The 57,671-nt window shown below is 36.2% G+C and carries 52 protein-coding genes and 1 CRISPR repeat array (1 of these 53 running past the window's edge); of the genes, 46 read left to right on the top strand and 6 right to left on the bottom strand.

Features of this window, described 5'->3' with window-relative positions:
- The 6 genes from ffh to H3T47_RS06730 all read left to right on the top strand — a co-directional run.
- Nucleotides 1–935, top strand: partial view of a signal recognition particle protein gene (gene ffh, locus H3T47_RS06755; RefSeq protein ID WP_199282963.1) — the 3' portion only. 493 nt of this gene lie to the left of the window's left edge; the window shows 935 of its 1,428 coding nt (coding positions 494–1,428); its start codon lies beyond the left edge, outside the window; its stop codon occupies nt 933–935.
- A gap of 85 nt (nt 936–1,020) precedes the next feature.
- Nucleotides 1,021–1,293, top strand: a complete 273-nt coding sequence (gene rpsP, locus H3T47_RS06750) for a 30S ribosomal protein S16 (protein WP_038523039.1) — start codon at nt 1,021–1,023, stop codon at nt 1,291–1,293.
- A 64-nt stretch (nt 1,294–1,357) separates the two neighbouring features.
- Complete coding sequence (gene rimM, locus H3T47_RS06745) at nt 1,358–1,873, top strand: ribosome maturation factor RimM (protein ID WP_199282962.1); 516 nt, start codon at nt 1,358–1,360, stop codon at nt 1,871–1,873.
- The gene (gene trmD / locus H3T47_RS06740; RefSeq protein ID WP_199282961.1) at nt 1,863–2,588 is read left to right on the top strand and encodes a tRNA (guanosine(37)-N1)-methyltransferase TrmD; all 726 of its coding nucleotides are present in this window, start codon (nt 1,863–1,865) and stop codon (nt 2,586–2,588) included. The genes rimM and trmD overlap by 11 nt, the downstream gene beginning before the upstream one ends.
- Before the next feature lie 117 nt (nt 2,589–2,705).
- Nucleotides 2,706–3,053, top strand: a complete 348-nt coding sequence (gene rplS, locus H3T47_RS06735) for a 50S ribosomal protein L19 (protein WP_038523030.1) — start codon at nt 2,706–2,708, stop codon at nt 3,051–3,053.
- Nucleotides 3,054–3,153: 100 nt separating this feature from the next.
- Complete coding sequence (locus H3T47_RS06730; protein WP_199282960.1) at nt 3,154–3,918, top strand: nucleoside phosphorylase; 765 nt, start codon at nt 3,154–3,156, stop codon at nt 3,916–3,918.
- Between the two features lie 215 nt (nt 3,919–4,133).
- Here H3T47_RS06730 and H3T47_RS06725 read toward each other — a convergent pair whose 3' ends face one another.
- Nucleotides 4,134–4,433 carry a hypothetical protein gene (locus tag H3T47_RS06725; RefSeq protein WP_199282959.1) on the bottom strand — a complete coding sequence of 100 codons (300 nt, stop codon included), beginning with the start codon at nt 4,431–4,433 and terminating at the stop codon, nt 4,134–4,136.
- A gap of 60 nt (nt 4,434–4,493) precedes the next feature.
- On the opposite strand from H3T47_RS06725, the gene H3T47_RS06720 reads away from it, so the two are divergent.
- Nucleotides 4,494–4,868, top strand: a complete 375-nt coding sequence (locus H3T47_RS06720; RefSeq protein WP_199282958.1) for a MerR family transcriptional regulator — start codon at nt 4,494–4,496, stop codon at nt 4,866–4,868.
- A gap of 14 nt (nt 4,869–4,882) precedes the next feature.
- On the opposite strand, the gene lexA is transcribed toward H3T47_RS06720, so the two are convergent.
- Nucleotides 4,883–5,506 (bottom strand): transcriptional repressor LexA, encoded by a 624-nt coding sequence (lexA, locus tag H3T47_RS06715; protein WP_038523018.1) that lies wholly within the window; start codon nt 5,504–5,506, stop codon nt 4,883–4,885.
- Nucleotides 5,507–5,651: 145 nt separating this feature from the next.
- Between lexA and H3T47_RS06710 the strand changes: the two genes are divergently transcribed.
- The 5 genes from H3T47_RS06710 (at nt 5,652) to H3T47_RS06690 (ending at nt 11,325) form a co-directional block, all read left to right on the top strand.
- Complete coding sequence (locus H3T47_RS06710) at nt 5,652–5,900, top strand: DUF896 domain-containing protein (protein ID WP_199282957.1); 249 nt, start codon at nt 5,652–5,654, stop codon at nt 5,898–5,900.
- A 68-nt stretch (nt 5,901–5,968) separates the two neighbouring features.
- The gene (locus H3T47_RS06705) at nt 5,969–6,184 is read left to right on the top strand and encodes a YneF family protein (protein WP_038523011.1); all 216 of its coding nucleotides are present in this window, start codon (nt 5,969–5,971) and stop codon (nt 6,182–6,184) included.
- A gap of 70 nt (nt 6,185–6,254) precedes the next feature.
- The gene (locus tag H3T47_RS06700) at nt 6,255–8,009 is read left to right on the top strand and encodes an ABC transporter ATP-binding protein (RefSeq protein ID WP_199282956.1); all 1,755 of its coding nucleotides are present in this window, start codon (nt 6,255–6,257) and stop codon (nt 8,007–8,009) included.
- A gap of 2 nt (nt 8,010–8,011) precedes the next feature.
- A complete protein-coding gene (locus H3T47_RS06695; RefSeq protein WP_199282955.1) occupies nt 8,012–9,802 on the top strand; it encodes an ABC transporter ATP-binding protein in 1,791 nt (596 codons plus the stop codon).
- A gap of 122 nt (nt 9,803–9,924) precedes the next feature.
- The gene (locus H3T47_RS06690; RefSeq protein ID WP_038523003.1) at nt 9,925–11,325 is read left to right on the top strand and encodes an FAD-binding oxidoreductase; all 1,401 of its coding nucleotides are present in this window, start codon (nt 9,925–9,927) and stop codon (nt 11,323–11,325) included.
- A 68-nt stretch (nt 11,326–11,393) separates the two neighbouring features.
- Here H3T47_RS06690 and H3T47_RS06685 read toward each other — a convergent pair whose 3' ends face one another.
- Both H3T47_RS06685 and H3T47_RS06680 read right to left on the bottom strand, forming a co-directional pair.
- Nucleotides 11,394–12,569 (bottom strand): cyclopropane-fatty-acyl-phospholipid synthase family protein, encoded by a 1,176-nt coding sequence (locus H3T47_RS06685; protein ID WP_199282954.1) that lies wholly within the window; start codon nt 12,567–12,569, stop codon nt 11,394–11,396.
- A gap of 86 nt (nt 12,570–12,655) precedes the next feature.
- The gene (locus H3T47_RS06680; protein ID WP_199282953.1) at nt 12,656–13,270 is read right to left on the bottom strand and encodes a 1-acyl-sn-glycerol-3-phosphate acyltransferase; all 615 of its coding nucleotides are present in this window, start codon (nt 13,268–13,270) and stop codon (nt 12,656–12,658) included.
- Nucleotides 13,271–13,328: 58 nt separating this feature from the next.
- Between H3T47_RS06680 and H3T47_RS06675 the strand changes: the two genes are divergently transcribed.
- The 5 genes from H3T47_RS06675 to H3T47_RS06655 all read left to right on the top strand — a co-directional run bounded on the left by H3T47_RS06675 (nt 13,329) and on the right by H3T47_RS06655 (nt 17,955).
- The gene (locus H3T47_RS06675) at nt 13,329–14,360 is read left to right on the top strand and encodes a GIY-YIG nuclease family protein (RefSeq protein ID WP_199282952.1); all 1,032 of its coding nucleotides are present in this window, start codon (nt 13,329–13,331) and stop codon (nt 14,358–14,360) included.
- 155 nt (nt 14,361–14,515) lie between these two features.
- Entirely contained in the window at nt 14,516–15,319 is an 804-nt protein-coding gene (gene rpsB, locus H3T47_RS06670; RefSeq protein ID WP_038522991.1) for a 30S ribosomal protein S2, read from the top strand.
- 39 nt (nt 15,320–15,358) lie between these two features.
- The gene (tsf, locus tag H3T47_RS06665; protein WP_046327234.1) at nt 15,359–16,234 is read left to right on the top strand and encodes a translation elongation factor Ts; all 876 of its coding nucleotides are present in this window, start codon (nt 15,359–15,361) and stop codon (nt 16,232–16,234) included.
- Nucleotides 16,235–16,389: 155 nt separating this feature from the next.
- Nucleotides 16,390–17,637, top strand: coding sequence for a DUF3883 domain-containing protein (locus tag H3T47_RS06660; RefSeq protein WP_199282951.1), 1,248 nt, complete (start codon nt 16,390–16,392; stop codon nt 17,635–17,637).
- Between the two features lie 135 nt (nt 17,638–17,772).
- Nucleotides 17,773–17,955, top strand: coding sequence for a hypothetical protein (locus H3T47_RS06655; protein WP_109918483.1), 183 nt, complete (start codon nt 17,773–17,775; stop codon nt 17,953–17,955).
- Nucleotides 17,956–17,993: 38 nt separating this feature from the next.
- Here the strand turns inward: H3T47_RS06655 and H3T47_RS06650 are convergent, their stop codons facing one another.
- Nucleotides 17,994–19,118: an acyltransferase gene (locus H3T47_RS06650; protein ID WP_199282950.1), complete on the bottom strand. Its 1,125-nt coding sequence runs from the start codon at nt 19,116–19,118 to the stop codon at nt 17,994–17,996.
- A gap of 203 nt (nt 19,119–19,321) precedes the next feature.
- Here H3T47_RS06650 and H3T47_RS06645 point away from each other — a divergent pair, with 203 nt between their 5' ends.
- The 28 genes from H3T47_RS06645 to H3T47_RS06515 all read left to right on the top strand — a co-directional run bounded on the left by H3T47_RS06645 (nt 19,322) and on the right by H3T47_RS06515 (nt 53,151).
- A complete protein-coding gene (locus tag H3T47_RS06645; RefSeq protein ID WP_199282949.1) occupies nt 19,322–20,233 on the top strand; it encodes an ROK family protein in 912 nt (303 codons plus the stop codon).
- A gap of 171 nt (nt 20,234–20,404) precedes the next feature.
- Nucleotides 20,405–21,139 (top strand): UMP kinase, encoded by a 735-nt coding sequence (gene pyrH / locus H3T47_RS06640; protein WP_038522975.1) that lies wholly within the window; start codon nt 20,405–20,407, stop codon nt 21,137–21,139.
- Complete coding sequence (gene frr, locus H3T47_RS06635) at nt 21,132–21,689, top strand: ribosome recycling factor (RefSeq protein ID WP_038522972.1); 558 nt, start codon at nt 21,132–21,134, stop codon at nt 21,687–21,689. Before pyrH ends, frr begins: the two co-directional genes overlap by 8 nt.
- 4 nt (nt 21,690–21,693) lie before the next feature.
- On the top strand, nt 21,694–22,428 hold the full coding sequence (locus H3T47_RS06630) for an isoprenyl transferase (protein WP_038522970.1): 735 nt from the start codon (nt 21,694–21,696) through the stop codon (nt 22,426–22,428).
- An 8-nt stretch (nt 22,429–22,436) separates the two neighbouring features.
- Nucleotides 22,437–23,234: a phosphatidate cytidylyltransferase gene (locus H3T47_RS06625; RefSeq protein ID WP_038522967.1), complete on the top strand. Its 798-nt coding sequence runs from the start codon at nt 22,437–22,439 to the stop codon at nt 23,232–23,234.
- Between the two features lie 10 nt (nt 23,235–23,244).
- On the top strand, nt 23,245–24,501 hold the full coding sequence (rseP, locus tag H3T47_RS06620) for an RIP metalloprotease RseP (protein WP_199282948.1): 1,257 nt from the start codon (nt 23,245–23,247) through the stop codon (nt 24,499–24,501).
- A gap of 26 nt (nt 24,502–24,527) precedes the next feature.
- A complete protein-coding gene (locus tag H3T47_RS06615; RefSeq protein ID WP_199282947.1) occupies nt 24,528–26,228 on the top strand; it encodes a proline--tRNA ligase in 1,701 nt (566 codons plus the stop codon).
- Between the two features lie 5 nt (nt 26,229–26,233).
- Nucleotides 26,234–30,541 carry a PolC-type DNA polymerase III gene (locus H3T47_RS06610; RefSeq protein ID WP_199282946.1) on the top strand — a complete coding sequence of 1,436 codons (4,308 nt, stop codon included), beginning with the start codon at nt 26,234–26,236 and terminating at the stop codon, nt 30,539–30,541.
- Between the two features lie 105 nt (nt 30,542–30,646).
- On the top strand, nt 30,647–31,120 hold the full coding sequence (gene rimP, locus H3T47_RS06605) for a ribosome maturation factor RimP (protein ID WP_199282945.1): 474 nt from the start codon (nt 30,647–30,649) through the stop codon (nt 31,118–31,120).
- An 18-nt stretch (nt 31,121–31,138) separates the two neighbouring features.
- Nucleotides 31,139–32,383, top strand: a complete 1,245-nt coding sequence (gene nusA, locus H3T47_RS06600) for a transcription termination factor NusA (protein ID WP_199282944.1) — start codon at nt 31,139–31,141, stop codon at nt 32,381–32,383.
- 17 nt (nt 32,384–32,400) lie between these two features.
- Entirely contained in the window at nt 32,401–32,697 is a 297-nt protein-coding gene (gene rnpM / locus H3T47_RS06595) for an RNase P modulator RnpM (RefSeq protein WP_109918474.1), read from the top strand.
- A gap of 2 nt (nt 32,698–32,699) precedes the next feature.
- A complete protein-coding gene (locus tag H3T47_RS06590; RefSeq protein ID WP_046327224.1) occupies nt 32,700–33,011 on the top strand; it encodes a ribosomal L7Ae/L30e/S12e/Gadd45 family protein in 312 nt (103 codons plus the stop codon).
- A gap of 4 nt (nt 33,012–33,015) precedes the next feature.
- Nucleotides 33,016–35,652: a translation initiation factor IF-2 gene (infB, locus tag H3T47_RS06585; RefSeq protein WP_199282943.1), complete on the top strand. Its 2,637-nt coding sequence runs from the start codon at nt 33,016–33,018 to the stop codon at nt 35,650–35,652.
- A gap of 20 nt (nt 35,653–35,672) precedes the next feature.
- Nucleotides 35,673–36,035 carry a ribosome-binding factor A gene (locus H3T47_RS06580; RefSeq protein ID WP_038522947.1) on the top strand — a complete coding sequence of 121 codons (363 nt, stop codon included), beginning with the start codon at nt 35,673–35,675 and terminating at the stop codon, nt 36,033–36,035.
- Between the two features lie 44 nt (nt 36,036–36,079).
- A complete protein-coding gene (truB, locus tag H3T47_RS06575; RefSeq protein ID WP_199282942.1) occupies nt 36,080–36,973 on the top strand; it encodes a tRNA pseudouridine(55) synthase TruB in 894 nt (297 codons plus the stop codon).
- 18 nt (nt 36,974–36,991) lie between these two features.
- Nucleotides 36,992–37,924, top strand: coding sequence for a riboflavin biosynthesis protein RibF (gene ribF, locus H3T47_RS06570; RefSeq protein WP_199282941.1), 933 nt, complete (start codon nt 36,992–36,994; stop codon nt 37,922–37,924).
- A 135-nt stretch (nt 37,925–38,059) separates the two neighbouring features.
- Nucleotides 38,060–39,109: a heat-inducible transcriptional repressor HrcA gene (gene hrcA / locus H3T47_RS06565; RefSeq protein ID WP_199282940.1), complete on the top strand. Its 1,050-nt coding sequence runs from the start codon at nt 38,060–38,062 to the stop codon at nt 39,107–39,109.
- A 12-nt stretch (nt 39,110–39,121) separates the two neighbouring features.
- Nucleotides 39,122–39,709 carry a nucleotide exchange factor GrpE gene (gene grpE, locus H3T47_RS06560; RefSeq protein ID WP_046327221.1) on the top strand — a complete coding sequence of 196 codons (588 nt, stop codon included), beginning with the start codon at nt 39,122–39,124 and terminating at the stop codon, nt 39,707–39,709.
- Nucleotides 39,710–39,727: 18 nt separating this feature from the next.
- Nucleotides 39,728–41,578: a molecular chaperone DnaK gene (dnaK, locus tag H3T47_RS06555; RefSeq protein ID WP_199282939.1), complete on the top strand. Its 1,851-nt coding sequence runs from the start codon at nt 39,728–39,730 to the stop codon at nt 41,576–41,578.
- A gap of 80 nt (nt 41,579–41,658) precedes the next feature.
- The gene (gene dnaJ, locus H3T47_RS06550; RefSeq protein ID WP_199282938.1) at nt 41,659–42,801 is read left to right on the top strand and encodes a molecular chaperone DnaJ; all 1,143 of its coding nucleotides are present in this window, start codon (nt 41,659–41,661) and stop codon (nt 42,799–42,801) included.
- A gap of 119 nt (nt 42,802–42,920) precedes the next feature.
- A complete protein-coding gene (locus tag H3T47_RS09420) occupies nt 42,921–44,528 on the top strand; it encodes an ATP-binding cassette domain-containing protein (RefSeq protein WP_370567583.1) in 1,608 nt (535 codons plus the stop codon).
- Entirely contained in the window at nt 44,518–45,426 is a 909-nt protein-coding gene (locus tag H3T47_RS09270; RefSeq protein WP_370567581.1) for an ABC transporter transmembrane domain-containing protein, read from the top strand. The genes H3T47_RS09420 and H3T47_RS09270 overlap by 11 nt, the downstream gene beginning before the upstream one ends.
- 9 nt (nt 45,427–45,435) lie before the next feature.
- The gene (locus H3T47_RS09265) at nt 45,436–46,107 is read left to right on the top strand and encodes an ATP-binding cassette domain-containing protein (RefSeq protein ID WP_370567580.1); all 672 of its coding nucleotides are present in this window, start codon (nt 45,436–45,438) and stop codon (nt 46,105–46,107) included.
- Nucleotides 46,108–46,208: 101 nt separating this feature from the next.
- Nucleotides 46,209–48,041, top strand: a complete 1,833-nt coding sequence (gene lepA, locus H3T47_RS06535) for a translation elongation factor 4 (RefSeq protein ID WP_199282936.1) — start codon at nt 46,209–46,211, stop codon at nt 48,039–48,041.
- A 41-nt stretch (nt 48,042–48,082) separates the two neighbouring features.
- Nucleotides 48,083–50,359: a single-stranded-DNA-specific exonuclease RecJ gene (gene recJ, locus H3T47_RS06530; RefSeq protein ID WP_199282995.1), complete on the top strand. Its 2,277-nt coding sequence runs from the start codon at nt 48,083–48,085 to the stop codon at nt 50,357–50,359.
- Between the two features lie 100 nt (nt 50,360–50,459).
- Nucleotides 50,460–50,987 carry an adenine phosphoribosyltransferase gene (locus H3T47_RS06525; RefSeq protein WP_038522915.1) on the top strand — a complete coding sequence of 176 codons (528 nt, stop codon included), beginning with the start codon at nt 50,460–50,462 and terminating at the stop codon, nt 50,985–50,987.
- 471 nt (nt 50,988–51,458) lie between these two features.
- Nucleotides 51,459–52,400, top strand: a complete 942-nt coding sequence (locus H3T47_RS06520) for an aldo/keto reductase (RefSeq protein ID WP_199282935.1) — start codon at nt 51,459–51,461, stop codon at nt 52,398–52,400.
- Between the two features lie 232 nt (nt 52,401–52,632).
- Nucleotides 52,633–53,151, top strand: a complete 519-nt coding sequence (locus tag H3T47_RS06515; protein WP_199282934.1) for a GNAT family N-acetyltransferase — start codon at nt 52,633–52,635, stop codon at nt 53,149–53,151.
- Between the two features lie 435 nt (nt 53,152–53,586).
- Here the strand turns inward: H3T47_RS06515 and H3T47_RS06510 are convergent, their stop codons facing one another.
- A complete protein-coding gene (locus H3T47_RS06510; RefSeq protein WP_199282933.1) occupies nt 53,587–55,860 on the bottom strand; it encodes an HAD-IC family P-type ATPase in 2,274 nt (757 codons plus the stop codon).
- 217 nt (nt 55,861–56,077) lie between these two features.
- Between H3T47_RS06510 and H3T47_RS06505 the strand changes: the two genes are divergently transcribed.
- Nucleotides 56,078–56,410, top strand: a complete 333-nt coding sequence (locus H3T47_RS06505) for a YxeA family protein (RefSeq protein WP_199282932.1) — start codon at nt 56,078–56,080, stop codon at nt 56,408–56,410.
- Between the two features lie 189 nt (nt 56,411–56,599).
- Nucleotides 56,600–57,635: a CRISPR direct-repeat array (repeat unit 36 nt; unit sequence GTTCTAATCATCATCGATTTAACAACCATCTAAAAC).
- Nucleotides 57,636–57,671 lie beyond the last annotated feature (36 nt).

The following is a 57,671-nucleotide window of genomic DNA, read 5'->3' as shown; positions in this document are numbered from 1 at the left end:
ACCAAAAAGATGTGGCTCAAATTGTCCAAAACGGTTTGCGTCAAGCTGAAACAAACAAAAACGATTATGTCATTATCGATACGGCCGGTCGTCTGGAAATCGATGAACCGCTAATGGCAGAACTTGAGCAAGTTAAAAAGGTGGCGCAGCCAGATAACATTTTATTGGTAGTAGATGCCATGACGGGTCAAGCTGCAACTGATGTTGCCAGAGGATTTGATAGCCGCTTAGATATTACCGGTGTCATTTTAACTAAACTTGATGGTGATACCCGTGGTGGTGCTGCTCTATCAATTAGGGCAGTGACAGGCAAACCAATCATTTATACTGGGCAGGGTGAAAAACTAACTGATTTAGAACAATTCTACCCTGACCGGATGGCATCAAGAATTTTGGGCATGGGTGACATGCTGACTTTGATCGAAAAAGCTCAACAAGATTATGATGCTAAAAAGGCTGAAGAAGTTGCTGAAAAGATGAAGGAAAATACTTTCGATTTCAACGACTTTGTCGATCAACTGGAACAAGTTGAAAAAATGGGGCCTCTTGATCAATTAATGAAGATGATTCCGGGGATGGCGAACAATCCGCAACTTAAAAATGTCAATTTTGATAAAAAACAGATTGTTTATGTTAAAGCCATTATTTCTTCTATGACAAAAGAAGAACGTGAGAACCCTGAATTACTTAACCCTAGCCGTAGAAGAAGAATTGCAGCAGGTTCTGGACGACCGGTAGTTGAAGTCAACAGAATGATTAAGCAATTTAAACAGGCACGCGATATGATGAGCAAAATTACCAAGGGTAATTTTAAAGGAATGGACAATCTACCGGGGATGAACTCTCCTATGGGACGAATGGCTATGCGTCACATGGGGAAGAAATTTAAGAAAAATAAGAAAAAACGGATGAAGGTCAAGAGATATCATTCATAAAAAAGCACCTGTTAAGTAAAAACACTTTACACCTAAAAAAATAAGTGCTATATTATTTAACGTAACTTTTAGGAGGAATAAATTTATGTCAGTAAAAATTCGTATGCGCCGCATGGGTGCTAAGAGAAAGCCATTTTATAGAATCGTTGTCGCTGATTCAAGAATGCCACGTGATGGTCGTTTTATTGAAGAAGTTGGTTACTATAACCCAGTTTCTGTTCCTAAGGAATTGAAATTAGACGAAGACAAGATTTTTGAATGGTTGAAGAAAGGTGCACAACCTTCAGATACTGTACGTTCACTTCTTTCAGGTGCAGGCTTAATGAAGAAACTGCATGATTCCAAATTCAATAAATAGTGAATCGTTTGTTAAAAGTTTGAAGTTGACTACTTCAAACTTTTTTCTTTGACTAGGAGAAATTATGCAATTTTATGATGTTGCACGGATATTGTCTACTCACGGACTTAAAGGGGAAGTAAAAGTTGCGTTAATAACCGATTTTCCTGAAGAACGGTTTGCCTTGAATAAAAAGTTAGCTATCAAAAATGATCCCGAAACGGTTTTAACAGTCAAAAAAAGCAGACCCTTTAAGCAATTTTGGCTGATACAATTTAATGAAATTACCGATATTAATAGTGCTGAAAAGTTAATTGGTAAAACTTTGGTTGTCAGCGAACAAAATCAACATGAACTGCCTGCAGGATCTTATTATTATCGCGATATATTGGGCTGTGATGTGATAGATAATCAATCGGGGGCTAATTTGGGTCAAATAACTGGTATTGAAACTCCTGGTGCGAACGATGTCTGGGAAATTACCGAAGAAAACGGTAATGAATATTTAATTCCCTATATAGATCAAGTTGTTAAAAAAATAGATGTTGAACATAAAAAAGTTTTTGTAGAACTCTTGGAAGGATTACGCAATGAAGATTAACGTATTGACGCTTTTTCCGGATATGTTTACTCCGCTGACGACTTCAATGCTCGGGCGTGGTCTTGAGGATCGTAAATGGCAGCTCAACTTAGTCAATTTTCGTGATTTTACCACTGATGTTCACCATCACGTTGATGATAGTCCTTATGGTGGTGGCGCTGGCATGGTCTTGCAAATTATGCCGATCAAAAAGGCACTCGACTCAATTAAGAATAAAGGCAAAGTAATCATTACCGCACCTCAGGGTAAAACTTTTAATCAAAAAATGGCTCAAGAGTGGTCTCAAGCAGAAAATCTCACATTTATTTGTGGTCACTATGAAGGCTTCGACCAGCGCGTTTATGATCTAGCTGATGAAATTGTTTCAATCGGTGATTATGTCCTAACGGGTGGGGAATTGCCGACAATGAGTATGATTGATGCCACAGTTAGATTGATACCGGGAATTTTAGGCAATGATGCCTCACCAGTGGAAGAAAGCTTTGCTCACGGCTTGCTGGAATATCCCCAATATACTAGACCTGATGATTTTGAGGGTATGAAAGTTCCTGCGGTTTTAACGTCTGGCAATCACCAAAAAATAGCTCAATGGCGGCACAAGGAAGCTTTACGGGCAACTTATTTGTATCGCCCAGATTTGCTTAAAAATTATACTTTGAGTAAAGAAGAAGAAAAAATGCTGGCGCAAATAGAGCAGGAAGAAGATCAAACTTGATTTTAGCTGTTAATTTTGCTAGTATAACTGAGGTGTGAATTTATTTTGCACTAATAGTTAGGGGTATTCCGCTGACGTAGAAAACGCTAATGAATGCCGCAGAAGGAGAAAATAAAAATGGATCCATTAATTCAAGAATTAACCAAAGAACAATTACGTGACGATATTCCTGACTTTCGTGCAGGGGACACAGTTCGTGTTCATGTTCGTGTTGTTGAAGGCTCACATGAACGTATTCAGATGTTTGAAGGCGTAGTTATCAAGCGTAAGGGAACTGGCATTGGTGCCAGTTACACTGTACGTAAGATCGCATCTGGTGTTGGTGTTGAGCGTACTTTTCCAGTAAACGATCCACGTGTTGCCAAGGTTGAAGTATTGCGTCACGGTCGTGTACGTCGTGCTAAACTTTACTACTTACGTGATCGTCACGGCAAGTCTGCTAGAATTGCAGAAAAGCGTCGTTAATTAACGCTTAAGTAAAAGAGAATCATTCCGTAAAGGGATGATTCTCTTTTTTGTTTATGTTAAAATCTTCAGCAAAATATTTTTTATGGAGGGTAGAATTATGAATGAACCATTTTTATTAAATTTTGATACTAGTCCAAAAGCAGTTTTAGAACCAGAGCACGAAAAAGAAATTAATCACTTTCATTTTCAACCTAAATTACTGTTTGCCTTTTTAACTACTGCTGCAATCAATAAATTTTTAGTTGGTCGTCCTCATAAACAAGTGGGATTTTTTGAATGTTTTGAAGGAAAAACTCCCATTTATGAAGTTGATTTAGATGGAGCAAAGTTTACCCTTTGTCAGGCTAAAATGGGGGCCGCGGCCGCTGTGCAACTGTTAGATTGGTTAATAGGCTACGGTGTTAAACAGATTTTAGCAATTGGCTCAGCAGGTTGTTTGGTTGATTTACCGGAAAATTATTTTCTGGTGCCTACAAAAGCCATAAGAGACGAAGGTACGTCATTTCATTATTTAAAACCAGGGACATTTGTCGAGTTAGAATCCGCATTTTTAGACAAAACAAAGAAACTAATGAGCGAAAATGGATTTACGGTTAAGGAAGTAACTACGTGGACTACTGATGGTTTTTTTAGAGAAACTGCCAAGAAAGTAAAACAGGCTAAAGCACTGGGCGCCTCATGTGTTGAAATGGAATGTGCAGCGCTCGCTGCTTGTGCACAATTTAGAGGGGTCGACTTTGCACAAATATTATTTACAGCGGATTCTCTTAAAGACGTAGAAAAGCATGATGAAAGAGGCTGGGGCAGGGATGCTCATGAAGCAGCAATTAATTTAGCAGCTAATATCATTAGTGAAATTTAACCAAGTTTGTGAAAAAATACTGCTGTGGAACCAAAGTGAAACAGCCACATAATTCACAAGTTATCTAAATACCTGCCTAATAATCAACGTTTTTGCTTATAAAAATTTGTGAAAACAAATATAGCATTGCTTGTGGAAAGTTACCTTTTTCCTTTCGTAAGAGTATTTTAAGCCGTTTTAAGATAGTCATAAAAATGACTAAAATACTTGTTAGCTTAGCGAAACCTTAAATTTAGCCAGATTAAGGCTACGGTTAAAATGAGTCTTATGAACCAGTGAATCCAAGTAATTTGGTGATGGAGAGAAAAACCATTTGCTAGAGCGGTAAATAAAAGTGCTACTAAAAATATAGTAGTTAAAAGTGGTATCTTTAGAATACTTCCAGCAATAATGCCTAATGCAAACAAAACGTTGATCATGATCAGCCAAATTGGCAGACTAATGATTAGCAGAAAGCTGGCGCTAATCATAAGAGCACCATAGATAATAGTTAAAGAGATTGTTAGATATGACATTTTAATACCTCCTGCTAAAATTTAATCATCTGGGGTCGACCCTACGTCAAGGAGATAATTATGTATTTGAAAGAATTTATCCAAAAGGAAAATACTACACGTGATACAGTTAGACATTATATCTACTTAAACTTATTAAATCCTGCTCGTAAGGGAAGAAACTATTGGTTTACTGAAAACGAATGTGATATTTTTGAAACAGTAAAAGAGTTTCAAGACTTAGGTTTTTCACTGCAAGAAATTAAGGAAATAAAAAAACTACACGATGAATCGTGTAGTACTGAAAAGCAGCGTAAGCAAAACTTAAAATTGATTGCAGAAAAAATCACTACTATATCTGCCAAAATTAACAAATTAAAAATGCAGAAAAAGGTACTGGAAGAAGTAGGAGAAATTTTACAGAAAAAAAGCACTATTGAATCAAGAGAAAAATAGTGCAAATTTTTAACTTAAACTATGGAACTCCGATAAAGACCAACAACTTTACCCAGGATATGTACACTGGACAAGATAATCGGATCCATCGTATCATTTTCAGGTTGTAGGCGATAATGACCTTTTTCCTTATAAAAGCGTTTGACGGTGGCTTCATTTTCATCAGTCATGGCTACTACTATCTCACCGTTAATTGCCGTACTTTGCTTGCGGACAATGACATTATCACCATTTAAAATACCAGCATTAATCATACTTTCACCGTGAACTCTCAACATGAAGAGGTCACCAGCATCATTAGCTAAATCAGGCGGCAGAGGAAAATAATCTTCGATATCTTCGACTGCTAAGATTGGTTGACCAGCAGCCACATCACCAATAACAGGAATTTCATTAGGCTTGATGCCAATAGCTTTTTTGCCTTCTTCAGTTATTTCAAGAGCTCGGGGTTTCGTTGCATCTTTAATTAAATATCCTTTACGCTCTAAACGAGATAAATGTCCGTGAACTGTAGAAGTTGACGATAGGTCAACTGCATGGCAAATTTCACGAACAGTTGGTGGAAAGCCGCGATCTGCCACGGTTTCATAAATATAACGTAAAATTTGTAACTGCTTGGTATTTTGTTTCGTCGTCATTGTAATCTCCAGTATTTTAAACGTTTTCTTGATACTATTTATTTTAGCAGATTTATTTTGATACTACAAACAAATGTTCTGAAAAATCTTAAACTTTTTTTATTACCAAAAATAAGGTAGACTTTCATAATTGAGAGGTGCGAAAATGACAGAAGATAATGAACAAAAATTAATTAATCGTATTAATGAACTCTATCATAAGAAAAAAAGCAGTGATTTGACTGCTGCAGAAGAAGACGAAAGAAAAAAATTACATCAGGAATTTATTAAAAATTTCAGAGCTGGTTTTAAACAAGATGTTGAGAATTTGGTCATTATTGATAAAAATGGCAAGGAAATAACATCTGAAAAAGCCAAAAAAGCACAACGTCAGAAAGGTTTAAGAAAAGATTAACTTTGACCTTTAATTTTACTTAATTTTTAGGTAAGATATACCTATTGGACAAATTGAGGTGATTTTTTATGAAATTGGGTTTAGCTATTTTTTTAATTGTTATAGCACTTTTATTAGGCCTAGTCGGTGGTTTTTATGGTGCAAGAGCATATATGAAAAAATACTTTAAGGATAATCCGCCAATTAGTGAAGATATGATTGTTGCTATGATGTCACAAATGGGACAAAAACCTTCAGCCAAGAAGGTTAACCAAGTGATGAACATGATGAAGCACCAAAAATAAAAATTTGCTAAATTGAAATAAAGGCGGAGCGTATGTCTCCGTTTTTTTATTGTTAATGTTCAGGTGAAACATGGGAATATTTTTTAAACTAGGTTGGTTTTTTAAAAAGGAAAAAAAGCGTTACCTTATCGGTGTCACATTTTTGGCACTTACTTCTATTGTAAATTTAGTGCCACCTCGGATTTTGGGTTTGATGGCGGATCAATTAGACCGTGGTCATATTAGTTGGGAGCAATACGGACTGCTTATTTTAGCAATTATCTTTGCCGCACTTTTACTTTATGGCTTCCGCTATTTTTGGCGTAAGCAAATTTGGGGCGGTGCTGCAGAGTTGGAGCTGCAAATGCGGTCTAAATTGTTTAGTCATTTTATGGCAATGGATCGCACGTTTTATCAGCGTCACCGGACTGGCGACTTAATGGCTCATGCCACTAACGATGTTTCCGCAATTCAGGAAGTTGCAGGAGAAGGCGTTTTAACGCTAGTTGACTCGCTTATTATGAGTGTTTCCACCATGGTTGCCATGATTGCTTTTGTTGACTGGCGCTTAACCATTGTGGCTTTACTGCCTTTACCATTCTTAGCTTGGGGTGCTTGGAAATTAGGTGATCGTCTGCACGATGCTTTTGATAAATCTCAAGCTGCTTTCTCCAAGCTGAATAACAAAACGCAAGAATCTGTTTCTGGCATCAAGGTACTTAAAACTTTTGGGCAAGGCAAGGAAGACACGGAAGCCTTTGACCAGATGATTGATGAAACCATTAATATTAATAAAAAAGTATTTAAATGGGATTCACTGTTTGACCCTCTGGGAACTTTACTTATTGGGCTAACATACACAATAACTATTATTTATGGTGGCTTGCTAGTTTTAAATAAAGTATTGACAATCGGGCAACTGGTTTCATTTATCGCATATATCGGCAACATGGTTTGGCCAATGTTTGCAATTGGCTACCTTTTTAATATCTTGGAACGCGGGAGCGCCAGTTATGACAGAGTTGAAAAACTGCTAAATGAAAAATCAGAAATTACGGATAAATACGCAGACCAGAGCCTCTCAGCCAAAGATATTGCCGGCAATTTGGAATATCACGTTAAATCTTTTGCCTATCCTGATGAACCAACAGTACCAGTATTAAAAAACGTTAATTTTACTTTGCATACAGGACAAACTTTAGGACTGGTAGGAAAAGTTGGTGCTGGAAAAACTACCATTATTCAATTACTACTGCGAGAATTTGACAAATATGACGGTGAAATTACTTTAAATGGTCATGACATCAGAGAAATTCCTCTTAATATATTATTGCGTCAAATTTCTTATGTACCGCAGGATAATTACCTCTTTTCGACTAGTATCCAAAAAAATATCGCCTTTTCTAAAGCTGACAGCGATGAGAGTGCCATTGTATCTGCAGCTAAGAAAAGTGATTTGCACAATGATATTTTACAAATGCCAGGTGGCTACAATACTTTAGTTGGTGAAAACGGTGTTTCATTATCTGGAGGACAAAAGCAACGGATGTCAATTGCCCGCGCGCTTCTTAAGCAAAGTCAAATTCTGGTTTTGGATGACGCTTTATCAGCGGTTGATGCCAGAACTGAAATGGCAATATTAAAATCTTTAAGAAAAGAGCGCCAAGGTAAGACGACATTGATTGCAACGCATAGGTTGACTTCTGTAATGAATGCGGATTTAATCTTGGTTCTCAAAGATGGTCAAATTGTTGAACGTGGCACACACGATGATTTATTGGAACTGAACGGATGGTACGCTGATATGTGGCAAAGACAGGAATTAGAAGACAAGGTGGGTGAATAAATATGGATGATGAAAAATCTTTCCAGTCTGTTTGGTCTCAGGAAATTCCGGTAAAAGAACAACTTAGCATATTTAGACGACTTCTGCGTTTTGTCTTGCATTTTAAAAATGAAATGATAATCGCGGGCATTGGTGCTCTCCTTGTAAGTATTATTAATGTGCTATTGCCTTACGGTTTACAGTATTTTCTTGATAACTTCTTGGTTAAAACTGATGTAACAACACAGGTCATTTTATTTGCAGGTTTTCTTTACGCCTTCGGTTCAGTAATTAAAGGTATCTTGCAATTTACTTATGAATATTTTTTTGCTTTAGGTTCTGAAAAATCACTTGAAGGCTTGCGTGCTGAATTATACAAAAAGTTGCACACACTAGGGATGCGCTATTTTGACCAAACTCCAGCAGGTTCAATTGTTTCAAGAGTGACAAATGATACCATGACTTTGAGTAATTTCCTGACCGTTTTGTCAAGTGTGGTCATGTCATTCTTCTCTATCATTTCCGCCATGGTGGCAATGTTTTCAACAAATGTGACAGCCGGCTTTATAGTATTGGCATTTTTACCACTGCTCTTAGTGATTATCTGGCAATATTCGAAAAGAAGTTCAAAACTTTATCGTAGTTATCGTGAAAGACTGAGTCGTATCAATACTAACTTAAACGAGTCGATTGAGGGCGTCTCCTTAATTCAGCAGTTTAAGCAGGAAGATCGCATGACTAATAATTTTGAAAATGAAAACCATGCTTTAATGAAAACCAGGTTTGATATGATCAACCTTAATTCGCTCTTGCTTTCACCGTTAACTAGTTTGCTTTATTCCCTTGCTTTAGCACTGACCCTAATGTACTTTGGTTTTCCTTTGAGAGAAACGTTTGTACCAGCAGGTGTGGTTTATGCCTTTTCACAATATATTTCGCAATTCTTTAATCCAATTGCAAATATGATGGATCAAATGACCTTCTTCCAAGACGGAATTGTTGCCGGTAAAAGAATTTTTCGTATTTTGGACAATACTGATTATGAACCCCAACAGAATGCTGAAGCGGGTTTGACAATTAACCAGGGTAAGATTGAGTTCAAACATGTAAGTTTTTCTTATGATGGCAAGAACGAAATACTACATGATATCTCATTCACTGTTAATCCAGGCGAAACGTTAGGAATTGTGGGACACACCGGTTCCGGAAAAAGTTCTATTATCAACGTGATGATGCGCTTTTATGAATTTTATAAAGGCGAGGTCTTGATAGACGGAGTTGACATTAAGAAATATCCTAAAGAGGAATTACGTAAAAAATTAGGCTTAGTTTTACAGGAACCTTTTATGTTTTACGGTGATATTAATTCGAATATTCGCTTGTACAACAAAAATATTACTGATGAGCAGATAAAAGCAGCGGCCGAAACAGTTCAAGCTGATATTTTTATCGAAAACCTCCCGGGTAAATATCATGCTAAAGTTGGTGAAGGTGGTAGTGAATTCAGTCAGGGTCAAAGACAGTTAATTTCTTTTGCCAGAACTTTAGTAACCGATCCTAAAATTTTAGTTTTGGATGAAGCTACTGCAAATGTTGATACCGAAACGGAGACATTAATTCAACAAGGACTGAAACGCCTGCGTAAGGGTCGTACCACTTTAGCTATTGCACACAGGCTTTCAACGATTGTTGACGCAGACCAGATTATTGTTTTAAATGACGGTAAAATTGTTGAAAGAGGTAATCACGAAAAACTTCTTTCACAAAAAGGTTATTATTATAATTTATACACCTTGCAAAATAGCCAAAAGTGAAAAAAAGCACAAAGATAAAACTTTGTGCTTTTTTATGATAGCTATTGACAGCGTTTACATTATAGAGTAAATTTATCATGTTAGCAGTAGCTAAATTATGATTTTTTAAGAAGGGAATTACAATGGAATATCATAAAATTAATCAAACTGATCTTGATAACTTAAGAAAATTCATTTCTGACCCAGAGAGATTTATTACCAAACCAACCACACACTGGGATCATGATCAATTTGGGACTGTAAAAGCCATGCCTGATTTGGTTATTCAACCAGTAACTAACGAAGAAGTTATGCATGTAGTTAAATATGCCAATGACAATAAAATACCTTTAGTTCCAAGAGGTAATTCAACTGGCTTAATGGGTGCCAACTTAGCAGTCGATGGCGGAATTTCACTTGACATGATTAAAATGAACAAGGTTTTGGAATATGATCCAGAAAGCTTGACCATGACTGTGCAAGCAGGTTTACGCTTAAAGGACCTTGATGAATACCTTGCAGATAAACCGTTTATGTACATGCCGGCACCTGCTATGCACTGGGCTACTATTGGCGGCAATGTTTCAACCAATGCTGGTGGACTTAAAGCTATCAAGTATGGAGTTACTAGAGAACATATCCGTGAAATCAAAGTAGTTTTGACTAATGGTAAATTGTATAAATTTGGCTCTAAAGCAGTTAAATCTTCATCTGGCTATTCGTTACGTGACCTGATTATTGGTTCAGAAGGTACTTTAGGCGTTGTCACAGAGGTAACAATTCGTCTTTACCCAAGACCGCACAAGTCAATTAATGCTATTATTCCATTTCCAACTTTAAATGATGCAATTAGATCTGTACCAGCAATTTTGAAGTCAGGTGTGGTACCAACTACAGTTGAATTTATGGGACGTAAAGTTGTTAAATTATGGGAAACTTACGCAAAAGATGAATTTCCAATTAAGCATGGTGATGGTTTTATCATTATCGGCTTAGACTCCTTCACAGAAAATGAATGGCGTGAAGAATTGAATGAAACTTTGGAAGCTGTCAAACCATTTAAAGCAGAAAAAGCAATTGTTTTAAGTGCTGACTCAGAAGAAGCTAAGAAGATTTGGAAATGCCGTGAAGAATTGCTACTTGCTATTCAGAATTCAACACCAAAGATGGATGAAATTGATGTTTGTGTTCCAATTAACCATATTCCAGTAGTTTTGGATCGGATTGAAGAATTAGAAAAGCAACTAAATATTCGTATTCCAAACTTTGGTCATGCTGGAGACGGCAACCTGCACATTTACCTCTGCTCAGATGATATGACAGATGAAGAATATGCTAAAACGAGTGACAAAGTTATTTCTGAGCTATATAAAACTGCTAAATCTCTTGATGGTAATATGTCTGGTGAACACGGAATTGGTTATGCTAGAGCAAACTACTATGAAGACTTTTACGGTAAGGATTATACTGACTTACTGCGTAAGGTTAAGAGATTATTTGATCCAAACTACATTGTTAACCCAGGTAAGATTTTTAAACCGTAAGTTTTAAAAGTAGAAACTGAAATATAAATGCAAAATAAAAAAGCTGATAAATGTTTATCAGCTTTTTTTTATTTAGCCAGCATATATTTTCGAGTCATCGGTAAGTTTTTACCAGAAGGACCCTTAGTTAGCAAATACTGTACTACATCAATATTGCCTGATTCAAAAGAAGCGGCGCAAGCTTGCAAGTACAAATCCCACATACGGGTAAAACGCTCACCCATATTTTTCTGAATTTCGTCTCGTTTGCTGTTAAAATTACTGTCCCAAATTTCCAAGGTTTTCTGATAATGTCTTCTAAGCATTTCCAGATCGTCTATCTGCATGCCATTTTCAACTATGTGGTTAACATTTTCGGTCAAACCAGGCACATAACCACCCGGGAATATATACTTATTGATCCAGGCATTTTTGGCTCCACCTTGTTGACGAGTAATGCCATGAATAAGAGCAATTCCGTCCTTCTTGAGGTACTTGGCTACATCAGCAAAATATTTTCCTAAATTTTCTTTACCAACATGTTCAAACATTCCCACAGATGTAATGTAGTCCCACTGCTGGTTTCCCAGTTCACGGTAATCTTCCAGTTTTACTTCGGCAACATCTTGTAAATTTTGATCGTAAATTTTCTTCTGGACTAATTTGTACTGTTCTTCACTGAGTGTGACACCAGTTACTTTTAAGCCATATTCTTTAGCGGCAATTAGCATTAAAGTGCCCCAGCCACAGCCTATATCGAGTAAAGTTTTCCCTTTTTCAGGATGTAGTTTATTCAAGATATGATGAATTTTTGCTAACTGTGCAGCTTCTAAATCTTCGTTTCCGTCTTCAAAATAAGCACATGAATAAGTTAATGTAGGATCAAGCCATAACTTGTAAAAATCATTACCAATATCATAATGGCTTTGAACATCCTTTTCACTTTGTTCCTCAGTGTGTTTTTCTTTTGGTAGGAACTTGCGGAATTTACTTGAGCGCATAAAACTATCAGCACTCTCATAAGCACCACAAATTAATTTTTGCAAACTGCCTTTGATCTCAATTTTTTTATCCATGTATGCTTCGCCTAGAGCAAGGGAAGCATTTTTAGAAATAGCACTAGTCGGTATCTTTTCATTGAAAATAATCTCTATATCTGGAGTACCATTTCCGTAAACTTCACTTTTACCATCCCAGTAAGTTACCTTAACAGGAAAGGGAAAAGATTTGCTTAACATAGTCCTATAAAAAGTTTTTTCCAACAATTTTAAATTCCTCCGTCTAGATTTTCTACAATAATATTCTAACACTCGTTTTGAAAAAAAGACTTGGAGATTGTGTACTATAATTTTTATCTGGGTAAATAGTGAAAATTGGGATTTTGTTCGTGATCGATTTTATCCCAGGCTTTTTTCAACTTATTGTCAAGCATTGCTTCATTTTCATGAGTTAATTTTATTTTACGATCAACCATAAATGGCTCACCAAAACATACTTCTAAAGGTTGCCGCTTTAATAAACCGGTAAATGTTAGAGGTCCTTGATAAACTACGGGTACAATCGGCTTATTTGACAGCTTAGAAATTGCAATTGTTCCGCCTTTCATTTCAGAAGAATGCCTGGTGCCAGAGGGGAAAATGATTAATGAATAATTGCCGTTTCTTAAGCCTTTAATAGGCGTTTTGAGAGCTGATGGACCGGGATGGTCACGGTCAACCGGAAAAGCATGGGCATGCTTTAAAATAAATCTTAATATTGGATTTTTGAACAATTCTATTTTTGCCATGAACATAAACTCTTTCGGGCTGGCTGCTAAGGCAAAGAGAATTGGTTCCCACCACGTGCGGTGTGGGGCAGCCAAAATATAATTGCCGTCAGGAATTCTCTCTTTGTGGTTAACATGTAAATGTCCGTTTAATAGCCAGACTATGAGTCTTGCTACCGGACGAATGAAATGATAAAACATAATTTCCTCCAATTGATGTAAAATATTATAGCAAAGCTGCGAGAGAGGATAAATCTTTATGGAAAAATTATTGAAAAATGAACGAATTGATTATATGTATAGCGATAACCTGAGAATTATTCAGAATAACACTTCTTTTAGTTTTTCTTTAGATACCTTGCTTTTAGCTGCTGCTGCTAAAGACGCTATTAAAGATAATTCTAAAGTTGCTGATTTATGTGCTGGTAATTGTGCCGCGACAATGTACATGGCATACTTTAATCGTGCTCATTATGATGCTGTTGAAATCCAAAAAGAGGTTGTTTCACAAGCTCGGCGTTCCATAGCCCTAAATCAAATGGAGAACAGAATTCAGGTTTTCCAAAAAAACGTTAAAGATGCTCCAGACTTTTTGCGTAAAGATTCCTATGATGTGATCGTTGTTAATCCGCCTTATTTTAAAGTAGCACAAAATCACAAGGTTAATCCTGATCCAGCTAAAGCTATTGCTCGTCATGAATTGTTAATAAATTTAGAAGAAATAATCACGGTGGCAAGCGGACTGCTCAAAATGAAAGGTAAAATGTTTATGGTGCATCGACCTGAGCGATTAAATGAAATTGCGTATTTTTGTCTTAAGCATGATCTGAGTATTAAAGTCGTACAGCCCTATGTTTCTCATCGCGGCGAAGACAGCAATCTGATTATTATTGAGGCCGTTAAGCATACCGGTAGTGATGGCTTGGTGCTTAAAGATGCAATTGAGGTTCACGACAAGCAAGGAAATTATCTTCCAGCAATTCAACATATCATCCGCGAAACAGATAGCGATAAAGCAGAACGAGGAAAAGATAAAACTTATTATTTTTATGTACTGCTCTGTCATGATGGCAGCTTTTATGGGGGCTTTACCGATGATTTGGCAAAAAGGCTTAAAGCTCATAATACCGGCAAAGGAGCAAAATATACTAAATCAAGAAGACCCGTGAAAATGATTTACCACGAAGAATTTCAGGACAAGAAATTGGCTCTTAAAAGAGAATATTGGTTTAAACATCATTCGCGACAGTGGAAAGAGCAATTTTTAAGAGAGCATAAAGTTGACTTTTAGTCTTGCATCTTTAGCCATAATCTAGTATTATTTTATCGTATGCCATGTTGCATATATGTAAAAAACATCAAGAGCAATCAGTATTTTGGTGCCACACAATGGTGAAATACTGAGATGACCGCTTGAGAAGAATAAAACCGTAGGAGGAAGTTAATATGTCAGTAGTTTCTATGAAGCAATTACTTGAAGCTGGTGTTCATTTTGGACATCAAACTAGAAGATGGGATCCTAAGATGGCTCCTTATATTTTCACGCAAAGAAATGGAATTTATATCATTGATTTGCAAAAAACCATTAAAATGTTAGATGATGCTTATTCATTTGTTAGAGCCGTTGCTCAAAATGGTGGCGTTATCCTATTTGTTGGTACTAAGAAGCAAGCTCAAGATTCAATTGCTGAAGAAGCTACTCGTGCTGGTCAATACTACGTTAACCAACGCTGGTTAGGTGGTACATTGACTAACTGGAAGACTATCCAGAGCCGAGTACAAAGATTAAAAGATTTAAAGAAGATGTCAGAAGACGGCACATTTGATGTATTGCCAAAGAAGGAAGCTTCTCTTTTGACTAAAGAAAAGGATAAATTAGAAAGATTTTTAGGCGGTATTGAAGATATGCCTAGAATTCCTGATGTTTTATTCGTAGTTGATCCAAAGAAGGAAAAGATTGCTGTTCACGAGGCCAACATTCTTGGAATTCCTGTAGTAGCTATGGTTGATACTAATACTGATCCAGATCCAGTTGACGTAGTTATTCCTGCAAATGACGATGCTATTCGTGCTATTCGTTTAATTTCAGGTGCTATGGCTGATGCTGTTATCGAAGGTAAGCAAGGTCAAGATGATGACAGTGCTGAAGCAGAGATGGCTAAAGGTGCAGAAGATAAAAATGCTGAAGCTGAAAATGATGCTGAAAAAGCAGTTGAAGCTGAAGAAACTTCTGAATCAGATGAAGACTAGTCTTAGTTAATAATAAGTTTTTATTTGGAAGGATAAATAATGGCAAATATTACTGCTAAACAAGTAAAAGAATTGCGTGACCGTACCGGTGCCGGAATGATGGATTCCAAAAAGGCTTTGGTTAAAGCTGACGGCGATATTGAAAAAGCAATTGACATTTTAAGAGAAAATGGTGTTGCAAAAGCTGCTAAGAAGAGTGGTCGTATTGCCGCTGAAGGTCTAGCTGAATATGCTTTTGAAGGAAATAATGCTGTTGTAGTCGAAATCAATTCTGAAACTGATTTTGTTTCTTCAAATGATAAATTTATCAAATTAGTTGATGATGTGACTAAGGCGATTTTAGCAGCTAAACCAGCTAACGTTGAGGAAGCATTAAAATCTCCAATGGGCAATTCCACAATTGGTGAAGAAATTACTAACCTTACTGCCGTTATTGGTGAAAAAATCACTTTAAGAAGATTTGATTTGATTACCAAAAACGATGATGAAGTTTTCGGTGCTTATAAGCACAACGGCGGTGCAATTGTTGCTGTTGTTACTTTAAAAGGTAACAGTGAAGAAGCTGCCAAGAACATTGCTATGCACGTTGCAGCAATCAATCCAGAATATCTTGATAAGGACTCTGTGCCAAAGGCTGATTTTGACCGTCAAAAGGCTGTTTTCACTAAAGAAACAGAAAATGAAGGTAAGCCAGCAAATATTATTCCTAAGATTGTTGAAGGTAGAGTAAACAAGTACCTTAGCGAAATATGCTTAGTTGATCAACCATACGTTAAAGATGGTGACATGACTGTTGCTGAATACGCTAAGTCTGAAGGTTGCGAAGTTGTTGGCTACAAGCGTTACGAAGTTGGCGAAGGTATCGAAAAGAAGCAAGAAGACTTTGCTGCTGAAGTAAAAGAACAAATGAAATAATATTTGATAATTCTTTATAAAAAACCTTATCCATTAGGATAAGGTTTTTTGTCGTTTATGAGATTTACACCAAATTAAATTGAAACAGTGTTAACCTAGTGGTAGGAATGTGTCAGCAGGAATAAGATATAGTTAAAGTAAATTTGAGGATTACTATGAGAAAATTAACTGATTTTGATTATATGCTATCTTCATATATTAATGAAGAAGATAAATTAGAACAATTAAGATTACCTTTTACAAAAACTTTCACGATAGAATATATCAAAAATAATATGAAAATCGATAATTTTGTTGTTGGTAAGAAAAATAAAAACAGTTTTTGTTATAGGCTTGAATTTGAATTGGACAAACTAGGAAGTATGAAGGGCTCAAATTCAAAAAAATTTGGCATTTATTATAGCCAACAAAAACAAGATTACGTTGTTACAAAAGCCTGGCAAAGAAATAATGTAAATCAGTCTTTTACTGATTTGAAAGCCGCAATTGTCAAAATTATTGACTTAGGCAAAAAAGATAATACGAGTAAAGAAATTGATGCTATTCCACTTTCAGATATATTCAAGTATAAAATATTATCTGTTTATTATCCTTATAAATACTTAAATATTTTTGCAAAGGAACCACTGACATACTTTTTATCACAGTTTTATCAGACAAAAGATTTAAAAAATATGTCAATTTATGAGTTGCAAAAAATGTTAATTGATATGAAAAGAAAGGATAAAGCGCTTAAAAACTGGTCTAATATTGAATATGGTAATTATCTTTATTTTCTTTTTCCCAATGCTAAGAAATTAAATAGTTCTGATTATCCTAATAGGCTAAAACACCAATCTTATGATATTGAAACTCCACAAATCCCTGAAGATAAAGAATATTCATATAAAGAAATATATAATAATCCAATAATAATCACCGAAAGTATTACTCATTTTTTGGACTCTAGTAAAAAAAAGAGACATCAGGAGCATAATAAAGCAAAAATTGATTATGTAACTAAAGAGCAAAAAAACATCAAGCTAGGTATGATTGGAGAAGAAATTGTTTTTAATAGTGAGGTTAAAAGGCTGAAAGATTTCAATAATCTAAATGTGGAATGGGAATCTAAAGTTGATGATTCATTGGGATATGATATTTTATCTTATGAGCTAGATGGTACTCCAAGATATATAGAAGTAAAAACAACAAAAGGAAATAGGAGCAATAGTTTTAGTTTTTATATCTCTCACAATGAACTTGAAAAATCAAAGGTCTTAAAAAATTATTGGATTTACCAAGTATTCTTTTCGGTAGGACAGCAGCCAGTAATTTCTCTCATTGAAGATCCTTTTAATGCAAAAGACATTAAAATGACAGCTCTTAATTACCTGGTTAATGTTCAGGTAAAAAGAGAAGATTGATTCAAGTCAAGATTTTTTAATGTTAAGTTAAAGTAAAAGTGATTTAATTAGAATTAAGCTTTTCAAATTTCCTTTATATTATTAAAACTATCATCTATTCTGTAATTAAGATTATTTTAAGGACGGTGAAAACTTATGGGATTTTGGGTAATGCTAATTTCATTAGCAGTCGGGGCATTTTTAATATATTTGTGTTTTGCCAAAAACACGTCTCAATCAGTTAAGGTCACGCTTTTTTTAACTGGTTTAATCTTAATTGCCGGGGCAATTTTTCTATCTACTCCGCAAGGCGCAGCATTTGTAATGGAAATTACTTAATTAGATAGAAGCATTTTAAAAAATATTTATGGCACTAATCAGTGCCTTTTTATTTTGTTTTGTAAATAGTTTTTAGTATTAGCCCAGAAAACATGTAAAAAATATGCTGATGCAAAAGATAATAGCCACGTTAATAACCAGGTCGCCCAAAAGCTGCAAAAAGGATGGAGAATGGCATAATGTTTGATATTTAAGCCATACCAAATAATTTGGTCCCAAAAGACATTTGATAAATAAGCTCGGTAGGCGTAAGCGGCTAAAAAGTGAAAAACCTGTAGACTAATTTTTGAATTTTTTCTGACTTGATACAAGCAAAAAGACGAAATTAAGGCAATGACTGCTAAGCAATAAAAAGTCATTGACGGTTTATAATATGGTGCATTAGCAAAAAGTACCGGGTGACCAAAATTTTGTAATTCAAAGTTAGTCCAAAAAAAGCATCCGCCAAAGGCAATCAATATTAGCCACCAAAATCTTTGCAAAAGCGTATTAACATAATCTCGCAGTTGCCAAGCGAGTACACCATATACCGCATAAATAAAAAATGATATAAAAAGACGATCAAGAAGGTACCAACTTCTTTTTTGCTGGCCATGAAAAACAAAATAATCATAGAATCTAAGCCAAACAAAATAGAAGATAAAAGTTATGATTGCTACAGTGATGCCTCGTTTGACATCTTTACCAATAAAGCGGCTAAGGGCCCAGAAAAAAGGCATTAAAATGATAAATTGCAACATCATGGTGTTGTACCATAAATGAGGTGCAGCGTTGCCACTAACAAAGTGCCAACAAAATGACCAGAAGTTGGTAAACTTATTTACTGGTTGTAACCACGGCATTCCTAGTAAGTAAATTAAAGTCCACCATATAGTTGGAACAAAAAGATTTGACCAATTTGAGCGCAGGTATTTTTGATAAGAAAATCTGCCAGTTAGATCACAAGTGCGGATAGTGGAATAAAGTATGCCAAAAATAAATGCTGGTGCTGTATATTTAACTAAGTTATACATGATGCCAAAAATGTCCTGGGTATAGTAAGATTGCCCTTCAGCCATAATTAGAGACATTATTGGTTGAGTCATGACTGCTATGCAAGCAAACACTTTAAGATAATCACCAATATCAGCTTTTTTATAAGCTGGATAGGGGTATTTTTTCATTTACTCAGATCCTTATTTAATACTAAGTCTTGCATTTATTATTTTAAAAAATATGATAGAAGTAAAGAAGCTTATTCAATTATTTTTTGATAATCTCATTTTCAAAATTAGGGGGGTTGGAATTTATACTTTTTTAAAATATAATTTTTATTGCTGCTGCAAAAATGCATTGAGCTTTTTAGATAAGGAATTACAAGGGATATATGAGAAATTATTTAACTGTTGATATTGGTGGTACCGAAATCAAATTTGCTGTCTTAAACTCTGCTGGTAATATTATAAAAAAGAGTAAGATACCAACTAAGCAAAACAAAGAACAATTTTTAAGCGATGTAGATCAAATTGTAAAAAACCACATAGATGAAGTAAAAGGCATAGCTTTTTGTTCCCCGGGCAAGATTGAAAATACCAAGATTAGATTTGGTGGTTCACTACCTTTTTTAGATGGGATTGATTTTGCGGAAATCTATGGCAGGAAATTCCACATTCCTGTAGCGGTGATTAATGATGGCAAGGCCAGCGTTTTGGCTGAAAATTGGCTCGGAAGTTTGAAAGATGAGACTAACTGTGCCGCTATCACTTTAGGAACAGGTGTTGGCGGCGGTATAATAATTAACGGACATCTTTTGCGCGGTACGCATTATCAGGCTGGAGAATTAAGTTTTATGATTAGCAACCTTTCTCTTCCTAAAGATATGCAAGGAGCGCTTGGAGTTAATGGCTCGGCAGTCAAATTTGTTAAAGCCGTTAATCAAAAAGTTAATTATCAAGATGAAAATGATGGTCTACATGCCTTTGAAGTTATAAAAGAAGGCGTTCCGGAAGCTGTTGCAATTTTCCATGATTATTGTTTTAAAATTGCCGTTCTGATCCTTAATATGCAAACTGTGGTTGATATTAATAAAGTAGCTATTGGTGGCGGAATTAGCGCTCAGCCGCTTTTAATCAATGGTATCAATAAAGCGTATGACAAATTAGTAAACGAATATAATCCTATAATTGGCAGTACATTGACTAAGCCAAGCATTGTTTCTGCTCATTTTAGAAATGAATCAAATTTGTACGGTTCTCTTTATAATTTACTGCTACAAATTAATAGAGAGAATAAATATTAATATTTCTCTTTTATTAAAAATTAATCCTGAAGTTAAATCACCTCAGGATTTTTTACTATTCTTTCATGATTTAGCAAAAGCCTTTTTTAAGAAATCTCTCTCTTTTATTTCTAAGTCCACATTTGCAGTCTTTATATGGTAGAATAACTAAAGTTAATAGAGGAGGTTGTCATGACTAAAGTTAAATATAAGCGAGTAGTTTTGAAAATTTCTGGTGAAGCTTTAGCTGGAGATGAAGGAACTGGCATTAGTCCTACTGTAATTGGGCATCTGGCAAAAGAAATCAAGTCGGTGCATGATTTAGGCGTTGACATCGGTATCGTATGCGGAGGCGGTAACATGTGGCGCGGAGAGACTGGTGCCAAACTAGGTATGGAACGCTCACAAGCAGATTATATGGGTATGCTTGCCACAATAATGAATGGTTTAGCCCTTCAAGATGGTCTTGAACATATTGGTGTTCCTACTAGATTACAAACTTCTATTGAAATGAGACAGATTGCTGAGCCATACATTAGAAGAAAAGCTATTCGTCACTTGGAAAAAGGACGAGTGGTGATTATGGGTGGAGGTACAGGAAACCCATATTTCTCAACTGATACTACAGCAGCTTTAAGAGCAGCTGAAATCGGGGCAGATGTAATTTTAATGGCCAAGAATGGAGTTGATGGAGTCTACTCTGCTGATCCAAAGATTGACCCTAATGCTAAAAAGTACAGCGAACTTTCCCAATTAGATATTATCTCTAAAAACTTAAAAGTCATGGATAGAACCGCCAGCTCACTTTCAATGGATACAAACATACCGCTTATTGTTTTCAATGTTAATACTGAAGGCAATATTAAGAAGGTTGTCATGGGTGAGAATATCGGCACAATGATTGGAGGAGAAAAAAATAATGAATAATGATGCAATCAAAAAAGCTCAGGAAAACATGAAAAAGTCGATTACCGTCTTTGAGAAAAACCTGAGCTCTATTAGAGCCGGTGTAGCTAATGCTGCCTTGCTTGAAGGTGTTAAAGTCGACTATTATGGTGCACCGACACCGTTAACTCAAATGTCTAGTGTGACTATTCCTGAACCAAGGGTTTTACTAATTACACCCTATGATCAAAATAGTCTTGATAATATTGAACATGCTCTGTTAGCATCTAACCTAGGTTTAACACCAGCAAATGATGGCAAAGTCATTAGGTTGGTAATTCCACAATTGACTGGTGAAAGACGCCAAGAAATTGCTAAAGAAGTAAATAAATTGGCTGAAGAAGGCAAGATAGCTATTAGAAATGTTCGTCGTGATGCAATGACTAGCTTGAAAAAACAGCAAAAAGACGATGAAATAACTGAAGACGAGCAACGTAATCTAGAAAAGCAAGTACAAAAGGTTACTGATGATGCAACCAAAAAGATTGACAAGCTTGCAGAGGAAAAACGTAAGGAAATTACTCAAGGCTGATTAGATGGCAGAAAAAAAGAATCAATTGAACCATTTGGCTATCATTATGGATGGCAATGGTCGCTGGGCTACTAGGCAAGGCAAGAAACGCATTGCAGGTCATTATGAGGGCATGAATAATGTTAAAAGAATTACTTTGGCAGCTAATGAACTGGGAATAAAGGTTTTATCTTTATACGCATTTTCCACTGAAAATTGGGCCAGGCCGAAAGAAGAAGTAGCTTATCTCATGAATTTACCTGTACGTTTTTTTGATAAATTTATGCCTACATTGATGAAGGAAAATGTCAAAGTCAACATTATGGGTTATTTGAATGAATTGCCATCTAAAACTTATGATGTTGTGCAAAGAGCGATGGCTGAAACTGCTAATAACAGCGGACTTGTTTTAAACTTTGCGTTTAATTACGGCTCAAGAAGAGAAATTACGACGGCTGTTAAAGAGCTAGCTACTTTAGTTGCGACAGGTTCAATTTCTGCTGCTGATATTGATGAAAAAATGATTTCTCAAAGATTAATGACAGCAAGTCTCGGGCAATATAGTGATCCAGATTTGCTCATTAGAACCTCGGGTGAACAAAGAATTTCCAATTTCATGCTTTGGCAATTGGCATATTCTGAGTTAGCTTTTAGCGAGAAAAATTGGCCGGATTTTACCAAGGAAGATTTGGTAAAATTGGTTGAGGACTTTCAAAACCGTCATCGCCGTTTTGGTAAAGTTGATGAATCAGATAGTTAGGTAATTTTATGAAACAACGTGTGATCACAGCAGTAATTGCTTTAATATTATTTATTCCTATTGTCGTTATGGGCGGGCTCTGGATGGACTGGCTCACTGTTGCTTTTGCAGCCGTAGGAATTAGTGAATTCTTTTTAATGAAAAAGCAAATATTAGTTTCAGTAAACTTTTTATTAGCTTTATTAGCGACAATAACCTGGGCAGTACCTGATAGTTTTATTAACTCACTGCCATTTCATTGGACTAAATACGGCATCTATTTTGCTCTCATCATGTTGATGCTGACTTGGACAGTTTTAACCAAGAATAATACTTCGTTTGATGACGTAGCTGTTTATACGTTAGGCTCACTATATGTTGGTACGGGTTTTCATTACATGGCAGGCATCAGAAATGCCAATAATGGACTTGCGCTACTTTGCTACGTTTTTGTAGTTGTTTGGTTGACTGATACCGGTGCTTACATGATTGGACGTAAAATAGGTAAACACAAGCTATGGCCTGTTATTAGTCCCAACAAAACTTGGGAAGGATCAATCGGAGGTACAGTTTGTGCCGTAATTTGTGCCGCAATTTATGTTTACTTTGTTGACTTGCACCATCCACAAGTTGAAATGATAATTTTTGCATTTGTTTTGTCAATTGTAGGACAAATGGGCGATTTAGTTGAGTCCGCCTATAAACGCTATTATGGTGTTAAAGACTCTGGCAAAATCTTGCCTGGTCACGGTGGTATTTTGGATCGCTTCGATAGTATGCTATTTGTTTTACCCGTATTTGCAGCTTTACTAGGAATCATACACTAGGAGGGTTCTTGTGAAAGGTATACTTATCTTTTTAGTTGTATTTGGAATATTGGTCTTTGTACATGAATTTGGGCATTTTATTGTCGCAAAGAAATGCGGTATTTTAGTGCGTGAATTTTCTATCGGCATGGGTCCTAAACTTTTTCAAGTTCGACGCAATCCTACTACATATACCATCCGCTGGCTTCCTTTAGGAGGTTATGTGCGTTTGGCAAGTAAAGATGATGACACAACTTTAGCTCCCGGTATGAGAGTAGTTTTGCAACTTAATCAGCAAAAAGAAGTAGTTAGAATTGATGCATCCGAATCAGATGTACCTATTGCTGGCATTCCTTTGCAAATTACTAAAGTTGATCTGGTAGATGCACTATTAATTTCCGGATATGAAAATGGTGAAGAAGATAAGCTGGTCACTTATCATGTTAACCATGATGCCACCATTATTGACCAATCTAAAACGGAATTGATTATTGCACCCAGAGATACACAATTCCAAGAAGCAAATGTTTGGCAAAAACTGGCAACCAATGTTGCTGGTCCCTTAATGAATATTATTTTGGGATTTGTAGTTTTTCTGATTTGGACTTTTACAGTGCCAGGTCCAGCAACTACTACAATTGCGGAAGTTTTGCCCAATTCACCGGCTGCAAATGCCCAAATTGAACCCGGTTCACAAATAAAGGCAGTTAATGGTCATAAAATAAATTCTTTTGCCCAAGTTTCTACAGCAATCAATAACAGCAAAGGGAAAAAAGTGACCGTTACGTTCACTAAAGATGCACAAAAAAAGACGGTATCCTTAAAGCCAAATCCTGTTGAAGATCAAGGACAAAAAGTTTATCAAATTGGTATTGGAGCCAAAGGTGATGAAAGAATAGGAGCAAAGTTTAAGCGTGGCTGGGATACAGCGGTTTCGACTACTGGTCTGATTTTTCAGGCAGTTGGAGGGCTTTTTAGACATTTTAGTTTAAATAAACTCTCCGGACCAGTAGGAATTTATTCACAGACTTCGCAAGTGTCACAAATGGGCTTTACCTATATTCTGGCTTTCTTAGCTATGATTTCAATTAACTTGGGCATTGTCAATTTAATTCCAATACCAGGTCTTGACGGCGGCAAGTTTTTACTGAACATTATAGAAATTTTCAGAGGTAAACCAATTTCTGAAAATCACGAAGCAATGGTTGAATTAATTGGCTTCGGCTTATTACTTATTTTAATTATTGCAGTTACGGGTAACGACATCTATCGCTACTTTATTAAATAAAAATATTAGTTTGGGAGAGAAATTTAATGCGACAATCTAAATTATTTATGCCGACTTTAAAAGAAGCACCAGCAGATGCTGTAGCTGAAAGTCATAAACTTATGCTCCGGGGCGGCTATGTTCGTCAGGTTACAGCTGGAGTCTATGCTTATTTGCCTTTAGGCTACAGAGTACTAAGTAAAGCCGAGCAAATAATGCGGGAAGAAATGGCAAAGATTAATGTGCCCGAAATGGCAATGCCAAATTTATTACCCGCTACCCTATGGGAAGAATCAGGCAGATGGCAAAAGTATGGTCCGGAAATGTTTAAATTGAAGGACAGACATGGTCGTCAAAGCCTGCTTGGGCCAACCCATGAAGAAACATTTACTGATATTGTTGCTAAAGATTTAAAAAGCTATAAGCAAATGCCTATTGCTCTTTTCCAAATTCAATCTAAATTTAGAGATGAAAATAGACCCCGTTTTGGTTTATTAAGATCGCGTGAATTTATCATGCTTGATGCTTACAGTTTTGCTGCTACTAAAGAACAGCTTGATCAGCAATTTGATGATGAGAAAAAAGCATTTACGGCCGCTTTTGAGCGTTGCGGCTTAAAGGTTACTCCTGTAATAGCCGATTCCGGCACTATGGGAGGCAAGAACTCAACTGAATTCCAGGCTCCCGCAGCAATTGGTGAGGATACTATTGCGACCAACGAAACTGGTACCTATTCAGCCAATTTGGAAATGGCATGCAGTATTGACACGTTCAAGCAAGAAAAAGAGGAACCGGGTCAATTAGCAGAAGTTGCAACTCCTGAACAAGAGAGTATCGCAGACTTGGTTAAATTTTTAAATATTCCAGCAACTAGAATTGTTAAGAGTGTGCTTTATGTTGCTAATGAAAAAGAAAACATCCTAGTCTTGATTCGTGGTGATAAAGAGGTCAATGAAGTAAAATTAAAGCATTTACTTGATGTTGACTCACTTAGAATTGCTACTGATGAAGAATTAGCAAACATAACTGGCGTTGGTAAAGGCAGCGTTGGTCCACTTAAAGCTGATTGGGCTGATAAAGTAGTAGCAGATAATACTGTTAAAAATCTATATAATGTTGTTGTAGGCGCAAATAAATTTGGTTACCAAATTAAAAATGTGAATTTAAACCGCGATTTTACTCCAGACCTATTCGGAGATATTCGTGTTGCTAATGAAGGTGAACCAGATCCAATTGATCATTTACCATTAAAATTCACAACTACTATTGAAGTAGGACACATTTTTAAACTGGGAACCTATTACACTAAAGCTATGGGCGCTAACTTTTTGGATCAAAATGGCAAATCGCAACCAGTTATTATGGGTTCATATGGGATAGGCGTTACCAGAGTTTTGTCTGCTGTTATTGAACAACATTTGACCCCAAATGGTATTGCTTGGCCAAAAGAAATTGCTCCATTTGATTTGCATATTGTGCAAATGAAAATGAAAGATGATGATCAAACTTCTTTAGCTCAAAAACTTGAAGAAAAATATAGTGCTAAGTATGATGTATTATATGATGATCGCAATGAACGAGCAGGCGTCAAATTTGCTGATGCTGATTTACTAGGTGCTCCAGTGAGAGTAACGGTTGGTAAAAAAGCCAGTGAAGGAGTAGTCGAGGTTAAAAAGCCTACTGAAGATAAAGCTACAGAAATGACATTGTCCGAATTGGACGATTTTATTAATAAAGAGTTAAGGTAATTTTCGTGACTGATAAAAATAAACTATTTTTAAGGTTATTGCAGCAGATAAAGTTTCCGCAAGAATTTGCAGATAATGATTTACTGCAAAAAGGCGAAATTGAGAACGTGGATGTTTACGCTAAAGAACACAGGTGGGATATCCATGTTCTTTTTACTACACCGTTAAAATTTGAAACTTATAATGCTTTAAATAAGGCAATAACAGCCAATTTTTCCTCATTTGTCAATACTCATTTATTTGTGCGTTCTCAAGATGGCTCAGATGACTACTTAACTGATTACTGGCAGTTTGCTGTACAAAACTCTAACGCATTGCAACAGGTAGCGCGTGAATTTATTTCAAGTCATAAACCAGAAAAAGAAAATGGTCGCTGGGTCATTCCTGTTGACAATCTAATTGTTGACGGCTTGTTGGAACAAGGAATGCTTGACCAATTAGCTGAAGAAATGAGAAATTTTGGCTTTTTTAACTTAAAATTTGTGACAAAAGTAGACGAGGAGAATTCACAAAATAATTTAGCCAGTTTGCAAAAATTGCAGCAGCAGCATGAACAGAATATGCAGGAAAAATATGATGCTGCACCACCTCAGGAAAAACCAGCTCCTACTTCTTTTCCAACCAAAAAGACCCGTTACGGTAATCGTAAGCTAGATGAAAGTATACCTGTTTCTCAAATAAAAGAAGTTACTGACGGAAGTAGAAATGTAGTTATTGAAGGCAATATTTTTAACATTTCCAGTCGTGAACTTAAAACTGGCTCACTACTTTTTACTGGAGAAATAACAGATTATACTGACTCAATTTCATTTAAAAAATTTATTTCTGATGATGAGCAGATCCAAAGTATGCGTGATGTGAAGCCAGGAACATGGGCCAAAATGCAGGGTTCTGCGTCACAAGACCAGTATAGCCATGATATTGTATTTAACATTTCGTCATTTGAAGTGGTAAAGCATATTGGTAGGACTGAAAAATTTCAGGGTGATGAAAAAAGAGTCGAGTTGCACTTACATACAAATATGAGCCAACTTGATGCTACGAATACTGCAACGGATTTTGTTTTAGCAGCTAAAAAGTTTGGCCAAAAAGCAATAGCAATAACAGATCATGCGGACGTGCAAGCTTTTCCGGAAGCATATAATGCCGGCAAAAAAAATGGCGTAAAAATAATTTACGGCCTAGAAGCAAATATGATTGATGATCACGCTTTGTTGGTTATTAATCCAGCTTCGATGACATACAAAGATCGTGAATTTGTTATTTTTGACGTTGAGACCACTGGGCTTTCATCTGTTTACGATACAATTATTGAAATCGGCGCCGTAAAAATGAAAAACGGAGAAGTGTTAGAAAGGTTTGATAAGTTTATCAATCCGCATCACCCGTTAAGCGAACAAACTATTAATCTGACTTCAATTACTGATGAAATGGTAGGAGCAGCTGATGATGAAGCTGTAGTAATTAAGCAATTTCAGGATTTCTATGGCGATCGTCCTCTTTGCGGGCATAATGTCCAGTTTGACGTGGGCTTTGTTAACGCGGCCTTGAGACGAGCCCATCTAGCAGAAATTACCCAGCCCGTGGTTGATACGTTGGAAGTATCACGTTTGCTTCATCCGGAACAGACAAGACATACATTAGATTCCCTTGCTAAAAAGTATAATGTTGTCCTTGAGCATCACCACAGAGCTAATCAAGATGCAGAAGCAACAGGCTATTTAATGTTTAAGCTTTTAGATGCTTTTAACAAAAAATACCATGAAGATGATTTAGGCAAAATGAATGATTATGCTGCTCATGGTCAAGTGTTTAAGAGGGCACGTCCACAGCATATGACTATTCTGGCTAAAAATCAGGCTGGTTTAAAGAATATGTACCGTTTAGTTTCAATTGCCAGTACCAAAGATTTTTACCGCATTCCGCGCACACCTAAATCTGATTTGGTAAAAAATCACGATGGTCTGCTCTATGGTTCTGGTTGCTCAGAAGGCGATGTTTTCGTGGCAATGATGCAGAAAGGTTATGATGAAGCCCGGAAAAAAGCCCGTTTTTACGATTATTTAGAAATACAGCCACCAGCTAATTATTCTATTATGATTGAAGATCATTTAATTGCCGATGAAAAAGAGCTGGAAGAAATTTTAACTAATATCTATAAACTCGGAAAAGAACTGAATAAACCCGTTGTTGCCACTGGGGATGCACACTATGTTGAAGAACACGATGCTATTTACCGGACAATCTTAATTTCGGCTCAACGCAGCAATCCAGATCGTAACAAAAAGCAACCTGATATGCATTTCTATACCACGCAGGAAATGCTTGACGCGTTTAGTTTTTTAGGTGAAGAAGCGGCAAAAGAAATTGTCATCACTAATCCTAATAAAATTGCGGCGTCTATTGAAGAAATTTCACCGATAAAAGATGGACTTTACCCACCGCACATTGATAATGCTGATGAAGAAATGAAGCATTTGACATACGATAAAGCACATGAACTATATGGTGATCCTTTGCCTAAAATTGTGCAAGACCGGCTTGATATGGAACTTAATTCCATTATTTCCAATGGCTACGCTGTCATTTATTTAATTTCACAGCGGTTGGTAGCTAAATCAAATAAAGATGGTTACTTGGTTGGTTCGCGGGGTTCTGTCGGTTCCAGTTTGGTTGCGACAATGTCTGGTATTACTGAGGTCAATCCATTACCACCACATTATCGTTGTCCGCAATGTCAGTATTCCCAATTTTTTGAAAATGGTGAATATGGGTCAGGTTATGACTTGCCTGATAAAAAATGTCCTGATTGTGGCGCAAAGTTGGTTAAAGACGGTCAAGATATTCCGTTTGCTACATTTTTAGGCTTTCATGGTGATAAGGTTCCTGATATTGATTTGAATTTCTCTGGTGACTATCAACCGGTGGCTCATAACTTTATTCGCGTAATGTTTGGTCCGGCAAACTCGTATCGTGCTGGCACAATAGCTACAGTAGCCGATAAAACGGCCTATGGTTATGCCAAGCATTATGATGAGGAGAAAGAATTAAATTTGCGTGGAGCTGAATTAGACCGACTTGCAGCTGGTGTCAGCGGTGTCAAACGCACCACTGGACAACATCCGGCTGGTATTGTTGTAGTTCCAGATGATATGGATATCTATGATTTTACGCCTGTTCAGTATCCTGCAGATGATGTTAATGCTGCATGGCTAACAACACACTTTGACTTTCATTCAATCCATGATAACATTCTAAAATTTGATATTTTAGGTCATGATGATCCTACTATGATTAGAATGTTGCAAGATCTTTCTGGGGTTGACCCGTTAACTATCCCACCTGATGATCCGGGAGTGATGTCACTTTTTTCTAGTCCTAAAATTCTCGGCGTAACGCCAGAACAAATTCAGTCAGAAACTGGAACATTAGGTGTGCCGGAATTTGGTACTAGATTTGTCCGGGGCATGCTGGAAGAAACTAAGCCAACTACTTTTTCAGAATTACTGCAGATTTCTGGACTATCACATGGTACTGATGTTTGGCTGGGAAATGCTGAAGAATTAGTCAATAATGGTACTTGCAAACTGAAGGATGTTATTGGTTGTAGGGACAATATCATGATGGACTTAATTCACTGGGGTGTTAAACCCGAAGTAGCTTTTTCCACAATGGAATCGGTACGTCATGGTCGCGGAATTAGTGACGATGACATGGCTGTTTTGAAGCAAAATGATAAAATACCTGATTGGTATATTCCGTCATGTCTGAAAATTAAATATATGTTTCCTAAGGCACACGCTACTGCCTACATTTTAATGGCTTTAAGAATTGCCTGGTTTAAAGTTTATTATCCTGAAATTTATTACACAGCTTATTTTTCAGTTCGGGCTGACTTGTTCGACTTGGTGGCTATGAGTCATGGTAAAAATACTGTTAAAAAGGCAATGGCTGATATTCAAAATCAGGGTAATGATGCTTCAGCAAAAGATAAAAGTTTACTCACAGTTCTTGAGATTGCGAACGAGTGCCTAGAGCGCGGAATTAAAATTAAAATGGTTGATATTAATCAGTCTGAAGCCACTAATTTTAAAATAATTGATCAGCATACAATTTTGGCACCGTTCAATGCCGTCCCTGGATTAGGCAATAATGCTGCAAAACAAATAGTTGCTGCCAGAACTGAGCAAAAGTTCTTGTCAAAAGAAGACCTGGCAAACCGGGGCAAGGTATCTCAAACAATTATGGATTACTTGGAAGAAAATGAAGTATTGGCAGGAATGCCGGAACAAAATCAGCTTTCACTCTTTTAAGTTTTGCAGTAATAATATAAATGTGATATACTTTGATAAAGAAGTTCGAATAGATAATTCGGAGTGAGCAGTTCTGCTCACTCTTTTTATTACGGAGGAAAGTACTTGGCGAAAGTTAAAGATTTTGTTCTTGATGAGATAAGACCAATTATTGCAAAGCGCAATGATGAACTTGTGGATACTGAATACGTTAATGAAAAAGGTAAAAACTATTTAAGAATTTACGTTGACCGTGAGAATGGCATTGATATGGATGAAATTGCAGCCTTAAGTGAATTAATTTCAGCTAAACTCGACCAGCTGCAACCAGATCCTTTTCCAGATCCATACGTATTGGAATTATCATCTCCTGGTATTGAAAGACCAATAAAAACTGCAGCTGATTGGAAAAAGGCTCTAAATCAATATGTTCATGTCAATCTTTACCAGAAAGTTGAAAAACAAAAAGAATATGAGGGAACTTTAAAGTCATTCACTGACAGCGAAATCGAACTTATTGTTAAAGTTAAAACTAGGAAAAAAGTTTTATCGCTTCCCCGTAAATTAATTGCGAATATTAGATTTGCAATTGAGTTTTAGAAAGGTTGATTAAAATTTATGTCTAAAGAAATGCTTGAGGCGTTTGCTACTTTAGAAAAGACAAAAGGTATCAAACAGGATGTGATTGTTGAGGCCATCAAAGCAGCGCTAGTAGCGGCATATAAGAAAAATTATAATCAAGCTACTAATGTGATAGTTGAGTTTGATGAGCGCAGAGGCGACTTTAAGTTAATGACCGAAAAAACTGTCGTTGAAGAAGTTCATGATGAACGATTGGAGATTAGTTTAAAGGATGCTTTAACCATCAATAGGGCTTATGAACTTGGTGATAAAATTAGATTCGAAGTCGCACCTAAAAACTTTGGCCGGATAGCTGCACAGACTGCTAAACAAGTTATCATGCAACATTTGCGAGAAGCTGAAAGAAATCATATCATTGATGAATATTCTCAATATGAAGACGAATTAATTACAGGTACTGTTGAAAGACGTGATAATCGTTTCGTTTATGTTAAAATTGGTAATGTTGAAGCAGTAATGCCTCGAAATGATCAAATGCCCGGTGAAGTTTATAATCCTCAAGATCAAATTCGTGTATTGGTAACTCACGTTGGTTCTGATTCTAAGGGTGCGCAAATTACGGTTTCACGGACTGCACCGGATATGGTCAAGAGACTGTTTGAACAAGAAGTGCCTGAGATATATGATGGCACGGTTGAAATAGTTTCGATTGCTCGTGAAGCTGGAGACAGAACTAAAATTGCGGTAAAATCTAATGACCCTAATATTGATCCTGTCGGTACCTGTGTTGGTCAAAGAGGTGCGCGGGTACAAAATGTTGTGAACGAACTTGACGGTGAAAATATTGATGTAGTCAAATATGAAGATGATCCGTCTGACTATATTGCCAATGCTCTTAATCCTGCGGAAGTAATTGCTGTGCAATTTGGAGATGAAGATGATGAAAAGAGTGCTTTAGTCATTGTTCCTGATTATCAATTATCGCTGGCAATTGGCAAAAAAGGTCAAAATGTTCGTTTGGCAGCTAGATTAACTGGTTATAAAATTGATATCAGACCAGAGTCTGAAGTAGAATTTGTTGATGAAAGCAGTGCCCAAGCAGAAGAGGAGAACAAAGAAGCTGAAAATTCTACCACTGATGATACTGTTTCACCTGAAGTACAAGATGATGCTGTAGATGATGAAAATACTAATGAAGAATTAACATCTGAAGAAGCAGAAGTTCCGGATGAACATGAAGAAGCCACAGATGAGGAAACAGTAGATTCTACTGAAGATTAGCATAAGAGGTGAGCTTTTTGAAAAAGAGAAAAATTCCGATGAGAAAAGATCTGTTAACAGATACTATGCAACCAAAAAAAGAATTGGTGCGCATCGTAGTTGACAAAGAGAAAAATGTCTCGGTTGATCCAACTGGTAAGAAACCGGGTCGTGGAGCTTATGTTTCTCTAGATCCTGATCAAATAAAAAATGCTCAAGAAAAAGGACTTATTGAACGTAGTTTAGGAACTAAGATTCCAGCAGAATTTTATGACGAGCTATATTCATACGTTGATCATCAAAAAGCTAGAAAAGAATTGTTTGGTGATAATTAAATTTGCAAAATAGACAAAAAGCATTAAATTTGCTGGGATTAAGTCAAAAAGCTGGTAAATTAGTTTCCGGCTTTGAAGTTGTTTCAATGGGTGTTAAAGCCGCAAAAGTTAAACTGGTTATTCTCGCTCAAGACAGTCAAACTGACACAAGCAAGAAAATTACTAATTTGGCTCAAAAATATGAAGTTTCTGTTATTACAGAATTTAATAGTACGGAAATTTCACAAGCAATTGGTAAAAAACGTAAGGTTTTAGGAATAACTGACATCGGTTTCTGCAAAGCATTATTACAAAAAATTAATGAAGGAGTGTGATTTGATGACTAAAACAAGAATTTATGAATTGGCAAAAGAATTAGGCATCGATAATAAAACTGTCGTTAATAAAGCTAAAGAACTTGGTTTCGATGTTAAAAATCATATGTCATCACTTGAAGATTCACAGGTAAATCAAATAAAGGGTAGTTTCCGTAGCTCCGCTCCCGCGAAAAAGCAAGAAAAACCTGCAAAAAAGAGTAGTAAAATTAAAATTTCTGTTACCTCAATACGCAAAAATGAAAAAAAGCATGAAGAAAATAATGGCAACAGAAATAATAGAAGAAATAATCAGCATAGAGCAAATAACCGGACAAGGCAGGGGCAAGACCGCAATAAACAACGATCAAATCCTAGCCAAAAAGCCTCTAAGCCGGTCGCACAAGACCTGCTTAAACAACTAAAACAAAAACAGCGAGTTGAAGAAAATACGTTAAACCGTCAAACTGAAAAAGCTCAAAAATCTTATAGTAATGAGCAGAATAAAAAGACCAGCAATGAAGGCAGAAAAACTGTTTCAAAGCCCGAAAAAGAAAATAAAGTTGTCAAATCAGAAACTACCACTCCTAAAGTGACAGGTCCTAAGATTATCAAACCTTCTCCAGCAAGAATGAAGAAGCAGCAAGATAATAATACTGTTCATAAAGAGAAAGTATTAGATACTACTGCAGCTCCTGAACCAGCAAAAGAAGAAAAGCGTCGTGGTAATGGTCATGGTCGCAATTCTGGTAAACCTGGCAGAAAGGGTAGAAATCAAGCTTATGGTGCAAATAATTATACTAAGCACCAAGAAAAACATAAGCGTAAGAATAAGAAAAAGCAGTTTGAACAAGTTCCTAAAAAGCAGCCTACGCAAAGAAAAGAACGTCCTTTACCAGAAACATTAGTTTATGAAGTAGGGATGAATGCCCAAGATCTAGGAAAGATATTGCACCGGGAACCAGCTGAAATAGTTAAAAAACTATTTATGTTGGGAGTGATGACAAATCAAAATCAATCACTTGATAAAGATGCGATTGAATTAGTAGCAGCTGAATACAATATTAATGCAAAAGAAAAAGTTCATGAAGATATTTCAGATATTGATACTCTTTATGATAAGAGAATGGCTGCTTCTAAGGAATCTAAGCACCAGATCAAACGTCCACCTGTAGTTACGATTATGGGTCACGTTGATCACGGTAAGACTACTTTACTTGATCGTTTGCGTCATACGCACGTCTCTGCACATGAAGCAGGTGGTATCACTCAAAAAATTGGTGCTTATCAAGTAAGAGTTGATAACCAACCTATTACATTTTTAGATACTCCAGGACATGCTGCATTCTCGAACATGCGTGAACGTGGTGCTGAAATAACTGATATTGTGGTATTGGTTGTTGCAGCTGATGACGGTGTAATGCCACAAACTATTGAAGCAATTGATCACGCTAAAAGTGCCAAGGTGCCAATTATTGTTGCAATCAACAAGATGGATGTTCCTGGGGCTAATCCAGAGCACGTCACTGAACAGTTGATGAAATACAATTTAATTCCTGAAAGTTATGGTGGAGACACTATTTTTGTCAATATTTCTGCTAAAACAGGTGAAAATGTTGATGAATTGCTGCAAATGATCTTATTGCAAGCCGACGTTATGGAATTGCAAGCCGATCCTAAACAAAAAGCAATCGGAACAGTTATTGAAGCACGACTTTCTCGTGGCCGGGGGCCTGTTGCCGACCTTCTGGTTCAACAAGGAACTCTAAAAGTAGGTGATCCTATTGTTGTTGGTAATCGCTTTGGTCGTGTCAGAGTGATGACTAATGATCGCGGACGCCAAGTTGAAAAAGCTACTCCTTCAATGCCAGTAGAAATTACTGGTTTGAACGATGTGCCTGAATCAGCTGATAAAATTGTAGTCTTTGACGATGAAAAGACGGCAAGAAGTGTCGGTGAGCAAAGGGCACAACAGGCATTGCAACAATCCCGTGAAAATGTACAGCATGTTACCCTTGATAATTTGTTTGACACCATGAAGAAAGAAAACATGAAAGAAGTTGACGTTGTCTTAAAGGCTGACGTACAAGGTTCAGCTGAAGCATTGCAACAGTCACTTGAAAAGATCGAAGTTGAAGGTGTTCGTGTTAATATTATTCATGCCGGCGTTGGTGCGGTTAACGAATCAGATGTTACTTTAGCAGGTGCCTCAAATGCGTTCATCATCGGCTTTAACGTCAGACCTACAGCTACTGCCAAGTCACAAGCAGAAGCCGATGGCGTTGATATTCGTCTTTACAGTATAATTTATAAAGCTATTGATGATGTCAAGGCTGCCATGAAGGGTATGCTTGAGCCAACTTATGAAGATAAGGTTGTCGGTAATTTAACAGTACGCGAGACTTGGAAGGTTTCTAAAGTAGGAACAATTGCCGGTGCTTTTGTGGACTCAGGCTATGTTTCTAAAGATTCTACAGTTAACCTAATTCGTGATGGTGTAGTTATCTATACTGGTAAAGTGGCTTCTCTAAAACGGTTTAAAGATGATGCCAAAGTTGTCAAACAAGGTTTTGACTGTGGTCTAACCATCGAGAACTATAATGATATTAAAATTGGTGATGAATTAGAAGCGGTTGAAAAGCAGGAAGTTAAACCTGAGTAAGATTAACTAGGAGGAAAAACATGAAACACAGAATTGGTCGTGTTGAAGGAGAAATCCTCCGTGAATTAACGAAAATTTTGCGCAAAAATATTCGTGATCCACGAGTTAATGATGTTACAATCACAGCGGTTGAATGTACTAATGATCTGTCTTACGCTACCGTCTACTACAGCATTCTTACAGAAGATTCTAAAAAAGAAGAAGAAGCTGCTGCCGGATTGAATAAGGCTAAAGGAATGATGAGACACCTTTTAGGTCAAGTCCTAACTGTTTACAAAGTTCCGGAGCTGATTTTTAAAAGAGATAATTCGGTTAAATATGGTAGTAAAATTGATCAATTGATCGCTGAAGTAAAAAAGCAGGATGCAAATCGTAATAAGTAAGAAAAGCGCTGTTGGGCGCTTTTTTCATGGTTAAGGTAAACATAATGATAAACGGTATTTTAGTGATAGATAAAGATCAGGGCATGACGAGTGCAGATGTTGTCTATCATTTACGCAAGGTGTTGCACATTAAAAAAATTGGTCATGCTGGGACTCTTGATCCAGATGTCACAGGTGTATTGCCCATTGCAATTGGCCAGGCTACAAAATTAATTGAACTAATGCATCAACAAAATAAAAAATATGTTGGGCAAGGAATTTTAGGATTTTCTACTGATAGTTGTGACACTAGTGGGAAAATATTAAGCTCTCAGAAACTCACTCAAAAAATTGCGGCAACGGAAATTAAAAAAGCAATGCAGGAATTTATCGGAGAAATCGAGCAAGTGCCGCCAATCTACTCTGCGGTGAGAGTGAATGGGAAACATCTCTATGAATATGCCAGAGCCGGCATAAGTGTTGAGCGACCTAAGAGAAAAGTGCATATCACTAATTATGAACTTGAACGTGAACCATTTTTTGATGACGAAAAAGGACAAGAAACTTTTAGTTTTCAAATAGAATGTAGTAAGGGTACGTATGTAAGGTCATTAGTTAATGATCTGGGAACTAAGCTGGGTGTACCAGCAGTGATGAAGACTTTAAGACGTACAGCAAGTTCGGGTTTTGATTTGGAGCAGGCAGTTAAATTGTCTACAATAATTGAGCATCCTGAACACGTCACTGAATTTATTCAGCCATTAGATGCTTTTTTCAAGGACTATAGTCACTCTGATCTCGGTGAAACGGATTGGACTAAGGTCAAAAATGGCGCTGCTATTTCCTTGAAAACGAATGCAAAAAAGGTGGCATTACGGTACAATAATAGCGTTAAGGCAATTTATCAGAAAGATGGTACCATGTATCGCCCTTATTTAATGCTTTTACAAAATGAATAAGTGAATGAAGGTCTTATTATGGAAATAATCCATTTAACATATCCCATTAAGAAAAATATCTTCCCCCAGAAAATAGTTCTTGCTTTGGGTTTTTTCGACGGCGTTCATCGGGGACACCAAGAAATAATAGAAGCTGCTAAAAAAAAGGCACAAGCAAAACATTTACCTCTTGTTGTGATGACGTTTGATCGCCACCCCAAAGAAATTTATCAAAATAAAAACGTTACCTACATTGATACCTTGTCGGAAAAGGCATATAAAATGCAAAAGCTTAATGTCGATTATTTATTAGTAATGCACTTTAATAACGCATTTTGCCAGCTGACGCCACAAGAATTTGTGGACGAAATCATTGTTAAATTGCGCACTGATACTGTCGTTGCCGGCTTTGACTATACCTATGGGCCCAAAAATATAGCCAATATGAAAAACTTCCCTGAATTTGCTCAAGGCAGATTTGCTATAGTTGATGTCCCGAAACAGTCTTATGACGGAGAAAAAATTGGTTCAACAGAAATAAAAAAAGCGATCAGTGCTGGAGAAATGGAATTAGCAGCTAAATTGTTAGGTTTTCCTTATCTAATGTCTGGCTATATTGGACATGGGCTGCGCAATGGTCATAAATTAGGCTATCCAACGGCAAATTTAATTTGGAAGCCCAAAAAAGTAGTCCCTAAAGTAGGAGTTTATGCCACCAAAACTAAGATTAGAGGGAAATGGTATGACTCTATGACAAGTGTTGGTTATAATGTCACTATCAATGATGGTCAAAAACTATATATTGAATCAAATTTATTTGGTTTTGATCAAGAAGCTTATGATGAGGAAATGCTAATTAAATGGTATAAGTATACCCGTGGCGAAATTAAGTTTGATAGTTTGAAGGAATTAAAAGAGCAGATGAGTCAGGACGAGTCAGAAATTAAAAATTATTTTGCAAATCATAAGTAATTATATTATCAGACTTAAAAGATAACGGTTTTTAATAAAAAAGTTAGCACTCAGCTTGACATTCTGCTAAAAGCTAGTATCATAATAATTGTTAGCACCTGAGAAGATTGAGTGCTAAAAGTGAGGGCGATATTTATGTTGACCGAACGTCAAGAATTAATTTTAAAAACAATTATCAATGATTTCACGCAGACACATGATCCTGTTGGTTCAAAAACAGTCATGAATCAGTTGCCAATTAAAGTTTCGAGCGCAACAATTCGCAATGAAATGGCAGTTTTAGAAGAAAAGGGCTTAATCGAAAAAACCCATTTGTCAAGTGGTCGTGTTCCTTCTACTGAAGGGTACAGGTACTACCTTGATAAATTGGTAGAGCCCTTACAAATATCTTCTTCTGTTTATAAGAGAATCATTAATCAGCTAGATCAGCCATTTCATCAGGTAAATGACATTGTGCAGGAAGCTGCCAAAATTTTGTCTGATTTAACTAATTACACTGCTTTTGCGGAAGGACCTGAAAATAGTGATTTAACTATTTCTGGGTTTAGGATAGTCCCGCTTTTTAGTAGACAAATAATGGCCATTCTAGCAACTAGTGACGGTGATGTTCATAATCAAGTCTATACATTACCATATAATGTTCATGGTGATGAGATTGAACGTGCCGTTCGAATGATTAACGATGAATTGGCAGGTAAAACTTTAAGCGAAGTGACACCTGAATTTCTGGAACAAACTTTAGGTAAAAAACTTAAAGTTAGTCATGTTGCCGAATTAATTGAATTGGTAAAAGATGTTATTAGTGATGCTGCTAGTGAGCAAATGTACGTTGATGGTCAGATTAATTTGCTCAATAATATTTCTTTAAGCGATGTTTCTAATTTACGTTCATTATATGAGTTGATTGAGCACAATGATTTGATTTCAAGTATTTTGAATAGTGAAACAAGTTTAAAAAGTGATAGGTACCCAGTAAAAGTAAGTTTAGGCTCTGAACTTTCAAATGACTTGTTAAAAGATTACAGTCTGCTTACAGCTGAGTACAGTGTCGGCTCACATGGCAAAGGCATAATAGCTTTACTTGGACCTGATAACATGCCATATTCACAAGTAATAGGACTCCTTGAATACTTTAGAAACGAGTTAGCAAAAAAGTTGCTTGAATATTATGGTAGATTTAAATAAAGGAGGTTAGCCTTGAGTAAGGAAGAAAAAACCAAAAAAGACGTAGATGAAAATCAACGTCATTCTGAAAAAACCCAGTCACCAAAAACAGATTCAAAATCTGAGGCTAACAAGAAAACGAAGCCTGAAACTTCAGAAACAAAAATTAAAGAAAAATTGACTAAGTTACAGGCGGAAAAAGATGATCTTGAAGATAAGTTCTTGCGCAGTCAAGCAGAAATGCAAAATATGCAAAACCGTTATAATAACGAGAGAGCGCAGCTTATTAAATATGAATCACAGTCTTTAGCCAAAGATGTTCTGCCAGCAATGGACAATTTAGAAAGAGCTTTAGCTACCAAAGTTGATGACGAAGCATCAAAGCAACTTAAAAAGGGTGTACAAATGACCCTTGATTCACTGGTTAAAGCGATGAAAGATCACGGAATTAGTGAAATTACAGCTGAAGGTGTAAAATTTGATCCTAATTTACACCAAGCTGTTCAAACAGTTGCGGCTGAAAATGACGATCAAAAAGATCATGTTGTGCGAGTTTTGCAAAAAGGTTATTTATACAAAGATCGTACTTTAAGACCAGCAATGGTTGTTGTAGCACAATAATTGAAAGGAAGCATATCAATGTCAAAAGTTATCGGAATTGACCTCGGAACTACCAACTCAGCGGTTGCTGTTCTTGAGGGTAAGGAACCAAAAATTATTACTAACCCAGAAGGAAATCGGACAACTCCTTCAGTAGTAGCTTTCAAGGATGGAGAAATTCAAGTCGGTGAAGTTGCTAAGAGACAAGCAATTACCAATCCTAATACTATTTCTTCAATTAAGCGCCACATGGGTGAAGCTGATTATAAGGTAAAGATTGGAGATAAAGCGTACACTCCGCAAGAAATTTCAGCAATGATCTTGCAGTATATCAAGAAATTCTCCGAGGATTATTTAGGTGAAAAAGTAACAGAAGCCGTTATTACAGTTCCTGCATACTTTAATGACGCCCAACGTCAAGCTACTAAGGATGCTGGTAAAATTGCTGGCCTTGATGTTAAGAGAATCATTAACGAACCTACTGCATCTTCCCTTGCTTATGGTCTTGACAAAGATGCTGAAGACGAAAAAGTTTTAGTTTACGACCTTGGTGGTGGTACTTTTGATGTTTCCGTTTTGCAATTAGGTGACGGTGTATTCCAAGTTCTTTCAACTAATGGTGATACTCACCTTGGTGGTGACGACTTCGATAACAAGATTATTGATTGGTTGATTAAGAACTTTAAAGATGAAAACGGTGTTGACCTTTCTAAAGATAAAATGGCTTTACAAAGGTTAAAGGATGCTGCTGAAAAGGCTAAGAAAGATCTTTCTGGTGTATCTTCAACTCATATTTCATTACCATTCATTTCTGCTGGCGAATCTGGTCCATTACACCTAGAAGCTGACTTAACTAGGGCAAAATTTGATGAATTAACTTCTGACTTAGTTGATAAGACTAAGATTCCGTTTGACAATGCGTTAAAAGATGCTGAATTAACAGTTAATGATATTGACAAGGTTATTTTAAACGGTGGTTCTACTCGTATTCCTGCTGTGCAAGAAGCTGTTAAGAAGTGGGCTGGTAAAGAACCTGATCACTCAATTAACCCAGACGAAGCTGTTGCTTTAGGTGCTGCTATTCAAGGTGGCGTCATTTCTGGTGACGTTAAGGACGTTGTTTTACTTGATGTAACTCCTCTTTCACTTGGTATTGAAACTATGGGTGGTGTATTTACCAAGTTAATTGAGAAGAACACGACAATCCCAACCTCCAAGAGTCAAATCTTCTCTACTGCTGCTGATAATCAACCAGCTGTTGACGTGCACGTATTGCAGGGTGAGCGTCCAATGGCTGCTGATGACAAGACTTTAGGTCGTTTCGAATTAACTGATATTCCAGCAGCTCCTCGTGGTGTGCCACAAATTCAAGTTACTTTTGATATTGACAAGAACGGTATCGTTAATGTTTCTGCTAAGGATATGGGAACCGGTAAAGAACAAAAGATTACCATCAAGAGTTCATCCGGTTTATCTGATGAAGAAATTAAGAAGATGCAAAAAGAAGCTGAAGAACATGCTGAAGAGGATAAGAAGAAGAAAGAAGAAGTTGACTTACGTAACGAAGTTGACCAATTAATCTTCTCCACTGAAAAGACTCTCAAAGATGTTAAAGGTAAAGTATCTGATGACGACACCAAGAAAGTACAAGACGCAGTTGATGCTTTGAAGAAGGCACAAAAAGACAACAATTTGGATGAAATGAAGTCTAAGAAGGATGAATTATCCAAAGTTGCTCAAGACCTAGCAGTCAAATTGTACCAAGCTAATGGTGGGGCTCAAGGTGCACAAGGTCAAGCCGGACCACAAAATCCTGGTTCACAAGATGGCAATTCAGGTAGCGGTTCCGCAGGCGAAGGCGAGTTTCATAAGGTAGACCCAGATAAGTAAAGGGTTTATAATTGAATAAATTAGAAAAGAACTGCCAAGAAAAGTAGTTCTTTTCTTTTGTAAAGTTAAGGAGCTTATAGATGGCACAAGAAGATTACTATAGCGTGCTTGGTGTTGATCGTAATGCCAGTGATAAAGAAATTACCTCTGCTTATCGTAAACTTGCCAAAAAATATCACCCCGATTTAAATCACGAACCGGGTGCGGAAGAAAAATATAAAGAGGTTAATGAAGCCTACGAAGTCTTACACGATAAACAAAAGAAAGCCCAATATGATCAATTTGGTTCTGCAGGAGTCAATGGTCAAGGCGGCTTTGGTGGTGCGGGCCAAGGATATGGTGATTTTGGCGGCTTCGGCGACTTTGGTGATATTTTTAATGATTTCTTCGGTGGTGCAACAGGATCTAACCAGCGTCGTGCTAATCCAACAGCACCAACACGTGGTGAAGATTTAGACTATACTCTGACAATTGATTTCATGGATGCTATTACCGGCAAAAAGACGCAGGTTTCTTACACTCGCAGTGAAACTTGCCCAACTTGCAAAGGGAATGGGGCAGAAAAAGGCACACACCCAATAACTTGCGATAAGTGTAATGGTAGTGGCTATATGACTGTTACGCAGAAGTCGATGCTAGGTGTAATTCGGCGTCAAACTGTATGTGATAAGTGTCATGGTCGAGGTGTAATTATTGAACATCCTTGTCAAACCTGTCATGGTAATGGTGTAATTGATGGTAAAAATACCATTGAAGTTAATATTCCCGCTGGAATTGATAACGGTCAGCAGTTACGTTATGATGGCCAAGGCGAAGCTGGTAAAAATGGTGGTCCTTATGGCGATCTTTATATCAGCTACCGCATTAAACCTTCAAAAGAATTCGAACGTAAAGGAACGACAATTTATACTACAGTGCCAATTTCATTTGCCCAGGCAACATTAGGTGATGAAATAAATGTCAAAACTGTCCATGGGAATAAAAAGTTAAAAATTCCTGCTGGTACTCAGCCAAATAAAGAATTTACTTTGCATGGCGAAGGTGTTCCTTATTTGCGCGGTAGTGGTAATGGCGATCAAATTACTACTGTTCAGGTACAAATACCAAAATCAATTAACGAAAAACAAAAGCAGGCTTTAGTTGAATTTGTTAAAGCTGGAGGAGGCTCAATTACCCCTCAGGAAAAAGGCTTTTTTGAAAGATTAAAAGAAAAATTACAGTAATAAGAAAGCAGTACTAAAATTTTTAGTACTGCTTTTTATTTTTCAAATATATAATTGAATTTAATATTTTACGCGCTATAATGTAATAAATATTTAATAATATGTTAATATTGTAGGCAATAACAATAAAATTAAGCAACTTAATAAAAACGAATATTTTAAATTCAATTCTAATAGTATCTTTAATCGTAATCTATGGTTGTGGAACTGCATTCAGCTCATACGTTATTAAGTTCGCTTATAATAGCCTGAGTAAAAGTCATTTCTTTCAATTTTTATACTTTATTTTGGTTAGTCTAATTACGGGATTAGTTGCCTTTATAATTAATTCTGTGGCTACGTGGCTTTATAGTAGACAGCTGCAACAATATATTGGCTTGATTAGAGATAATCTCGTTAAGCATTATTACCACAGTAAATCTGTTTCTACAGCAGCAATGGTAAATAATTTAAATAATAATTTGCAGCTATTAACAGATCAATATGCTAATCAAGTTTTGCGTATACTTAGTTCCCTTTTTGTAATGATTACTTCGACAATTGCTTTAGTCATGTTTCATTGGTCGATAGCTGTTTTAGTAGTTACTTTGGTCATTATCACTTTATTAGTGCCCAAACTAACGCATAAAGCTCTAACGAAAGCAACCAAAAAAATTTCTGAACAAAATAAAAAATATTTAAATACCATTTTTCAGTGGTTTAACGGTCTGGCAGAATTAAGAAGGTACCTGGCATTTGATGCCTTTAGTCATTATTTGACAAAAAAGGGGACAGATTTGGAGCAATCTTATGTTGACAGGCAAAAAGTCATGGGACTGGCTCAATTTATTAATGGGTGCGCAAATTCTTTTTCTCAAGTAGCAGTGACATTTCTAGCAACAATTTTATTTTTCGCTAAAATTGTTTCTTTCGGTACTATTATTGCTGCAGGAACTTTTGCATCTAGTATCTTTAATTCAGCTTTGACTATCACTACCGCATTAACAAGAATGCAGTCAACTAAGAATATCAATCAACAACTAAATGAACTGCAAAGAGAAATTCCAAGCACATATTCAAATGAAGCAAATTTTTCTGTAATAAAAACTAGAAGTTTAAAGTATAAATATCAAAATAATAGAGAAATTTCCTATCCTGACATGACTATCAAGAAGGGCGAGAAGATTCTATTGCAGGGTAGAAGTGGTTCTGGTAAATCAACTTTATTCAAACTGCTTTTGGCAGAATTAAAGCCTACCAGTGGACAAATATATTTTTGTGATAAAAAGGGTAATAAGGTTAAAGTTGACCGCAGTCAGATAAGTTATCTAGCACAAGACAATTTCTTATTTCCAGTATCGATCAAAGAGAATATTACCATGTTCAATAGTAAATTGAATAAGGTTGTTGAAAAATATGTAAAATCAGTTCAACTCGAGTCGGATGTAGCTGGTTTTCAAGCTGGTCTGGAAACAATAGTTGATGTTGACAAAGACAACCTTTCGGGAGGCCAAAGACAAAAGATTGTATTAGCGCGTAATGAGATTCAAAACAAGCCTATAATCTTGGCCGATGAATCCACTAGTGCCATTGATGAAAATGCAACAAACAAAATAATTAGTAATCTTTTGAATAGTAACCAAACTATTATAGTTATTGCTCATAATCTTACTAAAGATACTAAAAAATTGTTTGATAGAGTGATAAATATTGACCCTAATCGAGGTGAGGGTAATTATGACCTTTAAAGGATTGTATGCTACTAATAAAACTAGAATGATAGTCATTTTGCTATTAGAATTTACTACTTCCGGCTTAGTTATTGGTACAAGTTATATCGGAACGTATATCTTTTCTTTTATCCGCAGAAGGATGGTAAATGAGTTTTTGTTGTTTTGTCTAATCGTATTATTTTTATATTTTACAAGTTATTTGGGTATGAATTTGTGTCAATACTTAATTGAAAAGCAAATTCAACAATATAATCATCAAGTAAGAGCGGAAATTGTTGCCCATTTTTTCAACGATTACGTCCATCATAGTCCAAATAAGGTCCAAAATATACTAACGAATGACCTTAATATAATTAAGTCTTCTTCTTTGAGCATTTATACCGATATTCCCTATTATGCTGCGCAAATTCTTTTTGTTATTTTGGCACTCTGGTCATTTCATTGGAGCCTTTTAATAATAGTACTATTTTTAGGCAGCCTAAATTTATTGCTTCCCCGTCTATTACGAAAGCCCTTACGCAAAGCTGTGCAAAATTTATCTTTGGCTAACGCGTCATATTTAAATACCGCAGAAAATTGGTTAGATGGCTTAGCTGAATTGCAAAATTTTATGGCTGGAAAAAAACTTTCAACTGTAATGACAGGAGCTTCAAAGAAACTAGAAAAAGCAAATGTTAATCGAACAAAAACTGCGCAATTTTTATCTGTTGTGAATAAGGCAAGTTCAGTTTTGTTAAATTTTGTACTACTTGTTAGCGCTGCTTTGTTAATTACTCGTAAAATAATTCCTTTTGGTGTGATCATCACCGTCGAAAATTTTAGTGCAAATTTGTTAGAAGCATTGCAAAGCCTTACAAATGAGGTTGGACAAATATCTTCTGCTGGTCAATTAAATCAGAAAGTTGCAAAATAGCGCGTGCCAGTGACTAGTCCACCTGAAGGTATGCAGCCTATATGTTTAGAAACTCACAATTTAAGTTATATTTTTCCGAACGGTCAAAAATTAACTTTTCCAGATATCACTATTAAACCCCATGAAAAAGTTCTATTAATGGGTGATTCTGGTAGTGGTAAGACTACTCTTTTTAAATTGCTTTTAGGTGAATTGAAACCTACAACTGGTGTAGTTGATTTTTTTGATCAGAATAAAAACAAACTTAATCCGCAAAACTTAAGGTTAGGCTACATTCCTCAATCACCTGTTTTGTTTTCAGTTAGTATCAAGGACAATATAACAATGTTTAATAAAGATCTAGAAGAAAATCTAAAACGAGTAATTAAAAATACTTGTTTTAATTATGATCTTAGCAAATTTGCTGAAAAAGAAGAAACAATTATTAACTTAAACAATTTAAATGTGTCTGGGGGGCAAAGACAAAAAATAGTTCTAGCCAGATCTGAAATTCATGAAAACCAGTTTTTGTTAATTGACGAAGGTACATCGGCAATTGATGAAGAAAATAGTGCAGAAATAATTAACAATATTGTTGATATTCCTATCACGGTTTTTATGATAGCGCACAATTTGTCTCAGAAAATTCAAAATAAGTTTGATAAAAGAATTAGTTTAAATAAAAAAACAAAATCTAATTAATCAAATAGTTTAGACTACCCTTACTTTTTACTTAATTGCTTTTAACTGTTTCAGTTACTTTGTTATAATAATAAAGATAGAGTAAAGGGTGCAAATTATTTATGGACATAACAAAATTACAAGATTATCAGAAGCGTATTCGCAATTTTTCCATTGTTGCTCATATTGATCATGGTAAGTCTACGATTGCCGATCGAATTTTAGAGTTGACCGATACGGTATCTGAACGCCAATTAAAAAATCAGATGTTAGACGATATGCCTTTGGAACGCCAACGCGGCATCACCATCAAGATGAACTCAGTAGAAATTAAATATCATGCGCAAGATGGCGAAGACTACATTTTTCATCTAATTGATACACCAGGACACGTAGATTTTTCTTATGAGGTTTCCCGTTCCTTAGCAGCTTGTGAAGGTGCATTGTTAGTTGTAGATGCTTCGCAAGGTGTGCAAGCCCAAACTTTGGCAAATACATACTTAGCAATTGATGATGACTTAGAAATTTTGCCTGTTATAAATAAAATTGATCTGCCTTCAGCTAATCCGGAGCAGGCTAAAGAGGAAATCACAGAAATGTTGGGGTTAGATGCTTCCGACGCTGTTGAAGTTTCCGGTAAAACCGGGCAGGGAATTAAGGAGTTGCTTGAACGCATAGTTAAAGATATACCAGCTCCTAGTGGAGATCTCCAAGCACCGTTAAAAGCGTTGATTTTTGATTCAAAATATGATGACTATCGCGGTGTTGTTTTATCTGTGCGGATTGAAGAAGGTACGGTTAAACCCGGCGATAAAATAAAAATCATGAATACTGGTAAGGAGTATGAAGTTACTGAAGTTGGAGTTTCCAGTCCACATCCGGTTAAAAAAGATATTCTAATTGCTGGGGATGTTGGTTACTTAACGGCAAACATCAAGTCCGTTCGTGAAACTCGTGTTGGTGATACTATCACTGCCGCAGAACATCCAACCGCGGAACCACTTCCCGGTTATCGTCAGATACCACCAATGGTTTATTCAGGTATGTATCCCGTAGACAATGCAAAATATGATGACCTTAAGGAAGCTTTACAAAAATTGCAGCTCAATGATGCAGCTTTAGAATTTGAACCTGAAACTTCAACTGCTTTAGGCTTTGGTTTTAGGTGCGGCTTTTTAGGTTTACTCCACATGGATGTGGTGCAGGAAAGACTTGAACAGGAATTTGACCTAGACTTAATCATGACTGCCCCTTCTGTTGATTATCATGCGATTATGAATGACGGTACGACCAAAGTAATTGATAATCCTTCTGATTTACCGTCTGCAGGTGAATATAAGGAAGTGCAGGAACCTTTTGTTAAAGCAGAAGTAATGGTTCCGAATGATTTTGTCGGTCCTGTGATGGAATTATGTCAACGCAAACGGGGCGAGTTTGTGACAATGGACTATTTAGACAAATATCGGGTTAACGTAATTTACAATATGCCGCTAGCCGAAATTATTTATGATTTTTTTGATGATTTAAAATCTTCCACTAAAGGTTATGCCTCACTTGATTATGAAATTACGGGTTATCGGGCAACTGATTTAGTTAAAATTGATATTCTTTTGAATAAACAAGTGGTCGACGCTCTTAGTTTCATTGCTCACCGTGATGAAGCTCAAAATAGGGCGCGACAAATGACCTCAATGCTTAAGAAGTTAATTCCTAGACAGAACTTTGAAGTTGATATTCAAGGAGCAATTGGAGCAAAAATTATTTCTCGTGCCACTGTTAAGCCATACCGCAAGGATGTTACTTGGAAAATTCATACGGGAGATCCTGATAGAAGGGCAAAGCTGCTTGAAAAACAAAAGCGGGGTAAAAAACGGATGAAAGCAGTGGGTCATGTAGAAATTCCCCAAGATGCTTTTATGGCTGTCTTAAAAATGAATGATGACGATTTAAATTAAAATAAAGATAAGTAACGACAAAAGGCTGAATTAAATTAATGATTGAATGGCGCAAACGTAAAGGTGAAGAATTAGCTCCTGCTATAATTGAGAAGTATCAGCTTAGCCCAATAACGGCTAAGCTGCTTTCTTTGCGCGGAATAAATACTGCGGAAAAAATAGATTATTGGTTTAATGCCACTGAAGCTGATTTGGCTGATCCCTTTTTAATGCATGACATGAAAAAGGCAGTTAACAGAATTAATCAAGCAATTGATGCAGGAGAAAAAATAACGGTCTATGGTGATTACGATGCTGATGGTATTACTGCCACCACTATTATGCTGGAAACACTGGGCATTTTAGGTGCCGACGTACATTTTTTTATTCCCGATCGTTTTAAAGATGGCTATGGTCCAAATCTTGAATCCTACAAAAAAATTGTAGCAGATGGGACTAAACTGATTATTACTGTAGATAACGGGATTACTGGGGTTGACGAGGTTGCTTTTGCCAAAAGTAAAGGTGTAGATACAATAATTACAGATCACCATAAATTTCAAGAGCAAGTTCCTGACTGTTACGCTTTGGTACACTGCAATTATCCTGAACAAAAATATCCGTTTGATGATTATTGTGGGGCAGGTGTTGCCTACACTATTTGTCGGGCGTTAATGCAGGAACCAATGCCTGAATTATTGGAATTAGCAATGATTGGCACAATTGGTGATATGGTCAAGGTGTCAGGAGAAGGTCATGTAATAGTAAAACGTGGCCTTAAAATGCTTAATGAGACTGAGCGGCCGGGACTAAGAGCTTTAATAAAAAAAGCTGGTTTACAATTAGGACATATTGACGAAACTGATGTTGGCTTTAATATTGCACCAAGATTAAATGCTGTGGGCAGACTTGCCAATGCTTCTCTGGCAGTGGAATTACTATTATGTGATACTGATGAAAAAGCCGATGAGATAGCTACTAAAGTTGAAAAATTAAACGATGAACGCAAAAAATTGACTGCAACTGTTTTTCAAGAATGTCTTGAACAAGTTAAAAATAATGGCTGGGAAAGAAGTCAAACTCTGGTAATTTATCAACCAGATTTTCATGAAGGCGTCTTGGGTTTAGTAGCAAATAAGGTGGTTGAGAAAACTCATAAACCTACCATAGTTTTAACCAAAAATGAAGCTGGAATTATCAAGGGGTCTGGGAGATCCGTTGCCGGTTATAATATTTTTAATGCGCTAAATCCCTTAAAGGACAAACTATTTTTGAAATTCGGTGGGCATGATTTTGCTTGCGGATTATCAATGACTGAAGAAAAAATTCCTTCTTTAAGAAAAGCCTTTGAAAATAATTTTAATGGTTCATACAACCAGAATATCAGAGATTACGATTTTGAATTACCGTTTGCTAATCTTGATTTAAAGACTATTGCGGAAATTAAATTGGCGGGTCCTTTTGGCACAGATAATGTGGAGTCGGTGTTTAGCATTAAGCATCCTGACATCACTGGCTGCTTTTACATGGGTGCAGATAAGAATCATATCAAACTGACTGTCAGTAAAAGCAATAAGAAATTGGATGTGGTAGGTTTCAATAAAAAAAACTTAACCAGAGCCCTGTTACCATACATTGATCAGCTTTTTATTGGCTTACAAGAAAATTGTTTTCGTAATCAAACTAAAGTGCAAGGTATAATTAAAGGTATCGTTTTTGCAGCCCCTAAATTAGCTGTTCCTGCACCAGTTATTGATTTACGATCTGAAAAATATGTAATGGGTTTTGCGGATAGGTATCTTTTATTTGACGAAAAAAATAAGATCTCTGCTTCTACAAAATATGATATTGATCCCGCAAAAATTACGCTGATTAATGATTATGATAGTGAGGGCGAGGTAGCCGTCTTTCTTGACGTTCCCCATAATCAAAGTGAATTAGATGCAGCATTGACTAATAATTACGCTCAGCTTTACTTACGGTTTATTTTGGATCAATTACCGGTGACGCAGATGCCTGTGAAGTCAGATTTTGAGAATGTATTGCGCTACGTATATACACATCCTGGCTTAACGATCGAGGATTATCGCTTAGTTGGACCTTTTCTGCAGCAGAGTTATGATCATATTCTATTTATTTTACGTGTATTTTCTGAGCTGCATTTTATTAAAATAGCGGACAACAAAATCTATGCTGTTAAACATCCTGCTAGAAGTAAGTTAACAGCTTCACGATATTATCTTGCCACTAGGTCACAAATTGCCTTCATTCGTGAATTAAGGAATATGTCTAGTAAAAAATTGCTAATGTACGTGAATGAGCAATTAAAGCAGCATTAATTTTTCACATTATTAGTGCTTTTAATCCTGAAATCTGTTAGAATATTTAGGTCGGATAAGCTTTAGCAAGAAAGTTAAGTTTTGGAGGTTTTTTCTTCTTATGGCAAACGATTTTGAGAAACATATTGCAAGTGTTAAGGATTTCCCTAATAAGGGGATCATTTTTCGTGACATCACTCCTATTTTACAGGATGGCAAATTGTTTCAAGCAGCTACTCATGAATTAGCAGAATATGTTAAAAGCAAAAATGCTGATGTCATTGTAGGTCCCGAGGCCCGTGGTTTTATAGTTGGCTGTCCCGTAGCTACTGAATTGGGTATTGGTTTTGTACCTGCTAGGAAACCACATAAGTTACCTAGAGAAGTGGAACGTGCTTCTTATGATTTGGAATATGGTTCTAATAGTTTGGAAATACATAAAGATGCAATCAAACCAGGTCAACGTGTGGTAGTTTGTGATGATTTACTTGCTACAGCAGGAACTCTGAGAGCATGTAAGCAACTAATTGAAAATTTAGGTGGAGAATTAGTTGGGTCTGCTTTTTATATTGAATTACCTGATCTAAAAGGAAAAGAAAAATTACCGGGACTTGATGTTTACTCATTAGTTAAATACCACGGTGCTTAAGTGAATAACATGCAATTAAAAAGTTCCCTGAGGGTCAATCTCTTGGGAACTTTTTTGGTAGTTAAATTGACAATTTTTATTGCTTTCAGTGATATTAATATAGTAGCTTCTTCTACTAAGAAAAGGTAACTTACTTGACTATTGGTTTTAATAATCGTTAGAATACAACTACGGTAGTAATAAAAGCGTTTTTTTAAGAGGAGGATATAAGACATAATTAAAGTATAATTTTATCATTGTTGTAAGCGCTTGCTAAATTTAGTAATTTCTGTTGAAAAAGGTTACCATACTTTGTAGTTTGATAGGTAGTGGCTAAGTGAAAATATAAATTAGCTTAACCTAAATAATTTATTTACTGAAAAAGCATTAATAATAAGTTTGTTACCTTGCCCCATAGTGCATTATTAATTTAGAAAAACAACGCTAATTTATAAGCTGTCAGCTATGATAGCTTTTTGGGAGTGAATAGATATGGATAAAATCAGAATTGGCAAAAGTGATGTTTACACAACTAAGTTGGGTTTAGGAACAAATAAAGTTGGGGGACATAACTTATTTAAAAATTTAAATGAAGAAGACGGATATGATTTACTGCGCGAGGCTCTTAAGCAGGGCATCAACTTTTTTGATACCGCTTATGTCTATGGGCTCGGCAGATCCGAAGAGATCATTGGGGACGTCTTGCAAAATTATGATCGCTCAAAAGTAATTATTGCTACTAAGGCTGCCCAAGATAAGTCACAAAATATGGCACCTAATAATAGTGCCACTTTCATTAAAAAAGCCGTTGATGAGGCACTTTTACGTTTGAAAACAGACTATATTGATATTTTTTACTTACATTATCCGGATGAGAATACACCCAAAGATGAAGCAATTGAAACTTTAGATGAAATTCGCAAAGCTGGTAAAATTCGGGCTATTGGTGTTTCTAACTTTTCTTTGAGCCAAATTAAAGAAGCAAATAAAAATGGGAAAGTTGATATCGTTGAGGATCATTATAGTTTGGTGCGCCGGGCTCCTGTTAAGGAAGAATTGGAATATTTACATGAGCAAAATATTTCATTTGTGCCATTTTTCCCGTTAGCTTCAGGTCTGTTAACTGGTAAATACGGCGCTGGTGATTGGGACAAGTTTAACAGTACTGACGGCGGAAAACTGCTGGGTGATTTTAACGAAGACCGGTATGACAGAGCAATCAAGGGTATTGCGGGTATCCGTGAGATAGCAACTAAGCATGAGGCAACGGTTACCCAGACTGTTTTGGCATGGTATATGGCTAATCCAGCTATTAGTGTCGTGATTCCGGGTGCGCGCAACGCTGACCAGGTCAGAAGCAATGCGAAAGCCATGTCAGTTAAATTGTCACCAAGTGAATATCAAGAAATTGATCAATTGTTTAGTGATTTTTAAAAGCCTAACGAAGATCTATTTTTAGTTTTTTGAGTTAAAAGTCTTGTGAGAGCAAGGCTTTTTTTTATTGAGTAAAAATTAGTTGAAATAAGGTTAATCTGTCTATACACTCTTTTGATAGCGTTTACTGAAAAATGAAAATTTTTTCTTTTTTGAAGTGCAAATTTTTTACAAGCTGGGGGTCAAGTATATATAATGGTACAGTATTTCAAAAAAAGGAGAATAGAGTAATTTGCAATTAAGAAAAGCAACTATGGCCGATTTTGACCAAATTATCGCTATTTTGAAAGACGGTGCCAATCAATTAGCTGAGCACGGTGTTAACCAGTGGCAAGGTGAATATCCGTCAAAAGGACAAATTAAAGAAGATATCGAAAATGGCTGGGCGTTTTTAGCCGTATCTGAAGATCAAGAAACGGTTGGAGCAATTGCAATTGTTGACGGACCGGATCAAATTTATGATCATTTAGATGGTGAATGGCTATGCGACACTGATAAATATGTAGTTATTCATCGTGTGGCAATTCACTCACAGCATTCTGGTAAAGGCTACGCTACTAAGTTATTGCGGGCTGTTATTAATGATATTAAAGACAATCGTGCTGATATAGATTCGATTAGAATTGATACTCATGAAGATAACCAAGCAATGCAACATCTGATTGCAAAAATGGGATTTACCAAAGTGGGTCTGTTACACGGAGTTTATCGTCCAGACGAAACTTCATATGTGTATGAATTAAAGAAATAATTTCGTTATTTAACACATTTAAAATCAGTAAATTTTACTGATTTCATAGCAAAAAAATAAAACTAAATAGTTTACATTAGTTATTTTATGTATTAAGATAAACATAACGAATGTAATTTAAAGCATAAATAATGTAGCCCGTGCTACATGTTTATGCAGCATTTGTTATAAACGTACAACCAGCGAAAGGGGGGATATGAGGGTCATTGGTAAAGTAAAATTTATTTTTGCTGTTGACTCGCATCTTACCAAAATTAATTTTCCTGATTAATTTAACTATTTTTTCCTATTCTAAATTATTATACCAAATAGCATATACAAAACCTTTTTACCGATGTGATGGAAAATTCAGGAACTCATCGGTATACCTTAAAAAACCTGATTTTGGAAAAAGTCCAAGATCAGGTTTTTCTTTTGCTTTATTAAATTAATAAACTAGCGATTTTTCATTATCGGCTGATAAAAGAGGTCAATAATGATAGCGGCAATCAAAGCAGCAGCGAACGTTAGTAATAGATTCGTCCATGTAATTTTAGTCATTGCTATGCCAAATAAAGCTAATATTACTGTTAAAATTACATCACCTAACTGAGTTAGACCAACAGCCTTTGACGGGTAATCCTGCCAAAAGTAGCGCTTAGTTCTGGTGATTAAGATAATAAACATAGCACTTAAGACAAGGTAGACGTAGACCATGGTTGACACTGTACCGTGACTATAACCGTGAGTATTAAGATATGCAATAGCAAAGATGCCGATGGCCGTCCATCCGAAAGCAAGTGAAAAAGCAATTTTGGCTAAGCGGGCCATATTCCAATTTTCAGGCTTATAGGTAATGTGAGTCCTATCCGTACCAATCATCATTGTGACCATATTATTCATAATTGTATAAATAACCATTGCATTTAACGCCATTGGGATATAGTTAAAGAAAAGATAACCGAAGGTCAAAAGCATAGTTAATTGCGCAGTTCTCGCCAATTTAGTTAACGACCAGGTTGTCATTCTTTGATAGACCCTGTGACCAGCGTCAAGAATTTTAACAATTGAAGATAAACCATCATTTAGAAGAACCATCTTGCCTGACCGTTTGGCAACGTCAGCAGCGTTGGAAACAGCAATTCCGACTTCAGCTTGTTTCAAAGCGGGGGAATCGTTAACACCGTCACCTGTCATGCCGACGATATAGCCTTTTTTCTGGAAGAACTTAACCATCTTTAACTTATCTTCTGGTAAAACATCCGCAATACCCGCTAATTTACTGGTATCAGTTTCATCATTAAAATCATGAATTGATATGACATCGCCTTGTAAATCGACTTGCTTAGCTACGGCTTCAGCAGTCTTTTGGTTGTCACCTGTGAGCATAATTGGTTTAACGCCACGCTTTTTAAGCTCACCAAGAGATTTTTTAGAATCGGGACGCACCATATCCTGCAAAATAAAGACCCCGGCTAATTTATCGTCAATCAGTACAGCAACTGAGCGTCCCGCACTAAAATCAACGTCTTTAGCTATTTCATTAGCATTCTGATCAATGAGCGAGAGCTGCTTAAAAGATCCCAGCTTGATATTGTGCCCGTTATAATTAGCCATTGAATAACCAGTACTAGAAGTAAATGGCGTAAAGTCAGTACCTGTCTTCACTTCAAGTCCTAAACCAGTTACATAGTCATCAATCGCCGTATCAATAATTTTTTTATTTCTTTGATCTGTTGCAGCCGCCGCCAATTCTAGGGCTTGGTTATTATCTAATGAACTAAAATTAGTCCATTGCCCAACAGCTGTTTTATTTTGTGTGATTGTTCCCGTTTTATCTAGCAAAATCAGATTAAGGTTGGCTGCGTCCTGAATACCGGTAAGATCTGATGTTAAGACGCCTTCTTTACTTAGACGGGTTGCCTCAAAGGAATTTGAGAGTGCAAAAGTTGAGGGCATAGCAACAGGGATGGAAGCTATAAACATCATAGCTAAAAATGGCAACATATTAATTAAATTGTTGAGGTCGCCACCTTTGAAAAAGGATGCCACAACGATTACTAGTGTCAAAATACCATCTAAAATACATAGATAATAAATGATTTTGGTTAATAATTGTTGTAGGTGTCCCGGAGCAGCTGAATTATTAATCAGGTTAATTGTCTTACCAGAACGCGAATTTGCTCCTGTAGCTGTGACTTGAGCAAGTCCATTTCCTTCAGTCACAGTTGTACCTGCATAAGCTGTATCCTGCGGATTTTTACGAACTGTCTTGGCCTCGCCAGTAATCGAACTTTCGTCAGTAGAGATCTGACCTTCAAGTAATTTCACATCTGCTGCTAGGACATCACCAGCCTGCATGCTGATTAAATCACCTGGGACTAAATATTTGGAATCAATATTTTGCCACTTGCCGTCTCTTTGGACAGAAATAGAAGGTGTCAGCTTATGGGAAATATTGTTTAATACTTTGCGTGACTGCTTTTTCTTAGAAGCACCGTTCCATGCGGCAAAAAGCAACATTAAAAGCACAAACAATGATTGAATCCACTTACCTAATATGCATTCCAGAAGGAGGGCAGCTTCTAAAATCCAGGCCGATAAATTCCATAACTTAGATAAAAATTCTTTGAAAAAGTTAAATTGAGGTTCAGGAACTTCATTTAAACCATTTTTTTGAAGAAGTTTATCTGCTTCGGCTTGGCTTAAACCCTTAAATTTTTCAGACATATTACTACTTCCTTAGTTTTAAATACTGCACTTAAAGTAGCATAAATAATTGACTTTTGCTAGCAAATAAAATAGATATTGTTGCTATACTCGTAAAAAATTATGAAAAGTGTATAATAAAGGTATACTAGTGTATTGATACACTCAGAATTTAAATTAAGCAGTTATTTTAGCTAATCTGCTAAATCTATAAAACCAAATTGGATAAGGAGTAATCATGAATTTTAGAAAAATATTTTTTGTCTTTGTGTTAGCAATTGCAGCTTTCTTTTGTTTTCCCTTTTTTATTCATAATGAAATTTTCGATCGTTTCAATCTTACAATTCCCGAAACTAAAAGTTATGCTCAAGTAGAAAAGAATACGCAAAAGTATTTTAACGTTCAAGCTTATGATGCCAAGACTGGTAAGAAACTTCCATATAGGATCAGAAGAGTAGGTGGTTACGATCCTTCTAAACAATATATCAAAATTGATCATAGAGGTCAGTATGTTAAGAAAATTCAGTATGTTTCAAAGAGAGAATTCAACAAGAAAGTAAATAATAATTAGTTTTAATAAATTTGCAGATCTTGCCACATTGTCTGTATCATATTTTAAAAATTATTGGTTATTTAGCATGAAGAACTTAATGAACAGATATTGTAAAAGACTAGTATTGATTGTATTTTCTATTGGCTTGTTAAATAGGCGAAACAAAAAGGCTTGCTTTAAAAGCAAGCCTTTTATTGTGAGCTTATGATAATATTTTGCTTTTGCTTAACAACCATCTAAAACAAATGAGGTGTGTTGTTATAATGGCTAAAAGTTCTAATCATCATCAATTTAACAACCATCTAAAACTATTAACTTCGGGAAACTCATCAAAAATAAGTTCTAATCATCATCAATTTAACAACCATCTAAAACTGCCCTCATAGGCAATTAGAGTGGAGCCAAGTTCTAATCATCATCGATTTAACAACCATCTAAAACAAGCAATGCAAAGCATATCTTTAGGCTATGGTTCTAATCATCATCGATTTAACAACCATCTAAAACTATAAATGGTCATAAGGTATTTTATGCAAAGTTCTAATCATCATCGATTTAACAACCATCTAAAACATAAATTGACAGCGTCCATGTGTTTCTGTGGTTCTAATCATCATCGATTTAACAACCATCTAAAACCAACAACGGTACATGGCTCAATCCTATGAAGTTCTAATCATCATCGATTTAACAACCATCTAAAACCCGTTGTGCCTCATCCGGAAGGTAATCAGTGTTCTAATCATCATCGATTTAACAACCATCTAAAACTTTGCTGAATGTTTATCATCCCCTTTTAGCGTTCTAATCATCATCGATTTAACAACCATCTAAAACTTTCTTCAAATTTAGTTTTCAAAACTAAATGTTCTAATCATCATCGATTTAACAACCATCTAAAACTCACAATGGATAGAGGTTGGCAGTCAATCAGTTCTAATCATCATCGATTTAACAACCATCTAAAACCGAAAGAATGCAGGAAATAGGCGATAATTAGTTCTAATCATCATCGATTTAACAACCATCTAAAACTGGCTTGCGGGTGCTTGCGGGTGGTGGTCAATATATTAATGTTCTAATCATCATCGATTTAACAACCATCTAAAACCCACACCTTGACCACCTACCAAGTCTAAAAGTTCTAATCATCATCGATTTAACAACCATCTAAAACATTTGGATTGATACTAATCAACCTTATATAGTTCTAATCATCATCGATTTAACAACCATCTAAAACGTGTAACGTACAGATATCTGTTTTGGTTAGGTTCTA

Origin of the sequence: Lactobacillus sp. W8093 (assembly GCF_016100925.1) — a bacterium.
Classification (GTDB): domain Bacteria; phylum Bacillota; class Bacilli; order Lactobacillales; family Lactobacillaceae; genus Lactobacillus; species Lactobacillus helsingborgensis.
This window is presented reverse-complemented; position numbering and strand designations above follow the sequence as displayed.

What these genes read in the sequence shown, in the direction of transcription:
- H3T47_RS06730 (WP_199282960.1), top strand. Translation starts at nt 3,154, where the DNA reads ATGAATGAACCATTTTTATTAAATTTTGATACTAGTCCAAAAGCAGTT.
- rplS (WP_038523030.1), top strand. Translation starts at nt 2,706, where the DNA reads ATGGATCCATTAATTCAAGAATTAACCAAAGAACAATTACGTGACGAT.
- H3T47_RS06725 (WP_199282959.1), bottom strand. Translation starts at nt 4,433, where the DNA reads ATGTCATATCTAACAATCTCTTTAACTATTATCTATGGTGCTCTTATG.
- dnaK (WP_199282939.1), top strand. Translation starts at nt 39,728, where the DNA reads ATGTCAAAAGTTATCGGAATTGACCTCGGAACTACCAACTCAGCGGTT.
- rpsP (WP_038523039.1), top strand. Translation starts at nt 1,021, where the DNA reads ATGTCAGTAAAAATTCGTATGCGCCGCATGGGTGCTAAGAGAAAGCCA.
- H3T47_RS06625 (WP_038522967.1), top strand. Translation starts at nt 22,437, where the DNA reads ATGAAACAACGTGTGATCACAGCAGTAATTGCTTTAATATTATTTATT.
- H3T47_RS06720 (WP_199282958.1), top strand. Translation starts at nt 4,494, where the DNA reads ATGTATTTGAAAGAATTTATCCAAAAGGAAAATACTACACGTGATACA.
- H3T47_RS06505 (WP_199282932.1), top strand. Translation starts at nt 56,078, where the DNA reads ATGAATTTTAGAAAAATATTTTTTGTCTTTGTGTTAGCAATTGCAGCT.
- ribF (WP_199282941.1), top strand. Translation starts at nt 36,992, where the DNA reads ATGGAAATAATCCATTTAACATATCCCATTAAGAAAAATATCTTCCCC.
- H3T47_RS06655 (WP_109918483.1), top strand. Translation starts at nt 17,773, where the DNA reads ATGGGATTTTGGGTAATGCTAATTTCATTAGCAGTCGGGGCATTTTTA.
- H3T47_RS06710 (WP_199282957.1), top strand. Translation starts at nt 5,652, where the DNA reads ATGACAGAAGATAATGAACAAAAATTAATTAATCGTATTAATGAACTC.
- lepA (WP_199282936.1), top strand. Translation starts at nt 46,209, where the DNA reads ATGGACATAACAAAATTACAAGATTATCAGAAGCGTATTCGCAATTTT.
- H3T47_RS06700 (WP_199282956.1), top strand. Translation starts at nt 6,255, where the DNA reads ATGGGAATATTTTTTAAACTAGGTTGGTTTTTTAAAAAGGAAAAAAAG.
- pyrH (WP_038522975.1), top strand. Translation starts at nt 20,405, where the DNA reads ATGACTAAAGTTAAATATAAGCGAGTAGTTTTGAAAATTTCTGGTGAA.
- tsf (WP_046327234.1), top strand. Translation starts at nt 15,359, where the DNA reads ATGGCAAATATTACTGCTAAACAAGTAAAAGAATTGCGTGACCGTACC.
- dnaJ (WP_199282938.1), top strand. Translation starts at nt 41,659, where the DNA reads ATGGCACAAGAAGATTACTATAGCGTGCTTGGTGTTGATCGTAATGCC.
- infB (WP_199282943.1), top strand. Translation starts at nt 33,016, where the DNA reads ATGACTAAAACAAGAATTTATGAATTGGCAAAAGAATTAGGCATCGAT.
- nusA (WP_199282944.1), top strand. Translation starts at nt 31,139, where the DNA reads ATGTCTAAAGAAATGCTTGAGGCGTTTGCTACTTTAGAAAAGACAAAA.
- truB (WP_199282942.1), top strand. Translation starts at nt 36,080, where the DNA reads ATGATAAACGGTATTTTAGTGATAGATAAAGATCAGGGCATGACGAGT.
- H3T47_RS06615 (WP_199282947.1), top strand. Translation starts at nt 24,528, where the DNA reads ATGCGACAATCTAAATTATTTATGCCGACTTTAAAAGAAGCACCAGCA.
- rpsB (WP_038522991.1), top strand. Translation starts at nt 14,516, where the DNA reads ATGTCAGTAGTTTCTATGAAGCAATTACTTGAAGCTGGTGTTCATTTT.
- frr (WP_038522972.1), top strand. Translation starts at nt 21,132, where the DNA reads ATGAATAATGATGCAATCAAAAAAGCTCAGGAAAACATGAAAAAGTCG.
- H3T47_RS06680 (WP_199282953.1), bottom strand. Translation starts at nt 13,270, where the DNA reads ATGTTTTATCATTTCATTCGTCCGGTAGCAAGACTCATAGTCTGGCTA.
- rimM (WP_199282962.1), top strand. Translation starts at nt 1,358, where the DNA reads ATGCAATTTTATGATGTTGCACGGATATTGTCTACTCACGGACTTAAA.
- H3T47_RS06650 (WP_199282950.1), bottom strand. Translation starts at nt 19,118, where the DNA reads ATGAAAAAATACCCCTATCCAGCTTATAAAAAAGCTGATATTGGTGAT.
- H3T47_RS06630 (WP_038522970.1), top strand. Translation starts at nt 21,694, where the DNA reads ATGGCAGAAAAAAAGAATCAATTGAACCATTTGGCTATCATTATGGAT.
- H3T47_RS09270 (WP_370567581.1), top strand. Translation starts at nt 44,518, where the DNA reads ATGACCTTTAAAGGATTGTATGCTACTAATAAAACTAGAATGATAGTC.
- H3T47_RS06675 (WP_199282952.1), top strand. Translation starts at nt 13,329, where the DNA reads ATGGAAAAATTATTGAAAAATGAACGAATTGATTATATGTATAGCGAT.
- trmD (WP_199282961.1), top strand. Translation starts at nt 1,863, where the DNA reads ATGAAGATTAACGTATTGACGCTTTTTCCGGATATGTTTACTCCGCTG.
- H3T47_RS06705 (WP_038523011.1), top strand. Translation starts at nt 5,969, where the DNA reads ATGAAATTGGGTTTAGCTATTTTTTTAATTGTTATAGCACTTTTATTA.
- H3T47_RS06695 (WP_199282955.1), top strand. Translation starts at nt 8,012, where the DNA reads ATGGATGATGAAAAATCTTTCCAGTCTGTTTGGTCTCAGGAAATTCCG.
- H3T47_RS06510 (WP_199282933.1), bottom strand. Translation starts at nt 55,860, where the DNA reads ATGTCTGAAAAATTTAAGGGTTTAAGCCAAGCCGAAGCAGATAAACTT.
- hrcA (WP_199282940.1), top strand. Translation starts at nt 38,060, where the DNA reads ATGTTGACCGAACGTCAAGAATTAATTTTAAAAACAATTATCAATGAT.
- H3T47_RS06525 (WP_038522915.1), top strand. Translation starts at nt 50,460, where the DNA reads ATGGCAAACGATTTTGAGAAACATATTGCAAGTGTTAAGGATTTCCCT.
- H3T47_RS06520 (WP_199282935.1), top strand. Translation starts at nt 51,459, where the DNA reads ATGGATAAAATCAGAATTGGCAAAAGTGATGTTTACACAACTAAGTTG.
- H3T47_RS06690 (WP_038523003.1), top strand. Translation starts at nt 9,925, where the DNA reads ATGGAATATCATAAAATTAATCAAACTGATCTTGATAACTTAAGAAAA.
- H3T47_RS06645 (WP_199282949.1), top strand. Translation starts at nt 19,322, where the DNA reads ATGAGAAATTATTTAACTGTTGATATTGGTGGTACCGAAATCAAATTT.
- lexA (WP_038523018.1), bottom strand. Translation starts at nt 5,506, where the DNA reads ATGACGACGAAACAAAATACCAAGCAGTTACAAATTTTACGTTATATT.
- H3T47_RS06580 (WP_038522947.1), top strand. Translation starts at nt 35,673, where the DNA reads ATGAAACACAGAATTGGTCGTGTTGAAGGAGAAATCCTCCGTGAATTA.
- H3T47_RS06660 (WP_199282951.1), top strand. Translation starts at nt 16,390, where the DNA reads ATGAGAAAATTAACTGATTTTGATTATATGCTATCTTCATATATTAAT.